The following is a 57,671-nucleotide window of genomic DNA, read 5'->3' on the forward strand; positions in this document are numbered from 1 at the left end:
GATAATGCGTATACTCAAGATAAAGGCAATCAAATAGCCGAGAAATCCCAGCAAGGGAATTTCCATGATTTTGGGCGTCATCTGCGTAGTGCATATCGTGCTCGATCCCAAAAGCAATGCGGCCACCAGCAAGGCCAAAATCAGCTTATTGATCATCTGGTCCAGTTTCCGCAATGGTTCTTCCGATCCCGTCAGATCAAGATTCACCTTCGTCTGACCGCTCATCGTCATCTTCAGGATATCCGAGATCTGCTCGGGAAGCTGTGCCGATTTCCGCAGAAGCAGGAATCCTTCTCTCCGGGCCTTGGCCATCTCGTCCCGCCAATGAAAATTTTTCTTATAATTGACAGCCAGACTGCGGGCGAAGATCTCCACAAAGCTCACCTTCGGACAGCACAGGCGCATGACGCCCTCAACGGTCAGAACACCACGGGCAAACATCGACAGCCCCTGAGGGCAGCCGATATGATGAACCCGCATCAAGTTCATAATCTGACGCGTCAGTGTCCCCATTTGGAGCTCGCTGAAATCCATGCTGCTGTACTGGGACATCAGCGCATCGATATCCTGATATAATACCGTATGATTTATCTTTCCCTTGACTACACCGAGAGACAGCACCGCTGCCTTCATTTCAAAGGTATCATGATTGGCCAGTGCGTAGATCGCTTTGCGTATCGCCATCCGGTCACGCCCTGACAGCTTGCCGACCATCCCAAGATCCAGCCAGACAATCCGTCCGTTGCGAATCCAAATATTGCCGGGATGCGGATCCGCATGAAAAAAACCATCTTCAATAATCTGCTTGACATAATTCTCGCCCAGATGCCTGCCCAGCAGATTGATATCATAGCCGCGGCTGCTCAGCTTGTCAAAATCATCAATGCGTATTCCGTCGATAAACTCCATGACCAGAATATGCGGTGTGGAAAGCTGGCGATAAACCTGCGGGCAGGTAACGTAATCGACGTCGCGGTTCAAATGATTGAATTCATCAATATGATCGGCTTCCAGCAGGAAATCCATCTCCTGCTTGGCAATCGTCCACATTTCATCCAAAACCATATTAAAATCCACGACATCCTGAGAACGGCTCACAACTTTTAAAAGAGCCGCCGCCCGTTTCAGCAGAGCAATATCCTTGCTCATGATCTCATAAATGCCGGGCCGCTGCACTTTCACAACGACTTTTTCCCCGCTTGCCAAAACGGCCCGGTGTACCTGCGCGATACTTGCCGACCCCAGCGCTTCCTCATCGATATATTGAAAGACCTTATTCCAGCGGCGGTTGTACTCCTGCTCGATCACGGACAAAATAACCGGAAACGGCAGCGCCTTAGCAGAAGACTGCAGTTTCATCAGCTCATCGCAGTATTCCGGCGGCAAAAAATCCGGACGCATACTCATGACCTGCCCCAGCTTTACAAAAGTAGGTCCGAGATCTTCCAACACCATGCGCAGCTTCTCCGGCGTCATGCCGCGAACCACCTCGCGCCTGCGCAAAACAGCTACCATTTCCCGCAGCCTGGCCGTAGCTCCTGCTTCTTCTATTTTATTCTGAAAGAATTGTCCCAGCATAAACGCACGGCTCCTTCTGCAACAGGTTCACGTTTATTTTTTATACTTTTCCATCAGCTGCTGGCGCACCGTCTCATTGGCCAGAAAATCGTCGTATGTCGTCACGCGATCCACTACGCCATCCGGAGTGATATCAATAATGCGATTTGCTATCGTCTGAACAAATTCATGGTCATGCGAAACAAAAAGAGCCGTTCCCTTAAAGGCAATCAGGCCGTTGTTCAACGCCGTAATCGATTCCAGATCCAAATGATTCGTTGGCTCATCGAGCAACAGAACATTTGCACCGGAAAGCATCATGCGTGAAAGCATGCAGCGGACCCGCTCGCCGCCGGAAAGGACAGACGCCTTTTTCAGGCTCTCCTCTCCGGAAAACAGCATCCGGCCCAAGAATCCGCGAACAAAAGTTTCATCAGGGTCCTTGGAATATTGGCGCAGCCAATCAACCAGAGTCAAATCCACATCATCAAAATACGAAGAGTTATCGGAAGGAAGATATGCCTGCGTCGTCGTAACACCCCATTTAAAGGTTCCCTCATCCGGCTCCTCTTCTCCCATGAGAATCCGGAACAACATCGTTTTGCCGATACTGTTCGGGCCGACGAAAGCAACCTTGTCTCCCTTTTTCAACGTAAAGCTGACATTTTTAAGCACCTGCTCGCCATCCACGGTCTTGGAAATTCCATCCACCTGCAGCAGCTGATCGCCGGCTTCGCGGTCCGGCGTAAAAGCAATATAAGGATAGCGGCGGGAAGACGGCTTGATGTCCTCCACACGAATTTTATCCAGCAGCTTTTTGCGGCTCGTCGCCTGTTTTGATTTGGCTGCGTTGGCGGCAAAACGGGCGATAAAGTTCTGCAGCTCCTTGATCTTTTCTTCTGCTTTTTTATTCTGCTCCTTTTGAAGCTGGAGCGCCAGCTGGCTGGACTGATACCAGAAATCATAATTACCGGCATAGAGCCTGATTTCGCCAAAGTCCACATCACAGATATACGTGCAAACCTGATTTAGGAAATGCCGGTCATGGGATACAACAATGACGGTATTCGGAAAATCCGCCAGAAAGTCTTCCAGCCAGTTGATGGACTCGACATCCAAATGATTCGTCGGCTCGTCGAGCAGAAGAATATCCGGGTTTCCGAATAAAGCCTGCGCCAGCAAAACACGAACTTTTTCCTTCGCCGTAAGATCTGCCATTTTCATCGTATGTTCCGCTTCTGGTATGCCAAGACCATTGAGCAGCCGCGCTGCCTCTGACTCCGCGTCCCATCCGTTCAGTTCCGCGAATTCCGCTTCAAGCTCCGATGCTTTCATGCCATCTTCTTCACTGAAATCCGGCTTGGCATAGAGCGCATCCTTTTCATCCATGATCTCCACCAGGCGCTTATGCCCCATGATGACGGTACGAAGCACTTCATAGTCGTCATAGGCGTAATGATCCTGACGAAGGACGGCCAGACGTTCTCCCGGCGTAATTTCTATCGTTCCGCCGGTCGGTTCGATCTCACCGGACAGCAGCTTGAGAAACGTGGATTTTCCGGCACCATTGGCGCCAATAATCCCATAGCAGTTTCCCGGAGTAAATTTGAGGTTTACATCCTTATAAAGGACGCGCTTGCCAAATTGCAGCGACACATTATTCGTCGTAATCATAACATCCATATTCCCTTCTGTTTATGCAAATTATGCAGAAAAACGCGGCAACGGTTCTTTACTTTGTCAGCATCGCCCGAAAAATGCTTAAAATACTCTGCCCGTAAGTATATCCGGGAACGGCCCAACGCCCGTTGAGATCCCCCCAACGCCCCAGCGTACGCGTTCCGTAAGACGACCGGACCAGTCTGTAGCGCGGATCGACAACCGGCATATTCGGCTGACGCGTCGAAGCGTAGGCCAGAAGATGCTGAATCTGAGCGCGAACACCGAGACGCGCCGAGCCAAAGTAAGCTCCTTTTACCTGACTGCTCGTCGTTCCCAGCCCGCAATAATTATTCTGGTCCGGCGTCACCGTCCCTCCGTAGCGAAAAAAGCCCGTTTCCTTCAAGGCCTGTGCAAAAGCAACATCCGGACGGATCCCTTCCCGGGCTCCTTCTTCGTAATAGTACGATACCAGTTCCTGCGGAGATACCGTGATGTTCGGCGCCGGATTGACACTGAGCAGAAAATCCACGCATTGCTGCTGGCTGGCCAAAGGCGTACCGATAATCGAATCGTCTTCGGCTGAAACCGTCTTCGGCACAGCTGCTGCGGATGATGCCGCCGCAGCAGCATCCGCAGCCGGATGCAAAACATCCTGCACGCGGGAACGCAGCTCCTTCGACTCAGTCTGCCGCTCCAGCGAACGGCTTCCGCCCTCCCTGACCGGCCTTCCCGTTGAAACGCGAGTCTCCGACTGCACGCTGTCCAGATGTCTGGCCGCTTCACTGACAGACATCATGGAAAGTAAAACGATCCCGGTCATCATACCGGAAAAAATCAACCGCCAATCATCATGATGGAATCTCACGAAATGAACACCCCTTGAAAACAAGCATCGAAATACATCCATTTAAACAGACACATAAAGAAAATAAACAGCAAACAAGAAAGAGAGAGCCATGGTCCCCCGCGGAACATCCCGCAGCCGGCCGGCACAAATCTTCATAACGCACCACAAGATCATTCCGATCCCCAGACCGGCAGATATACTCCATGACAACGGCATCAGGACCAGCACGGCAACGGAAGCGCTGACATCCGGCCATTCCGCGAATGCAGAAAGGGCCGCCCGATTCATCGTACGAATCATCATCAGTCCTCCGCCTACGAGTACAGGAACAACCATAGCCGGGAACTCTGCCATCGCAGCCAGCAGCGGCTCGCAAAACAAAGCCAGCATTAAAAAAAATGCTGTGGAAAATGCCGCAGTCCGGCACTGCTCCCGCTCTGTCAGCAGCAACGCCGTCGGCGGAGCCACAGCAACAGGCAGACTTCCGAGCAATGCCCCGGGGATTCCCAGCCCGAAAATCCAGGGAAGAACGCGCCGGCCTTCTCTCTCTTCCGGCTGTATTGCCTGCAGCCAGCTCCAGTTTACGCAGCTGAGAACCATAAGCAAGGTCACCCCGGCCGACAGCATCTCCACGGCCTCGCGGGGCGTTTCTGCCGTCAGACAGAGCTGAAATGCGGTATGATCCAAGCCTTCCGGCAACAGAAACGGCGCCGCTGGAACGGCCCAAAAGCCTTCTGCCAGAGAAACAGCCGCCGTAAGCACCATTCCGTACATTATGGCACTGCTCCGTCCCACCGCCATCAGCGCCAGCGTAACGAAAATACCCGCCGCGCTGAACCAGGCCAGCGGATCCTGAAAATTTCCCAGCATGGTCAGTGACCACGGGGACCGGACCAAAATGCGTCCCATATACAGGCCGAGCAGAATCAGCATCAGGCCCAGGGCCCCCGGCATGACCTGACGGATCGGCTGCGGGATCCATGAGGTCATACACCGTCCTGCCGCTCCCTGAAACAGAATCACCCCTGCTAAAGAAGCCGCCGCCCCAATACCCAGAAGCTGCTGCCAGCTGAGTCCCTGCGAAATGGCAGACAAAAAAACCAGCGAGGAAGAACAAGATACCGGAATCGACAGCAGAAACGGCAGGCGAAGCCACCCCATGAGAAAGGTCCCTGCCAACGCGATAAATCCCGCTGAAAAGAACGCTCCCGGAAAGCTCATCCCCGTCTGCGCGAGCAGTTTGGGAACCACCACCAGCCCCACGGCCGTTACTGCAGCAGCCATCATCCCCGTCCGAACGCCATGCCACATTCTTTCCGTCGGCTTCGTTACTGACTTTTTCATAAATCGGCTCACCTTCCCCACAGTATAACAGTTTTATTTTACCACAAGGGCTATGAAAATGACAGATCTCCCACTTATTTTCATCTTTCCCGGGAAAATTAATGATATAATGAAAAAGGTACACGATACCCGTATTATGAATCGATCAGGAGGTTTTCTTTTTGAAACTGCATCCATCCATGGGAATGGTCAAAGTCCTTGCCGCACTGGCCATTGTCCTTCTCTTTGTGGTAATACATTGGATAAACCCCATGCTCCTGCCGCACATTGCCGGACTGCTTTCCCGGGGAGATATACGGGAAACAGCGGATTACATTGCCTCGTTCGGGCCATGGGCCGTCTTGTTCAGCTTTCTTCTCACGCTTTTTGTCAACGCGCTGGGCTTCCCGCCGGCCATCATTTTCTCCACGGCCAATACCTTGATCTTCGGCATCGCGGCAGGAATTTTTCTCGCAGTCACTGCTGAAACCGTCGGCGTGGCAATCAGCTTTCTGCTGCTTCGCTTTTTCTTCCGCGATGCCGCCGAAGCCATCATCAGAAAAAGCAAGACGCTGTCCAGTATCGATAAGTACAGCGGCCGGCGCGGTTTTGTCGTCATGCTGATCGCCCGCATGGTCCCCTATTTCCCTTCTATCCTGCTCAATGCGCTCGGCGCGCTGTCCGCTATGAAATTCAGAGATTATCTTATCGCTTCCTTTGTCGGCAAGTTTCCCTCCACCGGCATTGAGGCCATCATCGGGCACGATACCATTACCCATCAGGAAGATCCGACGCGCCTTATCACCGTCTGCGTGATCGCCGTTTTCCTGATGCTCGGCGCCTGGATTTACGAACGGCGCGCGGCCAATCATGCGCCGGATAAATCCGCTCCGCACTGAACAGTCCCCTGAACAGACGCCGCAATCCGAAACAAGGAGCGATAGATTACTATGACAAGAAGAACCTTTATCCAGCTCTGTACCAGCGTCCTGCTGGCTCTCGGCCTTGGACGCTATATCCCCGCATCCGCCGCGGGCCGCACCATCCGGTTTCCGCGCCAGATCATCACGCAGGATTCTGCGACAAGCCGGACCGTCATGTGGCAGGCAGACGGCCCGGTAAAGGATGCGGTATTCCGGCTTACATCGCCCAACGGAATGAAACAGATCCATCCCGAAAGCAACACGCTGGTTCAGGACAATGACACCACGACATGTTATACCGTACGGCTTACCGGACTGAAATCAGGCACGCATTATGAAGGAACAATCCAAATGGGCGGAGAAGAAATCCCGCTGCCCATAAATACCGCTTCCAGCCGCACGCAAACCTTTCAGGCCCTGTTGGTTTGCGATTCTCAATGCGGTGAAACATACGAAACATTCCGGCAGCTGCTGACCCGGGCCTTTGCCCGCCACCCTGAAGCGGCTTTTCTGGCTGATATCGGCGACCTTACGGACAACGGCCAGTCATCCTGGCACTGGAACAGCTTCCTATCTGTTCTCACAGACAGTCCGGCAAGAGCGATCCCCTTTGTTCCCGTCATGGGCAATCATGAATGCTACGGTCTGGACTGGCAGTTTGCTCTGCCGCGCCGCTATCTCGCAACATTTTCCCTGCCGGATAACGGCAGCCGGGCATTTTCCGGCTATTATTATTCCTTTGATTATGGGCCCGCGCATTTCATCGTTCTCAACACACAGATCGCCGAGCTGGACAAGCTGAAGCCCGGTCTTTTGCAGGAAGAACTGCTTTGGCTCCGTCAGGACGCCGCCGTCAGCAAAAAGTCATGGAAAATCGTCCTGATGCACAAGGATATTCTTGCTTATGATGAATATCAGCCCGGGACCGGCCACACCGGCGGAATCAGTGATGTCGGTCATGCCTTTATGCAGACATTCGAACAGCTCGGCATCGATCTTGTATTGACCGGCCATATGCACACCTATCGGAACCGGGGGCATATTCGAGCGGGGAAACCGGCCGAAGACGGCCCGCTCTACATTATGAGCGGGCCGTCCGGCAACGAACAATATACCGTACCCGCTGACCCTCTCTATGACCGAAAGGCAATCGCTCAGCCTACCCGAGAAAATTACCTCCTTCTGGAAGTCACGCCGCATACGCTGCAGATTTCCGACTATACAGTGGACGGCACAGAAATCGATCGTTCCACGCTGACCAAAGAATGAAACCTCTCCCCGCCTCACCAAAACGCCCCGCACAGACGGACAAACTATGAATCTCATGCTTATCCGCCCGTGCGGGGCATCCTCGCCATATTCACATTCTATTGCAGAAAAAATCCTTCCGGACCGTCCGCATTCCTCATCCGGCCAAATTGCGCCAGACACCAAAAAGAAGAAAAACCGCCAGCAATATCTGCGGCAGATAAAAATCAGAATCCGTTATTTCCCCCGTACGAATCCAATGAGCATCCTCCCGAATCTGAAGAACAAGCAGCAGCGGTGCCGTCAGAAGAATTGCCGGATTCGCAGCCATGGCTCCGGACAGGTCGCCATGAGCCAGTGCCAACGCCATATGTGTGACGCCGCATCCGGGGCAAAGATATCCTGTCAGCAGACGGAACGGGCATGGCAGGCTCATTCCCGTCGACAAACAGAATCCAAGATAGACCAAACCTGCCAAAAGCAAAACGGCCCATCTCCTCATCACGTTATTCCTGCGTGTTCTCTGTCTGGTCATCCGATCCGGATTCTTCATGCCTGTTCTGTTCCAAACGCTTTTCGCCGCTCCTTTGCTGACCGTCATCATAAGCACAGATATCATTCAGTGCATCCTGTATCAGCGCCTCGCTGACGATAGCCAAACCGAATAATGCGAAAATCACATAAATAATAGGCAGATTCCCATCTACCGTCATATTTCTGCTTCCCTTTGCCTCGATGATCGTCTGTCCCATCTTATACGCCCAGTAAAAAAAATAAATGCCGCAGGTAATCAGGCAATACAGAAACGCCAGCCCACCGGAAGCCGTACTCTTCCGGCCAGCCGCTGTATGGACTTCGTTCGTCATTTTAATAAACCAGTAAATACCATAAATGCCGCAGGTGATAAACGAAAAAATAATAGATTTGGGAATACTTCGCACTTGAATACCGTTCACTGTACTTCTCCTCCTGCTTTCTGCTCACAATGAGTCCGACCGGGGTCCAGCGCCATATGCCGAATCATATCGTTGAGGGATATCTGCAAAAACGCCGTCGTGAAAATCGATGTTCTGAGTACCCCCATGAGCACATACAGCACCTGTGGACTGCCATCCCTGCGATGATAATTGAACCAAAGAATCACAATCGTCAGCAGAAACTGAAACACCGCAGTAAAAACGACAGCCAGAAACACCCCCGTGAGCATGTCGAGCACATCCCCATTGGAATAAGTGATATCACCGACAATCGACGGGGACGAACCAGCTTCATGCCCGATCTGAGCCAGAACACGCAAAAACTCGCTGAGAATCGGTGCCAGCGTCATAATCACTGCAGTTACCGTGTAGGTCATCCTCGACACAGCATCTGCAGTCAACCCCTGATCTCGGCGATAATCGGCCAATTCTCCTCCGATCTGGTAAAGCCAGTAATAAAAATACACGGTACAAGTCAGCAAGGTATAAAGTGCCGCTCTTCCGCCGGATGTGGTTCGCGGTTTTCCGGTAAGGCGATGAACATCGTTCGTAACCACAGCCATCCAATAAAGCCCATAAAGCCCGCATGTCACCAAAGTCAGCACGATACGCAGCACAACGTTCCGTTCTTTCACATCTCCACCTCCCTTCTTTTCTTTTATGTATACTATATCATTGAAAGAAAAAAAAGAAAAGACAGACCAAAAAGAAGTACCATGCGCATATCTCCCCGCAGAAGATATGCACACAGTACTTCTTCGTTATACATCACAGGCTCCGGCGGATGAAAGCACAGCCTGTTCAATAGGCCAGGAAACGCAAAGATACAAATAAAAGCAAGCCAATTCCTGCGCCGACAATCGATCCGTTCATCCGGATCCACAGCAGATCCGGCTCTACCTTATCATAAACCAGATGATTCAACTGTTCGTCGGTCAGTCGGGATAAAACCTGCGTAACAATCACACCAATCAGGGTCTGGGCATGCAATGCCGACCGGGCAATGAGATCATAAAGAAACCGTTCCAGCTGTTGATGAAGTTGCGGCTTCGTCTCCATAATCCACAGCATATGACAATATTCTCTGCGCAGGAGTTCTTCCAAGTGCAGAGAAAATCCTGCTTCTCCCCATGATTTTTTCGTATCGCCGCAAAGTGTGTCACGAAACTGTCCCCAGACCCGGCCGACAATCTGCTCCCATGGCAGTTCATCCAGCAGCCCGTCCCTGATGCCGCAAAGCATCTGCCGCCAGTGCGGCTCCTGACGGAGCTGATCGGCCTGATCGTAAAGCAAGGTGAGTACCCTGCGCTGCAAATCGGAATCCGGGACAGACAATTTTTCCAGTGCGGATAAGATCTGCCGCTGTGTCAGAACAGCCGCTTCTTCATAATTGACCAGATCCACGGCCTGAGCCAGCCCCACAAAAAAAGCAGCCATGGGATGATCTTTCATGTTTTGCTTCCCGTATGCTTCAAACTGATGAATCAGGAATTGACGTGTCTGATCCGATGACGCGCGTCCTTTCAAATACTCTGCCAGACGCATCAGGAACACTTTATCCCGTCCATCATGGCGAAACCATCGTTCTAGCAGAATGGCCAGCTGATCCGGAGGTACACGGCTCAGTGCAGCACGTAAATGGCGGGCCAGTTCGGAGGCCTGTACCTGCATGTCCTGAGAAAACAAGACACTGCGCACCTCATGCATCATCTGCCGTACCAGACGATCTTCCGTGTCTTTTTTAGCCAGCCATCCCATAAGCAGCGGAAACAGTCGAAGGTGTTCCAAATGACGAAAGATTTTCCGTTTCGAAAAGAACTCCCGCTGAACCATTTGTACGGAGGCCTGAATGAAGGCTGTCCTCCGCCGTGGGAGGATGGCCGTATGGTAAGGAAAGCCCAGCGGCTTGCGAAACAATGCCGTCACAGCAAACCAGTCTGCAATACCTCCTACCAGCGCGGCTTCCGCACAGAACAGGAATCCATCCGCCACGACCCTGCCCGGATACTGAAGATGAATACAAAGGGCAAAGAAAAACAGAACCAAGGCCAGAAGCAGGGTCCTGTCAGCCTTATTCCAGTCCGACCAGATCAAAGTCCCCACATCCTTTCCATCAGGCAAACCACCAGATACAGACCGATACCGACCAACGCGCCCACAATGGAGCCATTGATCCGGATCATCTGCAGATCATCCTGCACCTTATTTTCTACAAAATTCACCAGTGCATCGTCCGAAAATTCCGCAAGCCGCTCACGAATCAAAGCGGCAATCACATCATGATGACGCTCCAGTTCCGATCCGATGAAATCCTTCAGAATCGCATCCAGCCTGCGCTGCCATGGCCTGCTGACCGCCAGCTTATCGATCTTCGCATCGATAAACGCATGAAGCCGTGAAAGCCAGAATGGGTTCTCCCCTTTCAGATTCCATTCCATCCACTTCGCCGCCATTTCTGTGAGATCTGCCTGCTTAAAAAGCTCTTCTCTGCGCTCGCGAAGCAGATCAAGAAATCTCGGATCCCGGCTGAAAGCCCGCAGCATGGTTTCCCATCCGGCTTTTAACGCCCCGTAATCCTCAGACCCGCCCGACAGCAGTTCATCCATCCGGCGTTCCAAAATCCCGGTCAGCAGGCTCAAGAGCCTCTCATCAGAAAGGCCAAGAGAAGACAAAAGGAGGGCACGTCCCGCGGAATCTTTCTCATACTGCTCCCGCATGGCACGAATATGCTCCAGCAGGATCTGTTGAAAGTCCGGGGAGAGCAGCGACCTCTTTCCGATGGAAAGCAGCCAGTCTGACAGCTTTCTGGTATAGGGTTCATCAGCCAGCATGCGCAGCAGTTCCGGCACAACGTCCTCGATTGTCATGCGGCTTAATCCCTTGCGGACAGCAGGCGTTATCTCCTCAGCCACAGTCTTCGTGTCCAGCTCCCCGACCGCCTGAAGCAAAACGGCCTCCGCGGTTTCATGTACCTTTGCGCGCCCTCCGCGATGTACTAAATAATCGATCAGCAGATCAGACAGCGGCTGATCGCGGACAATGCTCATGATATTCCTGGTACTGAGCAGATCGTCACTGGCAAAAGATACCATCGCTTCCATAATCCGCCCGCGATTGCGGCGCAAAATATCTGTCCGATAAGAAATGCCAAGCGGGCGATGAAAAATAGCCGTTACAGCAAACCAATCGGCCAGTCCGCCGATCGTCGCAGCCAGGAATCCGTGATAGAGCAGGCCGGCCACCCCCCCATTTCCGCCTGTCATTGCCATAGTTCCCGCCAAACCTGCAGCACTGATGCCCAGTGCCAGATTCGCTTTGTTTTTTTTTCGCAAAAGAATCACACACCTCAGATTTGCTCTGTGAGTTCCTTCAGATATGCCCGGAACGGGCCGCCAAGGTCTTTACGACGAAGCGCAAACTCTACCGTCGCCTTGAGGAATCCTAGCTTATCTCCCAGATCATAGCGTTTTCCCTCAAAAGCATACGCATAAACCGCATCTTCATGAGCCAGCACACGAAGCGCATCCGTCAGCTGAATCTCCCCACCCTTTCCGGGTTTCGTCTCGGAAAGAATATCAAAAATCTGCGGCTTGATGATATAACGGCCCAACACCGCCATATTGCTGGGCGCTTCCTCCCTGGAAGGCTTTTCCACCATATCGGAAACCTTCATCAAACGCCGGTTTTTGGTTTCTTTCCCCGCGATAATGCCATAAGAAGATACCTTTTCCTCCGCTACCTTCTGACAGCCAAGCACCGATCCGCCCGTCTCTTCATACACTTCAATCAACTGCTTCAGCGCTGGTTTCTGCGGATTATAGACCACATCATCTCCGAGCAGGACGGCAAACGGTTCATCGCCCATAAAAGATCTGGCGCAGAAAATCGCATCGCCAAGGCCGCGCATATAACGCTGGCGGATATAGTGGATATTAATATCCGCCGTTTCCTGCACCATGCGGAGCATTTCCTGTTTCCCCTTTTTTTGCAATTCCGCCTCCAATGCAGGTGCGCTGTCAAAGTGATCTTCGATGGCACGCTTTCCATGTCCACTGATAATAAGAATATCCTCGATCCCACTGGCCAGCGCTTCCTCTACAATATACTGGATCGTCGGCTTATCAACAATCGGAAGCATCTCCTTCGGTGTTGCCTTCGTCGCCGGCAGGAAACGAGTCCCATATCCCGCTGCCGGAATTACTGCTTTTCTGATCTTCTGCATCATATTTTACAATCCCCTTATTCATATGTTTCAGAGCATGTTCAACCGATGTAAGTCACCTCATTGCCCCGTATCGGCAAAATCTTTCGATTGGGCAGTCCGTCTTCTGTATCCGGATAACCAAGGCTCAAAGAGCCGAATACCTGCTCATCCTCCTGCATCCCCAGTTCACAGAGGTAATCCAAAAGGACCGGATTATCCTTGAGCCAGCGCAGCTGATTAATCCAGCAGGAGCCAAGATCCAGCGCATTGGCCGCCAGCATCATGTTTTCAATGGCACAGGCCGTGTCTGCATAGCGATTGCCATAACCACGCTTGTTGGCTACAATGATAAGCGTCGGCGCATGATAATGAAAAACATAAGTCCCTTTCTTTGAGAGACGAATGGCATTGCCGATATCTTCACTGTTCTCATCGGTAATCTCCATCCCGGCAAATTCCTCACGCACCAGACGAGCCAATGTGTCCAGCACATCCGGGTCCCGAACAACAAGGAAATGATTCTGCTGCTTATTCTTGCCACTCGGCGCCTGCCGCCCGGCCTCGATGACCTGACGAAGCTTTTCCACATCGACCGGCTCCTGCTTAAAACGGCGCGTACTGTGCCGCGTTGCCATGCAGTGCAGTGCCATGGACGGCAGCATATCTTCCGCCCAGTTCAGCAAATCCAGCGCATCACTGACCTTTTTATGCGACTTATTATGCCCCTCCATCAGCAGAACATCATCGACATCCTGCAGCTGACGAATGACACAATCAAACATCTCCATATCCGGCTGTCTTTCCATTGTGATCCCTCCAATTGAACATACCTTTCATTCTGTATCGTTATTCCGTGATTGCTCAGTAGTATGTATTCGCCGCTATCCAACAAAAAACCTGCTTCTGTAAAAGAAGCAGGTTTTACAGGATACATCATCGGATCCATTCAACCAAAGCCAGCGGAAATCTAAAACGTCCCTGACTTGGATTCCTTTTATCTGGCCATGAGTCCGGCAATCTTGTTGGCAAACTCCACTGGATTTTCCGGAAGAATTCCCTCAATCAGCAAGGCCTGCGTATAAAGCAGATCACAATAATCCTTAAATTCCTTGTTATCCTTGCCCGCATGATGCAGATCCTGCAAACGCGAGAACAACGCATGATGCGGATTGATTTCCAATATGCGCTTTGCCTTAAAGAGCGGATTATCCATCTCAGCAAAGGTCTGTTCCATCGACAGCGACGGACCGGCTTCATCCGCCACGAGACATACCGCACTGGATTTCAGGCGGGCCGACACCTTGACATCGGCCACCTTGTCTCCCAGGACTTCCTTGATATCCTTCATCAGCGCATCATTTTTCTTCTGAATATCTTCGGTCTCTTTCTTGACTTCCTGACTTTCCGCATCCTCGAGATCCAGATCGCCGCGGCTGATGGAATGGAACGGCTTCCCATCATATTCACGCAGCGTTTCAATACAAAACTCGTCAACTGGATCCAGCAGATACAGCACTTCCAGTCCTTTGTCGCGCAGCGTTTCCATCTGCGGCAGGTGCTCGATCGTTTCTTTATCCTTCGCTGTTGCATAATAGATCTTCTTCTGACTCTCAGGCATCCGTTCCGTATATTCCTTCAGCGAAACAAGCTTGCCGTCCTTTGAACTCAGGAACAGGAGCAGATCCTTTAATTTATCCATGGTATCGCTGCCCGAATACATGCTGTTATAAACGCCGATTTTCAGCGATTTGCCAAACTCATTCCAAAACGCCTCGTAATCTTCGCGCTTGTTTTTCATCTTGCGGGACAGGGCCTTCAGGATGTTTTTCTCCAATGCCTTGCCAATGACCTTCAGCTCGCGGCTTTGCTGCAACAGTTCGCGGGAAATATTCAGCGACAGATCCGGAGAATCCACCAGTCCTTTCACAAAACGCAGATAATCCGGCAAAAGATCCTTGCATTTATCCATAATGAACACATGGCGGGAATAGAGCTGCACCCCCGGTTCATAATCCGTATGATAAAGGTTAAACGGTGCGCGGGAAGGAATGCAGAGCAGTGCAGTATATTCAACCGAACCTTCCGCATGCGTATGGAAAACCTCCATCGGCTTTTCCCATTCATGGAACTGATTCTTAAAGAATTCCGTATACTCCTCTTCCTTAATCTCTGACTTATTCCTCGTCCAAAGCGGCTGCATGGAATTCAGCGTACGGACTTCACTCTTCTTTTCCTTCTCCGCTCCTTCAATCTCTTTGCCGTCTTTATCCCGGGGCGTTTCTTCCCACTCAAAGGTCATACGAATCGGATAGCGGACGTAATCCGAATATTTTTTGACCAGGCGTTCCAGCTTATACGTATCCGTATAATTCTCTTCCGACGCGTCGCCATAAAACTCTTTGCCCAGAGTCATCGTGATGCTGGTACCGCGCTTCTCCCGACTGCCGTCCTCGATCGTATAAGATCCGTCCCCCGTCGATTCCCAGCGCGTCGCCTGAGTCTCGCCGGCCTTCCGCGTTTCAATGGTCACTTTATCCGCCACCATGAACGCCGAATAGAAGCCTACGCCGAACTGTCCGATCAGATCTTTATCCTCTGAGCCGGCTTCTCCCTTTTCACTGGCTTCCTTCGCCTTTTTCAGCTGTTCCATAAACGCCTTGGTACCGGATTTGGCAATCGTGCCAATGTTCTCGATGACCTCCTGACGGCTCATGCCGATACCATTATCGGAAATCGTCAGCGTATGCGCCTCAGGATCCGGCTGCAGGAAAATCTCGAAGGAATCGTCCCCTTCGAGAATATCGCGATTCGTCAAACTTGCAAAATGCACTTTATCGATTGCATCTGATGCATTCGATATCAGTTCCCGCAAAAAGATCTCATGATTCGTATAAATGGAATGAATCATCAGGTCTAAAAGCTGCTTTGTCTCAGCTTGAAATTCATGCGTTTCTTTTGCCATTTCAATCTGCCTCTCTTTTTCACCATTCTTGATTTGTATTAGCACTCCATCTCCATGAGTGCTAACGTATGGATATAGTATACGACAGAAATGACAAAAAGTCAAAAAACAAATTCTCTCAACATCAGCAGGCAGCAGCGGCAAACCGTGCATCTGCCTCACGCATCAGCCCGACAAAGAAATCCGTCACATGAAGCTCAAAGTCTGCCCGGCTGCGCGAAAGAACGCGATAATCTTCCGCCGTCATCGTCTGCTCCCCGCCATCCGCAGCAAAAACACGGAAAGATGGGATCTCCTTTGTCCCCGTATAAACAATGATGCGATCGGCTCCGACCCCCTTTCGTCCGGCCAACAGCCGAATGGCTGCAGCCCCTGGCATATATCCCTTTGTCCCGTCGAAAACAAGAATCTCCCGTCCCGCTATCCGATAGCTGTGAAGCACCATCATTTCATTCACCGGCCTTTCTCTGTCTCTCGCCATGCAAGCGCTTTTCTTTATTCACTTGCTTCATTATAGCAAGGTTTTATTTGCAATAAAACAGCAAATTATGCTTTTAATATGGGAAAAAATGTAGTAAACTAAAAGAAATCTTAGAGAAAGTAAGTGATAGAATGGACCGTTACCAAAAAAAGGGCTACCTGTTCAGCAATTTCCGCGTGTTCCGCTTACGGGATACGGCACTGACTTCCATCCCGTTCCACTATCATGATTTTCATAAAATCATCCTGTTTCTGGATGGCAGCGCCGACTATGTGATTGAAGGAAAAACCTATCAGCTGATTCCGCGCGATATCATTTTCGTTTCAGCAGGCGAAATTCATCGCCCAGTCTTCCACTCCTCTTCCTCTCCCTATGAGCGGATCGTGATTTACGTCGCACCAGATTTTCTCGCACGCTGTCAGGCTCAGGATCCGGAACACAATGACCTTGCCGCTTGTTTCTGTCAGGCGAAAAAAACAGCGGCGGTCATGCATCAGACTCCTGATACCAGTCACGATCTTCTCTTTCACATGGATAAATTGGAACAGACCGCACATGCCAGCGGATTTGCGAATAAACTTTATACGGAGCTGCTTTTTATCGAATTCATGATCCTCGTAAACCGGCTGATTCTTGAACATGAACTGGCCGGACTGAAAAACGCCTCATTTGATCCGAAGATCCAGGATGTTCTGACATATATCCATCATCATCTCTCCGAACCCCTGAGTATCGACGCTTTGGCTGCGCATGTCTATATCAGCAAATTTTATCTCATGAGAAAATTCAAGGCAGATACGGGATATGGAATCCATCAATACATCCGCAGCAAACGTCTGCTCATGGCTCGCGATATGCTCCGCACCGATATGCCAATCTCACGGATCGCCGCAGAAGTCGGTTTCTCCGACTATTCCACCTTTTCCCGCGCGTTCCGTGAGCTGTTCCATTGTTCGCCCCGAAAGTTCCGTCAGTCGCTTTAATCTTCCCCGTTTTGGTCAGATCGATACGTTCTTTTCTAATGAACAAAGGCCGGTCAGGATAAAAAACCTGACCGGCCTTTGTTGCCAGCTTTTATCGGTTTTGGTCAAGCCTGAGCAGCTTATCTGCTGCCTCGTCCAGCCATTTCCCTTCCGTTGTCTCAATTTGACCCGCATCGCACTCAGCCGCCAAAGCGGGAAGAATAGGAATGCGTCCAAGAATATCCAGTCCGTACTGACTGGCAATTTCCTGAATATGGCTCTTGCCGTAAATCTCGTGCCGCTTGCCGCAATCCGGACACTCAAAGTAGCTCATATTCTCGACCAGTCCGAGAATCGGAATCTTCATCCCCTCTGCCATCTTCACCGCTTTTTCCACAATCATGGAAACCAGCTCCTGCGGACTCGTAACAATGATAATCCCATCCAAACGGATCGACTGCATAACCGTCAAAGGCACATCTCCCGTTCCGGGCGGCATGTCCACAAACATGTAATCCACATCCTGCCAGATAAAATCCTGCCAGAACTGCTTGACTACGCCGCTGATAATCGGCCCGCGCCATACCACCGGATCCGTACTGTTCTCCAAGAGAAGATTCATACTGACGATATCGATGCCGCCGGCCGTAGTAACCGGATAAGCTCCGGCCTGATCGCCGCGCACTTCTCCCCTGACGCCGAACATCTTCGGAACAGACGGTCCTGTGATGTCTGCATCCATAATACCGACATGGCATCCCTTACGGCTCATTGCCACAGAAAGCAATCCTGTTACCAGAGATTTGCCCACGCCGCCTTTTCCACTGACCACAGCAATAACATGCCGGATATCACTGAGTTCATTAGGCGCTTCATGCAAGTCGTGCGGCTGACGCGTATCCGCGCCGCAGGTTGTTCCACACGAACTGCAATCATGGTTGCATGCTTCTTCCATATTGTTGCCTCCCCTTATCTCACATATAAAGAAAAGCCTTCCCAAGAGAGGGAAGGCTTTTCTACGGCACCGATCAGGCGCCGGTTGTCTCCGTTTCAGGTTCATCCGAAGAACTATCGGGATCCGGAACCAGCTCTGGTTTCGGGTCGTTGTCAACAATTTTGAGATTGCGATAACGGCTCATGCCTGTACCAGCAGGAATCAGCTTGCCGATAATGACATTCTCCTTAAGTCCGATCAGCGGATCGACCTTTCCTTTGATGGCAGCATCCGTGAGAACACGCGTGGTCTCCTGGAACGATGCTGCGGACATAAAGGAATCCGTAGCCAGCGATGCTTTGGTGATACCGAGAAGGATCGGTTTGGCCACAGCCGGCTCACCGCCTTCTTCGATAGCCTTTGTATTGGCTCCCTCAAAAGAATTAATATCGATGTATTCGCCGGGCAGGAAATCCGTACTGCCGGACTCCTCGATCTTCACTTTGTGAAGCATCTGCCGGACCATGACTTCAATATGCTTATCGTTGATTTCAACACCCTGCGATTTATAAACCTTCTGAACCTCATAAACCAGATAACGCTGCGTAGCCTGCAGACCACAGACCCTCAGGATATCATGCGGGTTAATGGAGCCTTCGGTAAGCTTGTCTCCCGGCTTCAAATGCATACCTTGTTTGGCTGCCATACGAGCGCCATAAGGAATCGCATATTCGCGCGCTTCCCCTTCATCCGGAACGATCGTTACCTTGCGCATGCCCTTGCCTGTATCTTCGATCTCTGCACGACCCTCAATCTCAGCAATGATGGCATGATGCTTCGGTTTCCGGGCTTCGAAAAGCTCCTCGACACGCGGGAGACCCTGTGTGATGTCATCGCCCGCAACACCGCCGGAATGGAAGGTACGCATCGTAAGCTGCGTACCAGGCTCACCAATGGACTGCGCCGCAATGATACCAACAGCTTCACCGATTTCGACCTCTGCCTGATTGGCAAGATCCCGGCCATAGCATTTGATGCAGACGCCAAACTGCGATTTGCAGGTCAGTACGCTGCGGATGGAGACGCGGTCGCGCACCTTTTCAATACGCTTAGCCAGATCTTCATTGACCGTATCATTAATCGAGGCGATGCGCTCACCCGTCTCGGGATCGTCGATATTTTCGGCCAGAACACGGCCAACAATACGTTCGGCCAACGACTCGATGACACCATCGCCTTCCTTGATTGCTTCGACCTCAATGCCGCGAACATTGTTGTTGCGGACACGGAGTTCCTTGGCATCGCAGGAAAGAATCGCATCAATCCCCTCTTCCGAGAGATGATCGCCGGCATGAAGGATAATCTGTCCTTCCGAATCCACTACATCGCGGGTTACTTCCTTGCCGCTCATTTCATGAATCATCGAATCTTTGATCTTCGCGCGGGCTTCTGCATCCGGTTCGCCAAGCGAAATAGCTTCTGTAATCATCGCGTTGCTGATCGCTGCCTCAGAAGCCAGCGAGGAGCCGCGCACCATGATTTCGCGGATATTCTTTTCGCCGATGACCTGAAGTTCCTCTTCGCCGAGAATCGTATCCTTCGGATACACAATCTCCTTCGTTTCCGGATCAATGACATCCGCACCGAGCAGACGTCCAAGCAGGCTGTCATTGAGGATCTCCAGCGCATCGAGCGTGGATTCAGCCAAACGCGCACGGGCCTGAACCAGATTCAGTGTAGAAATATCACAGTCTTCCTCACGAACGATGACATCCTGCGCGACATCGACCAGACGACGGGTCAGATACCCCGAGTCAGCCGTACGCAGCGCTGTATCTGCCAATCCCTTGCGGGCGCCATGAGAAGAGATAAAGTAATCGGATACCGAAAGGCCTTCGCGGAAGTTCGCCGTAATCGGCAGATCGATGATCTTACCGGACGGATCCGCCATCAGGCCGCGCATACCGGCCAGCTGACGCATCTGCTGCTTATTACCGCGGGCGCCAGAGTCTGCCATCATGAAGATCGGATTGAACGCATCCATGTTGTCCATCATGGCATCAGCAACATCATCTGTCGCCTTCGACCAGAGCTTGATTACCTTGTTATAACGCTCTTCCTCTGTGATAAGACCGCGATCAAACTGGCGCTCAACCTTATTGACGACCTTTTGCGTATCGGCAATGATCGTCTTTTTCTTGGGCGGCACGATAACATCGGAAATCGCTACCGTCATGCCGGCAAGGCAGGCATAATGATAGCCCAGATTCTTCACGGCATCGATAACCTCCGCCGTCTTTGTCGCACCAAAATGATTGTAGCAGTTCGCAACCAGCTTGCCCAGTTCCTTCTTGTTCATAAGGATGCCCAGACTCCACTGGTCGCTGTCCTTATCCTTGTAATAATACCGAAGCTCCTGCGGCAGAATCTCGTTAAAAATCATCCGCCCCAGCGAAGTCTTGACCAGACCGTATCCCTCGATACGGCACTGGATCTCCGCCTGCAGGTCAAGGGTATGCTGCTGATAAGCCAGCAAAGCTTCCGCAATACCGGTAACAGCCTTGCCCTCGCCTTTGGCACCGGGGCGAAGGATCGTCAGATAATACGATCCAAGCACCATATCCTGCGTCGGAACAATGATCGGTTTACCGTCTTTCGGAGCCAGAATATGGTTGGCGGCCAGCATCAGAATACGGGCCTCCGTCTGAGCCTCTGCCGAGAGCGGCAGATGGATCGCCATCTGGTCTCCGTCGAAATCCGCATTATATGCCGTACAAGCCAGCGGATGCAGCTTCAAGGCGCGACCCTCTGTAAGAACCGGCTCAAACGCCTGAATACCAAGACGATGCAGCGTCGGCGCACGGTTCAGCAAAACGGGGTGCTCCTTGATGACATCCTCCAGAACATCCCAGACCTCCGGACGCGCCCGCTCAACCATACGCTTAGCGGATTTAATATTATGCGCAGCGCCCGAGGAAACCAGCTTTTTCATGACAAACGGCTTGAAAAGTTCCAGAGCCATTTCTTTTGGCAGGCCGCATTGATGCAGCTTAAGCTCCGGCCCTACAACGATAACCGAACGCCCGGAATAGTCTACACGCTTGCCCAGAAGGTTTTGACGGAAACGCCCCTGTTTCCCCTTCAGCATATCCGAAAGAGACTTGAGCGGGCGATTGCCCGGGCCTGTGACCGGACGGCCGCGGCGGCCGTTATCAATCAGAGCATCCACCGCTTCCTGCAGCATGCGCTTTTCATTGCGCACGATGATGTCCGGTGCGCCGAGATCCAGCAGGCGCTTAAGGCGATTATTGCGGTTAATGACGCGGCGATACAGATCGTTGAGATCCGATGTCGCGAAACGGCCGCCATCAAGCTGCACCATTGGACGCAGTTCGGGCGGAATAACCGGGACAACGTCCAGAATCATCCAGGACGGCTTATTTCCCGACTTGCGAAATGCCTCGACTACCTCGAGCCGCCGGATGGCACGAATCTTTTTCTGGCCGGAGGTCGTCCGCACTTCCTTGCGAAGCGTTTCGCTCATGCGGTCCAGATCCAGTTCCTCCAAAAGCTCTTTGATCGCTTCAGCCCCCATCCCTACACGGAAGGTATTGCCATACTTTTCAAGTGCATCATGATACTCTTTTTCCGACAGGAGGCTTTTCTTCGTTAAGTCTGTATTATCGCCCGGATCCAGTACGATATAATAAGCGAAATATAATACTTTTTCCAATGCGCGCGGCGAGATATCCAAAATCAATCCCATGCGGCTCGGAATCCCCTTGAAATACCAGATATGAGATACCGGAGCTGCCAGTTCGATATGTCCCATACGTTCACGGCGAACTTTGGCACGGGTGACTTCAACACCGCAGCGGTCACAGATGATCCCCTTATAGCGGATCCGCTTATATTTTCCGCAATGACATTCCCAATCGCGGGTCGGACCGAAAATACGCTCACAGAAGAGTCCGTCACGTTCCGGCTTCAATGTACGGTAATTGATGGTTTCCGGCTTCTTGACTTCACCATAAGACCACTCACGGATCTTGTCCGGAGAAGCCAAGCCGATGCGCATCGAATCGAAATTATTTACATCCAGCAAAGAGATGACACTCCCCTCTTATTCCTCATCCTCACCATCATCCGCATGGTCTGCATCCGGGCCCTCCATCGAACCCATGCTGCCGATGTCCGCAATGATGTCATCCGGCTTATCGTCATCAGACGGCGCTCCGTCATTATAATGATCCGTATCAGCCGATTTTGGCGTTGCGGCGCCGTCCTTGTTCGGATCAACACCAGTAACATCCAGATCCAGCTTTCTGGCCGTCTCATTAATATCTTCATCATCCTCATCGAGCAGAGAAATCTCCTTGGCATCTTCATTGAGAACTTTGATATCCAAGCCAATGGACTGCAGTTCTTTGATAAGAACCTTAAAAGATTCCGGCACTCCCGGTTCAGGAATATTTTCTCCTTTGACGATCGCCTCATACGCCTTGACACGGCCGACGACATCGTCGGACTTGACCGTCAGGATCTCCTGCAGCGTATACGCCGCACCATAGGCTTCCAAAGCCCAGACTTCCATCTCGCCGAAACGCTGTCCGCCGAACTGCGCCTTACCGCCGAGCGGCTGCTGCGTGACCAGCGAGTACGGTCCGGTCGAACGGGCGTGAATCTTATCCGCAACCAGATGATGCAACTTCAGGAAGTAGGTGCATCCTACCGTTACACGATTTTCAAACGGCTCGCCCGTACGTCCGTCGTAAAGAACCGTCTTACCATCGGAAGGAAGACCGGCCGCTTTGACAGTTCCCCATACATCATCATCATTTGCGCCGTCAAAAACCGGCGTTGCAATATGGATACCAGCCTTATCCGGTTTCGGCATTCCATATTTATCAAAGTCATAGCCGGCATCGCGCAGACGCTGCTCTACAGTCGGGTCTCCGTCCTTGATCTGCTGTCCAAGCACTTTGACCGCCATACCCAAATGAACTTCCAATACCTGTCCGATGTTCATTCGGGAAGGAACGCCCAAAGGATTCAGCACCAGATCAACCGGCGTGCCATCCGGCAGGAACGGCATATCCTCCTGACGCATGATACGGGAGACAACGCCTTTATTTCCATGACGGCCAGCCATTTTATCTCCGACGGAAATCTTGCGCTTCTGTGCAATATAGACGCGTACAAGACGATTGACGCCCGGCGGAAGTTCATCATTATTTTCGCGGCTGAAAATCTTGACATCGACGATCTTTCCCTGTTCTCCATGCGGAACGCGCAGGGAGGTATCGCGAACCTCACGCGCCTTCTCACCGAAGATGGCGCGGAGCAGCCGTTCTTCTGCCGTAAGCTCCGTCTCACCTTTCGGCGTTACTTTTCCGACCAGAATATCTCCCGGACGCACATCAGCGCCAATCGAAATGATACCCTCTTCATCCAGATCTTTCAGCGCATCTTCCGCGACATTCGGAATATCACGAGTAATTTCCTCCGGCCCGAGCTTTGTATCACGGGCATCGCACTCATACTCCTCGATATGGATCGACGTATAAAGATCACGCTTTACGAGGTTTTCCGACAGAAGGACCGCATCCTCATAGTTATAGCCTTCCCATGGCATGTAGGCCACAATGATATTGTAGCCGAGTGCCAGCTCGCCATGGTCGGTAGCCGGGCCGTCAGCAATCGGCTGATTTTCAACCACTTCATCGCCCTTATATACAATCGGCACCTGATTGATGCAGGTTCCCTGATTGGAACGCAGGAACTTCTGCAGTTTATAATGGTCAAGTTCACCGTCTTTGCGGCGCACATCGATGAAATCCGCCGTAACATGCTCTACAGTACCTGCATGCTTGGCAAGAATCATGACACCGGAATCGCAGGCGGCCTTATATTCCATACCAGTGCCGACCAGCGGTGCCTGAGTGCGAAGGAGCGGAACAGCCTGACGCTGCATATTTGCGCCCATGAGTGCGCGGTTGGCGTCATCGTTCTCAAGGAAGGGAATCATAGCCGTCGCGATGGAGAATACCTGACGCGGGCTTACGTCCATGTAGTCTACCGTATCCCGGTTATGCAGACCCGTCTCTTCGTTATACCGCGCCGTTACACGTTCGTTGATAAACCATTCGTTCTCATCCAGCGGTTCATTCGCCTGCGCAATGACCAGCTCATCCTCTTCGTCAGCCGTCAGATAACGAACCTCATCCGTTACCTTATGGGTTTCCTTATCCACACGGCGATACGGCGTTTCCATAAAGCCGAACTGATTCACCCGAGCATACGTAGCCAAAGAACCGATCAAGCCGATGTTCGGTCCTTCCGGCGATTCTACCGGGCACATGCGGCCGTAATGCGAATTATGAACATCGCGCACCTCAAACCCGGCGCGTTCACGGGACAGTCCGCCCGGTCCGAGAGCCGAGAGACGGCGTTTATGCGTAAGTTCAGACAGCGGATTATGCTGATCCATAAACTGCGACAGCTGGGAGGAACCAAAGAATTCTTTAATGGCTGCAACCACCGGGCGAATATTAATCAGCGCCTGCGGCGTAATAACATCCACATCCTGAATCGTCATTCGCTCACGTACTACACGCTCCATACGCGAAAGACCGATACGGAACTGGTTTTGCAGCAACTCACCGACAGCCCGCACACGACGGTTGCCAAGATGGTCAATATCATCCGTACTGCCCACGCCGTCCATCAGGTTGAGCAGGTAATTGATCGAGGCAATAATATCGTTTCTGGTGATCGTGCGGTCATGAATATCCAAAGTCGGCGAGCAAAGAAGTTTCAGCCTGCTTCCGTTTTTCTGAAGAAGATAGAGCTGAATCAAGTTGTCTTCACCGAAAAGCTGCTTTTCACGCTCTGCATCGATTGGATCCAGCATGTCTTCCGTGACGACGACACCGTCCGGGATCACGATTTCACCGGTTTCTTTATCTACCACCGGCTCAGCCAGAACCTTTCCCAGAATGCGGCGCTTCCAGCCCAGCTTTTTGGTCAGCTTATAGCGGCCGACCGTCGCCAGATCATAGCGTTTGGGATCAAAAAACAGCGAATTCAAAAGCTGCATGGCATTGTCTTCGTTAGCCGGCTCGCCCGGACGGAGACGCTTGTAGATCTCAATGACCGCTTTTCCCTGAGACTTGACCTCTTCGCCGTCGCGCTCCAGCGTATTCATGATACGGGGATCTTCGCCAAAGAGATCGATAATCTCTTCGTCGCTCGCAAAGCCAAGTGCACGAATAAAATAGGTGACCGGCATCTTACGCGTACGGTCAATACGAACGGAAACCACATCATTCGTATCGGTTTCCAGCTCAATCCAGGCTCCGCGGTTCGGGATGACTGTCGCATTGTACAGATGCTTGCCGGTCGGATCGATTTCCTCGCCGTAATAAGCGCCCGGTGAACGTACCAGCTGGCTGACAATAACACGTTCCGCACCATTGATGATGAACGTGCCCGTATCCGTCATGAGCGGGAAATCTCCCATGAATACTTCCTGCTCCTTGATTTCACCGGTTTCGCGATTGATAAGGCGAACATTGACGCGAATCGGTGCTGCATAGGTCACATCACGTTCTTTACACTCATCGAGCGCATATTTCGGCTCACCGAGAGAGAAGCTTTCAAACGATAACACCAGATTCTCGGAAAAATCCTTGATCGGCGAAATGTCATTGAAGATTTCCTGCAAACCTTCATCAAGGAACCACTTATAGCTGTTCCGCTGAATGTCCAGCAGATGCGGCATTTCCATGACTTCCTTGATCCTGGCATAGCTATACCTGGTTCTTTTGCCCACCGGCACAGGATTAAATAACAAATCCTTCACCCCTTAGCCTGATTTTACTAGAATGATCTTAAAATGACGGGATTCTGACCACACAAAGAATAACGGAATACAGGAACAAGAAAAAAAACAAGGTATGCGATTCGTTTACACCTTGCTTCCAGTTCCTTTCCGCTTGCGCATAGTTATCCCTATTCATTTTCCTGTAGTTTCTTAGTTTAGCACGCTTATTTCTCTATGTCAAGCATAAAGTTCGACTACGCCCTTTAGCCCGGATAAATTCTTGACAAAAAAAAGAATCACCCCGAAAGATGATTCTTTTTCCCATATGATGAGCCGAAATTACTTCAGTTCAACAGAAGCGCCAGCCTCTTCGAGCTTAGCCTTGAGTGCTTCAGCATCAGCCTTGGCAATGTTCTCTTTAACAGCAGCCGGAGCGCCATCAACGAGAGCCTTTGCCTCTTTCAGGCCCAGACCCGTAGCCTCGCGGACAGCCTTGATGACATTGATCTTCTTGTCACCGGCAGCCGTCAGCATAACCGTAAACTCAGATTTCTCCTCAGCAGCAGCGCCGCCGGCAGCACCACCAGCAGCAGCAACAGCAACCGGAGCAGCTGCGCTGACGCCGAACTTCTCTTCCATAGCTTTTACGAGCTCAGACAGCTCGAGGACAGTCATGTTTTCAATGGCTTCCATGATTTCTTCTTTAGTCATTTGAATATACCTCCAAAATTTTGATTGAATTCATTTTCATGCAGTAGAACGGAACCGCAGATCAAGCGGATTCCTTCTGTGCGCGGATAGCGTCAAGCACATAAACAGCGTTGCGGATAACTCCCTGAAGAACGTTGACCGTATTGGAAATCGGAGCGTTCATGCTGCCCAGCATCTTGGCGACCAGTTCTTCGCGGGAAGGCAGTGCAGCCAAAGCCTTGACTTCGTCAACACCAATGACCTTGCCTTCTACCGTACCGACCTTGACGGTCAGCACCTCGTTCTCATCCAGTTTATTTTTCTTGATGAAGCCGCAGATCACCTTGGCCGGTGCCACTGCATCTTCTGTCGAGAACGCAAATGCCGTAGTTCCTTCCAAATGTTCGTCAAAGCCCTCGATGCCAGCCTCCTTAGCGGCCAGACGGAGCATCGTGTTCTTGACGACATGATACGTTACTCCCGCTTCACGCAGCTCACGGCGGAGCTCCGTGTCCTGAGCAACGGTCAGTCCTTTATACCCGGTCAGAACTACACCCTTGGCATTCGTCAGCTGATCCTTAAGCTCAGCAACGATTGCCTGTTTTTTTGTCAAATCTGCCATTGTTGAAATACACCTCCTGTCTTTTATGATTTTAAAGCCTGTAAATTTGCTTCTCCTGCGAGATCCCTGAAACGCCTCATCCTCAAGCGAGGACGATTTACTCAGGCAGTCAGCAAAAAACCTCCGGCTGCATCCGCCGGAGGTTGAATATTCGAATTCAGTGTGCTCCGGCCTCGGCAGGCGGCAAATATGCCGTTAGATGATAAATCAAGCCTGCTGTCTACAGCCATCGTTATACAGTTGTTGAGACCGGAGCCTCGTGGAACCTGTCAGGGCAGCTCAGCCGACCTGAACCGGAATGCCAGGGCCCATCGTAGCGCTTACCGTAACAGAGCGCATATACTGGCCTTTGGCAGCAGCCGGTTTTACACGGTTCAGTGTATCAATCAGGGCCTGGAAGTTCTGCTGAAGCTTCTCAGCGTCGAAAGATGCCTTGCCGATCGGGCAGTGTATATTACCAGCCTTATCGGTACGGTACTCGACTTTACCTGCTTTAATCTCGGAAATTGCCTTCGTGAGATCCATCGTAACCGTGCCCAGCTTCGGGTTCGGCATGAGGCCGCGGGGGCCGAGGACCTTACCAAGACGACCGACTGTGCCCATCATATCCGGAGTAGCGACAGCGACATCAAAATCAAGCCAGCCACCCTGAATCTTTTGGACGATTTCATCGGAGCCGACGAAGTCTGCACCAGCAGCTTCTGCCTCCTTGACTTTCTCGCCTTTTGCAAAGACGAGGACACGCTTGGATTTGCCCGTGCCATGCGGCAGGACAATAGCGCCGCGAACCTGCTGATCAGCATATTTCGGATCTACGCCGAGACGGACATGCAGCTCGATCGTTTCATCAAACTTTTTCGTCGCCGTCTTCTTGACGAGTTCCATAGCCTCAGCAGCCGTATAGACCTTGCCAGCTTCAACCAGCTTGCAAGCGTCCTGATATTTCTTACCAGCTTTAGCCATTGTAAGTTTCTCCTCTCGTGGTAATAACGGTAAAAATCCTCCCACGGGATGAAACCGCGCCGACCTTTCGGTCAGTCAACGATTTCGATCCCCATGCTGCGAGCCGTACCCTCAATCATGCGGGTAGCCGCCTCGATGTCAGCAGCGTTGAGGTCCTTCATCTTGCTCTCTGCAATTTTCATTGCTTCAGCCCGCGGCAGTTTTGCTACCTTGTTCTTGTTCGGCTCACCAGAAGCCTTCTCAATCTTCGCTGCTTTCTTAAGCAGAACAGCAGCCGGCGGAGTCTTCGTGATGAACGTAAAGGATCTATCCTCAAAAACCGTAATCTCAACCGGGATAATCAGACCTGCCTGAGATTTGGTTCTCTCATTGAACTCCTTGCAGAAGCCCATGATGTTGACACCTGCCTGGCCCAGTGCAGGACCTACCGGAGGAGCCGGATTCGCCTTGCCAGCAACAACCTGGAGCTTGACAATCTTGGAAACTTTCTTTGCCATGATATTTACACCTCCCTAAAATGGATTCTCTATGGCCTTGTCTCAGACTTTATCCACCTGATCAAAGCCAAGGTCAATCGGGGTTTCCTCAACCAGAACCTTGAGCCGCGCTTTTTCCTGATCGATCTCAGAAACAGCACCCGTATAGTTCTCGAAAACGCCCGAGTTGATGCGAACTACATCCCCGATGGAAACATCCAGCGCGGGTTTCAGCTCTTCTTCGCCCATGGACTTCAAGATACGTTTTGCTTCAGCATCAGTAAGCGGTATCGGATGCTTTTCGGAACCGACAAACCCCGTGACGCCAGTGGTATTCCGCACCACATACCAGGAATGTTCATCGACGATCATATCGACCAGCACATAGCCCGGAAAAACCTTCCGCGGAACGACTTTTTTCTTGCCGTCCTTGATCTCAACCTCATCTTCCACAGGGACGACGACATTGAAAATCATGTTTTCCATGTTGGCCGTATGAATCAGACGTTCTAGATTAGCCTTGACCTTATTTTCATAACCTGAATAGGTATGAATCACATACCAGGCTCTGCCAGGATTGTCCTGACGCAGATCCATCTCGTCTTTTTCTGCCATGCTTATCCCACCTGCTTACCTTAAAATGATGTGGAACAATCTTGCAAAGATCGTATCACAGACCCAGATCAGAGCACAGACAATCGCAACGGCAATGCCGACAACGATGGTATAATTAACCAGCTCTTTCCTGGTCGCCCAGGATACTTTTTTCATTTCGGCGATTACTTCGTCTATGAATTTCTTCACAGTTACTTCACATCTCCGTTCAAACCGCAAAAGCGATCATTTCGTCTCTTTGTGCAGCGTGTGTTTCTTGCAGAACTTGCAGTACTTATTGAACTCCAGACGATCCGGGTTGTTCTTTTTGTTCTTGTTGGTGCGGTAGTTGCGGCTATGGCACTCCGTGCACTCCAACGTGATATTGTTGCGCATCTCTTGTTTACACCCCTTACGCTCAGAAACTATGACTTTTTCACAATGTCACTAATACAATTTAGCACACTTGCCGTTGCCTGTCAACAAGGAAACCTTGACAAGAAGAAATTTATTCGGACATTGTACATAAAGAAAACCCCTTTTCAGGGGTCCATCGGACAAAATTGGTGGCGGCACAGAGATTTGAACTCCGGACACTGCGGGTATGAACCGCATGCTCTAGCCAACTGAGCTATGCCGCCGTATATATGGAGCTGATAACCAGGATTGAACTGGTGACCTTATCCTTACCAAGGATACGCTCTACCGACTGAGCTATATCAGCGTTCCGACATTTGGTTGCGGGAACAGGACTTGAACCTGTGACCTTCGGGTTATGAGCCCGACGAGCTACCGACTGCTCCATCCCGCGATATTCATTAAGTGGTGGGCAGGGATGGATTCGAACCATCGTAATCCGAAGATGACAGATTTACAGTCTGTTCCCTTTAACCACTCGGGCACCTGCCCATATATCAGAAAAAAGTAACATTCATTTGGTTGCGGGGACAGGACTTGAACCTGTGACCTTCGGGTTATGAGCCCGACGAGCTACCGACTGCTCCACCCCGCGATGTAAGCATCAGCCTCGGCAGATGAATTGCGGTATCATCACATCACTGGCTGACAAGAAATTATTATAAAGCATCTCCAGACATACGTCAACCCCTTTTTCTATAAAATATTCCCCGCAAACACAAATAAATGCCTTCCGCTGAACCATCCCCTGCATCAGGCCGAAACCTCCCGGCTCCATAGAGGGATCTGTTCAAAAGAAGGCATTGTGAAATTCGATTTATTTTTTTTCGGTATTCGCCGATGCAGCCAGTTCTTCCGGATCATCGAAAAGATACTGATACCGTTCCTTGAACGCCTGCGGTTCCATGCGGTACGCATTGGCCAGTCCCGGATCTTCCAAATCCTCCCGTTCCAGACGCATCATCAGGCCTCGGGCGATCTTATAATGAATGGAATGGGTATTGACCTTGCGAACCATGGTCTTGCCGGTTGCGGGATCTTTGATGTCCTCGAAACGCATGGGTACAGCCTTGTTATCCTGAATCGTAATCAGCGCTCCGCTGTCCCCGCTCATAAGGAACTTGACGGCAGAATAACCAAGCGAACGCGCATAATCAATGTCATAGGCAATTGGTGCCGTGCAGCGAAGCTCATAACCGATCTCCTTATCGATTACGGACAGCTTAATGCCGAGTTTTTTGACTTCAGCCAGTACAGCCTGCTTGAGAATCTCACCAAAATCCAGTTCACTGTAACGGATATGACCGTGTTCATCCGTTACAACCGTACCGAGCTTTTTGAAATCCTCCGGTGCAATTTTTTCGATAACGCCCTCGGCAATAACCGCCACGCCGTAATTTTTCCCGGTCAGATACCGCTTGACGATCGAGCCGGTGATAATATCCACGACCTGCTGCAGCGGAATTTTATCCTCCGGAAATTCTTCCGGAATCACAGTAAGTGCCGCTCCCGCGCTGCGCCCCATGCCCAGCGCCAAATGCCCGGCGGTCCGTCCCATGGCAATGGTAAAGTACCACCGGTTGTTTGTTGTGCGGGCATCTTCCATAAGATTCTCAATCTCTGTCGTGGCAAAGGCCCGGGCCGTCTCAAAGCCGAATGTCGGTACCCCCTCCGGCAGCGGAAGATCGTTGTCGATCGTCTTAGGCACATGCACGACATTAATCGTGCGGCCCATCCTGCGGGCATAATCCGAAACCGCCGCCGAGCTGTACGCCGTATCGTCCCCGCCAATCGTAACGAGATGCGTAACCCCCAATTCCGTCAGTGTTTCCACAACCGTACGCAAATCGGATTCCTTTTTTGTCGGATTAAAGCGCGACATCTTCAGAATACATCCTCCGGTCAGATGAATCCGGCTGATGTTTTTCGGCTCAAGACGGATATAGTTTTTCTCGCCGCGTGCTATGCGGGAAAAACCATCATAGATGCCAAGCACATCCCATCCATGACGTGTCGCCTCGTTGACAATGCCGGAAATCACACTGTTGATGCCTGGCGCCGGACCACCGCCGCAGACGATGGCAATGACATTTTTGATACCGATCATGGAATCTCCCCCTTTGTGTTTGTTACATTGCTTAGTTTCGCTCTTTTTCCTAAAAATCCTGCTTTCGTTGATGAACTTTTATAAAATTTTCGACAAATTATAAACGTAAAAAAGATAGGCGCTGCTGTCCAGCGCCCTTCAATGACCTTATTCCTTTTTCCTCAGCGTCTTCCGCCGCGATTTCCGGGCCGCTTTCCACTGCGAACCCGCCGGCTTCTGTCATTGCGGCCGCGATGGGAAGAACCCTTCCGATTCGCATATTTAGACAACGGCTTGTTCTTCTTTTTTTTCGCCTGACGCTTCTCGCGAATCTCCTGCAGAATTTTTTCCTGCTTTTCTTTGTGGCGGCGATGCCGTTCAGAATGCTCTTTGCGAATACGGCTCCGGATGCCGGACTCAATCCGGCGAAGAAAATCGTATTGTCTGGCATTGACAAAGGTTATCGCTTTACCATGTTGTCCAGCCCGGCCCGTGCGCCCGATTCGGTGAATATAGCTCTCCGCGTCGTGCGGAATATCGTAATTAAAAACATGCGTTACGCCTTCAATGTCCAGTCCGCGGGCCGCAATATCCGTCGCGCAGAGGATCTGCAGCTCCGCTTTGCGGAAACGCCTCAACACCAGCGCGCGCTGGACCTGCGACAGATCGCCGTGAAGCTCATCCACCAGATAGCCGCGTGCTGCCAGTGCCATCGTCACCATGTGCACACGCTGTTTGGTATGGCAGAATACCATGGCCAAATACGGGTTATCCTGATTGATACACGCACAAAGCTGATCGATTTTCTGCTCTTCCGTCGTATCCAGAATAACCTGTTCAATCGCATCCAGCGTTACATGCTCACTTCGGACTTCAACCTGCACGGGATCCGTCATATACCTGACGGACAAAGCCCGAATGCGATCTGGCATCGTCGCCGAAAACAGCATGAGCTGCCGGTCTGCAGCCGCTGTCCGCAGCAGTGCTTCAACATCCTCAATAAAGCCGAGACGCATCATTTCATCTGCTTCATCCAGGACAATTTTGTTTACTTGAGACAAATCCAGCGTATGCCGGCGAAGATGATCCAGCAGACGCCCCGGCGTTCCGATAATCAACTGCGGATGACGATGCAGCTTTTGTTTTTGCCGTTCGATATCCTGCCCGCCGAAAAGAACCAGCGAACGGATTCCCACGGCATCGCCGATCACTGCCGCTACCTTTGCAATCTGAACAGCCAGCTCGCGGGTCGGCGTCACAATCAGTGCCTGAGCGACTTCCGCCTGAGGCTTGATCTTCTCAAGGATCGGCAGCAAAAACGCCAGTGTTTTTCCCGTACCAGTCTGCGCCTGCACGACGGCGTCCCTTCCCGACCGCACCACCGGTATAGCCTGCTCCTGTACAGGGGTCGCTTCCGAAATCCCCCTGCCGCGCAGCACACGGCAGATCGGTTCCGAACTGCCCAGTTCTTTAAATGTAGTCATTACGACGAAAGTACCTCCGTCCCTGTCTCTGTAATGAGAATCGTTTTTTCCCATTGAGCGGACAGGCTCTTATCTTTGGTGCGCACCGTCCAGTTGTCTTTCGAATCGACAACGACGCGCCGCTTGCCCATATTGATCATCGGCTCGACCGTCAACACCATCCCGGGAACCAGCAGCATCCCGGTTTCCGGCTCTCCCTCATGCATAACAAACGGCTCCATGTGAAAATCTTTGCCAACGCCGTGCCCGCCAAGGTCGGTAACGACAGAATAGCCATTTTCATGCGCATGATTTCCGCAAGCGGCGCTGACATCCCCGAGAAAATGCCATGGCTTTGCCGCCGCAATGCCCAGTTCCATGCACTCTTTCGTCACGCGCACCAGCCGCTCGGCTTCCGGTGAAGCATGCCCCACAATGAACATCCGCGAAGCGTCTGCATAATATCCATGAAACGTCGTTGTGATATCCACATTGAGAATATCACCCTCCTTCAATATGGTTTTGGGCGAAGGAATTCCATGACAGACTACCTCATTGATGGAAATACAGCAGCTCTTGGGGAACCCTTCATAATTCAAACAGGAAGGATATCCGCCCCGCTCGACAATGTAATCATGAACAGCCTGATCAATCGAAGCAGTATCGGCCCCTTCCCGAACCATGGAACCGGCCAGATCGAGTGCCCCGTCATTGATGACACCAGCCGCCCGGATCCCCTCGATATCCTGTTCATTATTGATGATTTTTTTTGGAGGACGCACCTGCCCCCTGAATACATCAAATTTCATTTCATTAAGACGTTCATCAAAATCCTCGTGGCATTTCTTATATTTTCTGCCGCTGCCACACCAGCAAAGTTCATTTCTCTGCATCGAGCCAAAATCTCCTTTTCCTGATCCATCCGGATCCGCAATACCATATTATTATAGAACGATTTTCAACGAATGGAAAGCCCCCTTCTCGCACCGCTGCCACACAGTCATTCGTTGACCGTCCAAATCGCGCCATGATATAATGGTAAATGTTTCCATCTGATCTTCTAAGGGAGGGTTCCTTTTGCAAAAACTTCTCGTTTCTCTTCTGGCTTCCGCCTGTCTTCTTGTCATGCCGTCTTTCGGCAGCGCAGCCGCATTCCGCCTTGGCGATACGGGGCCGGAAGTTCTGGCCATTCAGCAGGCGCTGGTCAGTTCTGGCTACGATGTACTCGTTGACGGGGATTTTGGCCCGGCGACACAGGAAGCCGTCCGGCAGTTCCAGATCGACCATCAACTGCCGGCCGACGGCTTGGTCGGAGTACTTTCCTATCAGGCTCTCCTCCACCGCTCTATGCCGGAAGCCGAACACCGCTCCTACTTAAAAGGGAACGATGCCATACTTCGTACGGCGCAGCAGTTTCTCGGCGTTCCCTATGTCTGGGGCGGCTCTTCACCAGCCGGATTCGACTGTTCGGGCTTTGTGCAGTACGTCTTTGCCTATCACGGCATCACGCTCCCCCGAACGGCAGATGTTCAGGCGACTGTCGGCATCCCCGTCAGTAAATCCGAGCTCCTTCCCGGCGACCTCGTCTTTTTCGCCGGAGACTATGTAAATATTTCTCATGTCGGTATCTATGCAGGAAACGGACAGATGATCCATGCCTCCACCACCTATGGCATTGCTTACGATTCTCTTTACCGTGACTACCGCGTCGCTCATTACGTCGGAGCCCGCCGCGTAACGGGATAAACCGGCGGCTTTCCCGCAGTTGACAGTCTCACATCCTTGTTATATATTAAAACGTGTGTCAAAAAGATAACTCTCATCAGAAAAGGATGTGTCCTCTGTGAAGACCTGGATCAAACGGATTGCTGTCTTGATGTTTATTCTGATACTCGCCGGACTTGGAGTTTGCGCGTATCTCATGCATCAGGCTGCCGGTGCCGTTCCCGTACTCAACTATCACCAGATCAACGATCACGATGTCAATGCACTGACCGTCAATACCAGTCAGTTTGAGGCACAGATGAAATATCTGGCCGATAAGGGATACCATACCATCACGCCTGCCGAAATGCTCGACGCTTGGGAAAACGGCACCGAACTTCCGGACAAACCGGTAATCATCACCTTCGACGACGGGTATGCAGACAATTATCGCAACGTATTCCCTATTCTGGAAAAATATCAGCTCAAGGGAACCATTTTCCTGATTTCAGATTTTGTCAGTACCTATCCCAATTATCTTACCTGGTCGCAGGTAGAGGAAATGCAGCAAAGCGGCTTGATCGATTTTGAAAGCCACACGTTATCCCACATGCAGCTGGATAAAACGTCGCCGGAGGAAACATGGAACCAGCTTGACGGCTCCCGCAGAGCCCTGGAATGGCATCTGCAAAAACCGGTCCGGTTCATTGCTTACCCCTGCGGCTCCTATGACGAAGAACTGGAGCGCCTGACAAAAGACGCCGGCTACCGGGCTGCCTTTACCGTCAACTATGGGGTAACCACCCCGGACGAAAACCACTTCGTGCTCGACCGCATCCCGATTTTCGGCGGCATGAACCATATGCTGTTCCGGTTTAAACTGCGCCTGAATTATTCGCCCATCTTTGCACCGCTTGCTCATTTATCCCGCTCACTCAAAGAGGAAAATCATACCTTTCTAGCAAAATTCATCCCGACGCCCTAAAAGCGTTCTGACAAAGTTGTGACAAAAGAGAAGAATATGCTCCCCCTATGAGAGACAGGAAAAAGGAAACTGCTATCACAGGGGGGGCGTTTTTTTTGCAAAAATATAAAACGATGACCAAGAAGATGCTGTATCTCCTCCAGAAAAGCCTGCGTTACATTTCCCTGCAAAAAAATCGGCAGATGAATCTGCCGATCGAAAAATCTTATATGTTTATTGCCCTATGAGAAAGGAAGCCATTCAGCCACACCATCCCCTTTTTATCATAGGGACTGGTATCACTCCCCCCGCAAAGTCTTGTCGAGTTCTTTGGCCAACTCGATGTCTGATGCGGGATTCTGGCCCGTGATAAGTTCGCGGTCATGTACGATATGGCTGCCGTACATGCCATCGACGCGCATCCTGCCGCCCGCGATCTGCAGGGCTTGTTCGACATGGAACGGCATCTCCGTGCCTTTCGCGACTTCCCCCGGCCATTCCTCGGCGTCCGAGAGGACCGTCATCTCATAGCCGCTATAGATCCAGTCTTTGGCCGCTGCCATAGCCCCCTCAGCATCGTGCGAGACGAGCGCCTGGCGATACGCTACAGCATCTGGCAGAGCGGCGAGCATCGCAGCAGGGCCATGGCAGATGAAGGCCGTCGGCTTCTGCTTCTCATGGAAGTAACGCAGGATTATGCCGAGATTCTCATCCTGCATGAGATCCGTCATTGGTGCATGGACACCCGGCACAAAGATTGCCGCATACTGGTCGAGGCCGCCCTTGATGGCATCTGCAAACGAGATGGGCTTGAGGCCCCTGACGAATGCCACCGCCTTAGCGCGGGCCGCTTCATAAAAATCCCTCCTGTTGATTGCATCTCCTGCCAGAGAGCTGTCATTCCTCAGCCCCGGGCAGTATTCTCTGCTTCATATTCACCTTGCCCCATTCGCACATCGCCTCGATGATGGGAGACAGACTCTGCCCGAACCCGGTCAGGCTGTACTCTGTGCGCGGCGGCACGACGGGATAGACCTCGCGGTGGATGACGCCGTCTGCCTCGAGCTCGCGGAGCTGCTGTGTCAGCATCTTCGGCGTCGCCTGCGGGATCAGGCGGTGCAGTTCACCATAGCGGTGCGTCCGCTGCATCAGGTGCCAGAGGATGATGGATTTGTATTTGCCGCCGATGAGGCTTAGTGCCGCCTCAACCGGGCAGTGGAACATTGTCTCTTTTGCCATGATTTCTCCCCTATCCAGATGAGCAGCCGAACCGCTGCCTTGCACCAGTCTGCGGCCATCAGCCCTGATGTGCTGCCAGTACCGCAGTGGCAAGCCCGCGGACCCATTCCTGATGGCCGACATTCATCGGATCCTTCGGGTCTTCGTGGAGCTCAGCCGCTGGCTTGCCCTTCTGCGACTCCTGCGTCAGGATGCGCACGCGGCCCTCCGAGAGGTTCTCGATGAGCCAAGCGTGGATGACATCGAGGCGGTGCTCTGCGTTGCCCTCTGCCCAGCCATGCCATGCCAGTCGGCCCGGCTGGCCGTCATGCGGTGTCTCAAACTCCGTGATCTCTGCCTCAATCGGGAAGCCGAACGTCTTGAAGCGGAAGCGCGTGTCCGGCGCCAGCTTCGTGCCCTCCGTATTGTCGAACTCGACATCGGCGACATTGCTGTAGTACGTCGGCCAGATGCTCGTGTCAATGAGGTTCGCGAACGTCTCCGCTGCGTTGATGCCTCTGACGATGACCTCATTTGAAGCGAAGTTGTCCGTGAACCCCGGCAGGTAGTCATGCGGCCAGTTGATTTCGTTTAACATAATATCATCCTCCATATATTTCGTCGTATCTCATAAGTTTTCCTTTTGCCGTAGCGGCTCATTTCAGCTGATATATTCATTGTAGCCGCAAAGAATCCTTTTGTGAAGAATGCACTTTATTGTACGATAGTACCCCAAAGGATAGTATCGAGGATGGAGCCGCATCTGCTATAATGAAAATAGATTATCCACAGAGAAAAGATGATACCATGAACGCCACCTTCACCAGCACGAGCCTCCGCAAAGTCGAGGACAGGCCCGTAGAAAAAGAGGAAATCGAGAAAGTGGCTTGTTTATTTCGATAAGAAAGAAGGATTTTCCGTTTGTCTACTCCAAAACGCTATCTACTGCTGATTCTGGCGGTCATCGTCCAGTCAGCAGGTATTGCGCTTGTCGTCAAGAGCCTCTTAGGCACATCGCCAATTTCGAGTCTGCCATACGTCCTGAGCCTGATCTCGCCGTTCACCTTTGGTCAGACAACCTTTGCCGTCAACATGATCTTTGTCGCCTTTGAACTCCTGATGCTGCGGCGCGACTTCCCGGCCATCTTCTGGCTGCAGATTCCCGTGACGATTCTCTTCGGCTTCTGCATCGACTTCTTCATGCAGCTCTTCACCATTGTGCCGGCTGCCTATGTACTCAGGCTGCTGCTCTGCCTGCTCGGCACTTCTCTCGTCGCGCTCGGCGTCGCAGGCCAGGGAATCGCCGACGTTCTCATGCTCGCGGGCGAAGGCGCTGTCTACGTCTTCTCGCGCAAGGCACGCATCGACTTCGGCAAGGTCAAGGTCGGCAACGATCTCAGCCTCGTCGTACTCGCCGCCATCGTCTCTATGCTGACCATGAGCACCATCGAGGGCATCCGCGAAGGCACTCTGATCTCTGCCCTGCTGACCGGCATCATCGCTCGCTTCTTCCTGCATCATCTGAGCCGCATCGACGATCACGGCCGCCTTTACCTCTCACCGCATAAATCGTGATCTCCCAGCCGGTTCCTCTTGATGTATCATCCTTCCGGCCCGGGGCACATGCTGTCCAGCCCGGATTACGACAAACCAGACGCAGGAACAAAAGAAAGGATGGCACTCCATGGAAGAGCAACGAGTCCGTCAAGCTTGCTGTCATCAACACCAACACAATCTCTCCGCGGCGGAGAAGCCTGCAAAAAAAGGCTCGCGCAGCATCGTCATCCATGGATCAGGACAAACAAAAGGCTATTCTCCGGGCAATCTGCCCGAAAGAATAGCCTTTTTTGATCTGTGATCCCGCTCTGTCAATCCATCGATCTCCCGGCTCATGAGGGCCGGCAAAGCAACGATATCGTTCCCGCCAGCCGACACGAACCAGAAAACTCCGTGCGGTGCTTCTTTTAAGGGGCTGTTGTTTCACAGCCTCCTCCATACCGGTCATGCCTTGTTAAAGGTAAATGCCCCATGTTCATAACCGATATGAACCGTGTCTCCCTCGCGAATCTCTCCTTTGATAATCTCCTTGGAAAGTGCGGTCTCCACCGTATGTACCAGCAGCCGGCGCAGCGGTCTGGCACCGAAATTCGGATCAAATCCCTGATCGGCCAAAGCCGTGAGCGCATCATCGTTCCAGCCCAGAGTGATTTTAACCTGATGCGCCAGCCGGTCGCCCAGACGCTGAAGGAGAATGGCTGCAATCTTCCGGACCTGTTCCCGGGCCAGCGCCTTGAATACGATGATATCATCCACACGATTCAAAAACTCCGGACGGAAATAGTCCTTGAGGATTTCCTTTACCGCGCCCTGCGCTTCTTCATAACTCTTGTTGAGAATCTCATGCGAACCGAGGTTGCTGGTCATGATGATAACGGTATTTTTAAAATTGACCACACGGCCCTTGCCATCGGTCAGACGACCGTCATCCAGAATTTGCAGCAGCACGTTGAATACATCGCGATGCGCTTTTTCAATTTCATCCAGCAAAATGACACTGTACGGATGACGCCGAACGGCTTCGGTAAGCTGTCCGCCTTCATCGTAGCCGACGTATCCCGGAGGAGCGCCAATCAGGCGGGACACACTGTGCTTCTCCATATATTCACTCATATCGATACGGATCATGCTGCGCTCATCGTCAAACAAAGCCTCGGCCAGCGTCTTGGCCAGCTCCGTCTTGCCGACACCGGTTGGTCCGAGAAAGATAAAGGAACCGATAGGCCGATTGGGATCCTTTATCCCGGCACGCGCTCTGAGAATCGCCTCACTGACCGATTTGACCGCTTCATCCTGCCCGACGACCCGCTCGTGCAGCACATCTTCCAGATGAATGAGTTTCTCGCGCTCTCCCGTCATCATCTTGGATACCGGAATGCCCGTCCAGCGGCTCACCACTTTAGCAATATCCTCTTCTCCGACCTCTTCCTTGAGCAGCTGCTCATCCTTGGACTTGGCCGCGATCACCGCTTCCTCTTCTTTCAGTTTTTTCTGCAGTTCCGGGAGTCTGCCGTATTTGAGCTCCGACAAGCGATTCAGGTCATAGGCACGCTCCGCCGCGGCCATCTGACTGTTGACCTCATCGATTTCCTTCTTCAAAGCCCGAACCCGCAAAATCGCCTGCTTTTCACTTTCCCACTTGGCCTGCAGTTCTTTTTCCTGCACCTGAAGCTTTTCCTTTTCCGCGGTAATGCCGGATAATTTTTCCTGCGAAGCCTCGTCATTTTCCTTTTTCAATGCCTGCTCTTCAATTTCCAGCTGCATGATTTTGCGGCGAAGTTCATCAAGGGGCGCCGGCATCGATTCAATTTCGGTCCGCAGTCTCGCTGCCGCTTCATCAACCAGATCGATGGCTTTATCCGGCAGGAAACGATCCGAGATATACCGGTCGGAAAGCACGGCCGCGGATACCAGCGCAGCATCCCGAATGCGCACGCCATGATGAACCTCGTACCGCTCCTTCAGCCCGCGCAAAATAGAAATGGTGTCCTCAACCGTCGGCTCGCCGACCATAACCGGCTGAAAACGGCGCTCCAATGCCGTATCTTTTTCGATGTATTTACGGTACTCGTTGAGCGTCGTGGCGCCAATGCAGCGCAGTTCGCCGCGCGCCAGCATCGGTTTCAAGAGATTGCCGGCATCCATAGCGCCTTCCGCCGCACCGGCGCCGACCACGGTATGCACTTCATCAATAAAGAGAAGAATCTGTCCCTCAGACTTGACGATTTCATTGAGCACCGCTTTCAGGCGCTCCTCAAACTCGCCGCGAAATTTCGCGCCGGCAACCAGAGAACCCATATCCAGCGAATACAGTGTCTTGTTTTTCAGGGATTCCGGTACGTCCCCTGCTACAATACGGCGTGCCAATCCCTCAACGATCGCCGTCTTGCCGACACCCGGTTCACCGATCAGAACCGGATTGTTCTTCGTGCGGCGGGAAAGGATCTCTATCGTGCGCCGGATTTCTTCATCGCGGCCGATCACAGGATCCAGCTTGTTATGCCGGGCCGCGTCTGTCAGATCCCGTCCGTATTTTTCCAAAGATTTATATCCTTCTTCCGGATTCTCACTCGTCACGTTCTGCTTGCGGTTTTTCTTAATCGAACTCTGAATGTTGTTTTTTGTCAGATGAAACTCACGGCAGACCGCCTGTACTTCATCACTGCCATCCGAAGCGACAGCCAGCAGGAGATGCTCGGTGGAGATGTACTCATCCTTCATCGAACCGGCCAGTTCTTCTGCGCGTCCCAGCACACGAACCATATCCATCCCCATGCCAAGCCGGTCTGCCCCTTTGACACTCGGTATTTTGTTCAGAATCTGCTCCAAACGCGCTTTAAGCATCGGCAGATCCGTCTGACAATCTTCAAAAATAGTGGCCAGCAATCCTTCCGGCTCTTTTGCCAGAGCCAGCAGGACATGAGCCGACGTGATTTCCTGATGATAGCGCATCGCGGCCAGCTGCTGTGCAGACTGCAGTGCGCTCAGGGTTTTTGCCGTATATTTTTCCTGTCCCATATCGTTTATCCTCCATCCATCGATTTCGCTATCTTTCTTTAAACGGCTCCGTTTCTAGTTCTTATTATAGCGAATAAAGTCAAAAAGTCAAATAGTTTTTTAACCTTTTGACTTTATTTTTGAATGGGAAGGGCAGCGGCGCCACAAGCTCGTCATACGATGCGCCGCCGCTGCGGGGTCATCCGCTCCTGCGATAGCGCTTATAACGAAAAACCCTTCCACGCCGCAGGCTTTCAGGGCCGGAAGATCAGCTGCCTTGACCCCGCCCCCCACGACGACCGGCAGGGGACTGACGCGATGCAGCTGCGTCAGCTCGTCAAGGCTCCGCGTGACCATTCGTCCATCCGGTGTCCGGCCTGCTTCCGGTTTGGACGGCGTTGCATGAAGAGGGCCGGCCCCGAAATAATCCATGTCTTTCGTATCGCAATGCGTTACATAGTCGATCAAGGCATCGGCACGGGCAGACAAACCGATCACGGCTTCGGGTCCTAACAGTTTGCGGCAGACCGATGCGGGAATATCCTTTTGCCCCACATGAACACCGTCCACCTTAATCCCCGCTTCCCGCGCAGCCAGAACGATATCCAAACGGTCATCCACCAGCAGTGCTACTTCGTCCGACTTACCGAGCGAGGTCAAAAGATCCGCTGTCTGCGCGCAAAGCCGGAGCATTTCCCGGGCAGAAGCCGTCTTGGAACGAAGCTGAACGCAGGTAAACCCATTTTCCACAGCAGAACGGACAATCTCAGGGACTGGCCGCCCCTTTGTATTTTCTGGTCCGACAATCAAATAGGCAGAAATATCCAGCACACTGCGCATATTCATCTTTCGTCTCTCCCTTCCTGTTCATTTTTTGGCCGCTCAGCTCCTGAATCTTCCCCGCTCAGCCCAATCTCCGCAATGAACAGCCGATGCCACGGAAACGTCACGGAAAGACGATCCGGCCTTTCGAGCCGGGGCAGATGGAGGCGGGCAAACCGGACCAGCAGCTGGGAGGCTTCTTCGGCGAATGCCTGCTCATAGCCGCCAAGGTACAAGTAGATTTGCGGATCGTCCATCTGTTCAATCCGGATTGCCATCGTCGTCCTCACATTCGACTGGTAGCCCCAGTCATCCAGATAACGGGTCATGAGCAATGCATCGGCCGCGTCGCGTTTCATCCTGCAGGCCAGTATTCCCTGACCGAGTGCAAATCCGATGCTGTTGGTCGCGGTATTCCAGCCCGAATAGGCCTGAAGCTGAAACAACATCCCCTCACGCTCTAAATGGCGCATAAGCGCATTATCGGCTCCGTTGGTAAAAGCCACATCTGCCACGGCAACGGGCTTTCCTGTCTGCAGATACGAGTGCAGCAGCTGCAGGAACGGCGCGGTACCGGAGCGGTCCTGTCCATTGTTCAGCGGCGCGGCCTCCCATTCCCTCACATGATTGGCTTCACCGGTCATGCCATCAGGATTTGTGTTGACCAGCAGAATAAGATCTGCCTGAGACGGTTCTCCCTGCAGGCGCGCTCCGGCTACCTCCAGATCCGTTTTCACCGTGTCCGCCAGACGTTCATCCGAATAAGTCGGTACCGTATCACCGCCTTTCCCTTCATTATAGCAGACCGCTACCTCCGGCACTCTCCGTTCCCTCTGGTTGACAGCCCTTGTCAGGAGCAGCAGCGCAAATTCGTCGATTCCCGCTGTCATCCGGAACCGATCCGGCGGAATATCCTGGCCATATTTCTTCAGCCAGCGGCTTTCCCGATGCGTCTGGGAAAGGCTGGCATTATCATCTTTACCTACCAGCAAATAGTCCATGCTTCCCTCACGGACGAAATTCATCAGCTGCTTGGTCACCTCCAGATTGCGGCGACGGCGTTCCAGCCAGTCTTTTCGCACCTCCGCGGGAATATCCTGCTCCAGTCCGGCCGCCTCCTGCTGTTCATCAGGCTGAAGTCCGGTTTCTTCCGCCTTGTCCATCAATCCGGTATAACGGAAAATTTTTTCTCCATACGAAATATAATAATCCGGATCCTCACCGCCCGATGCTTCACCGCTGCGCGGCGTGCGCATCAGCGAAACAAATGCGTAGAGCTTCAGAAACGGATGCACCTGATGAAGCTGCCGCAGTCTGTCGGCTCTCTCCCGCAGGACGTCTGCTGGTATTTCATGCTTGCGGGAAGATACCAGCCCGCCATAAATCAAAGAATCTGCCGCGATGACAGCCATATCCGCCTGACGGGCATTTTCCTGTGTCCAGTTCCATAGCGCCTCTGTATCTCCGTCCTTTCCCAAACCGCCCAGCATATCGCGGTCCGGCATGACCACCTCATAACCAAGATGCCGAACCACCTCCGCCGCCTGCATGCCGGAAGTCGGACGATTATCCTGAGGAATGAACAATATTTTCCCCCGAGGCCCCGTATCGGCAGCTGTTTCTGCACGAGGGGCATGCCGCGCCGCCAGACAGTCCGCAGCGGGTAAAAACAGTCCCAGCAGCACAAGCACCATCCCCATCCCGTACCAAATTCGTCTCATCGAAAAACCCTTTCTCTCATTCAGAAGGTAAACAACAAATCGTATTATATCACAGATCCAAAAGGTTTGCGTAACAGGCAGAAAAAGGCCGTCGATCCGGCACAGATGCCTTTCCCGACGGCCTTTTCCCTTGTGTTCTTTTATCCGATGCTGACGTGTGCTAAGACGCTGGTTTCATTTTATCGGTTACCGGGACAGCTGGTCCAAAAAATTCGACATCATTTTATGGCCGTCCGGAGTCAGAATCGACTCTGGATGGAACTGGATTCCCTCTACATCATACGTTTTATGACGCACACCCATGATCGTCCCGTCTTCCAATTCACTGGTGATTTCCAGACAATCCGGCAGGGACTCCCGCTCAATAATCAGTGAATGGTATCGGCCGATTTCCACCCGCTGAGATACGCCCTGATAAAGCCCTTTTCCGTTGTGGACGAGCGGCGACGTCTTGCCATGAACGATTTCACCGGCCCGGACGATTTTCCCGCCAAATACCTCGCCAATAGCCTGATGCCCGAGACAAATTCCGAGGATGGGAATCTGTCCGCTCAATTCACGGATAACCGCTTCGCTGATGCCGGCCTGAGACGGTATCCCGGGGCCGGGAGAAATGATGATGCCGTCATAACTTCTGCGCTGTATCTCCGCCGTGGTAATCTGGTCGTGCCGTATCACCTCCACATCCGCGCCCAGCTCGCTGAGCAGCTGGTAAACATTATATGTAAAAGAGTCATAATTATCGATTAAAAGCAACGACATCGTTTTCCACCTCTTCGACGACCTCAAACAGAGCTTTCGACTTCTGCAGGATCTCCCGATACTCATTTTCCGGCACGGAATCCGCCACAATGCCAGCCCCGGACTGAATGACCGCGGTATGATCATTTTCGATGCGCATCGTCCGAAGTGTAATGCACATATCCATATTGCCGGAAAAGTCCATATAGCCTACCGTCCCGGAATATGTATTGCGCGGCCCCCGCTCCAGTTCATGAATGATTTCCATGGCACGAAGCTTCGGCGCTCCGCTCACCGTCCCCGCAGGAAACGTCGCTTTCAGCACATCCATCGGCGTATAGCCCGGACGCAGTTTACCCACGACCTCAGAAACCATATGCATGACATGACTGAAATATTCCACCTGCCGCAGTTTCGTGACGCGCACGGAGCCCGGCTCACTGATCCGGCCAATATCATTGCGGGCCAGATCGACCAGCATGGAATGCTCGGCGCATTCCTTTTCATCATGCTGCAGATCGGCGCATAATTTCTGATCTTCCTCGGGTGTGCTTCCCCGCCGGCGTGTCCCGGCAATCGGATAAGTATATACCTGCTGTCCCGACACCTTGACCAGCATTTCCGGTGAAGCGCCCACCAGCTTCACGCTGCCGAAATTAAAATAAAACATGTACGGGGATGGATTAACCTGACGCAGCCGACGGTAAAAATGAAAGCACGGCTTGCTGATCGTCTCCCGGAACTGCCGCGACGGCACAACCTGAAAAATATCTCCGGCAAAGATATGACGCTTCGCTTTCTGAATAGCCTCTATGAAATCTTCCGGAACATCCCCGAATTTCTTCAAAAAGTCCAGCGGCTCCCGGCGTTTAGACGGCTCCGCGGGATGAGGGATGCCCGGCGCTTCCAGCTTTTCCCGAATGGACCGCATCGTCTGAGACAATCCGTCATATACCTTTTCCGGATCCTTTTCCTTGACATCGGCCAGATAGATCAGCCGCGCACTATTGCGCAGGGCATCATAAACGACCAAAATACGGCAGATCATAAACTGTCCGAGAAGTTCCTCATCGCCGATCTCCAATCCCCGGATCCGGTCAAAGGTCGTTACCACTTCATAATTAAAATAGCCGACCATTCCACCATTTGCCAGAGGAATATCCTTATCCTCCAAGGCGGGATGATATTGTTCCATATACCTCCGGATGCTTGTGACCGGATCTCCATCGATACATTTCATCAGATCATTTTCCTTGATCATGAGCCTGTTTCGAAATACCTGAAGCCGGACAAAGGGTTCAGCGCCAATGAAGGAATAGCGGCCGAACTGCTGATGTGTCGTGTCCACAGATTCCAAAATAAAGCCCTTATGATCGCCGACCAGCTTATAATACACCGATACCGGCGTATCCAGATCCATATTGATCTCCGCACTGACCGCAATAAGATTCGTCCGCTCTGCCAGCCGGCAGAACTCGTTTCGAGATGGTTTCAGTTCCATCGAATCCACTCCCATTCCTGCTTACAGCAAAAGCCCCTGCATGACCCGCCATCATACAGGAGCTTCTTGTAGGAGAGTCATCGCATCGGCGTATTGATTTCTTTCACGACCTTTTGCTCATCTCGTCCAATGCACCATCCCAGCGTCTTAATTTCCGCATACAGCATGACACGCTGCTCGCGGTTATCATTCTGCGCTTTCATCAGCGTCTGGTACTGGCGGATTGCCTGCTGATACCGCGCGGAGATCTCCTGTATGCTCCGCGGTTTTTCCGGGCGTTCCTGTATATGACGACGAATAAGGTCTTCCGCATTGCGGACCGTTTGCGTATTGGTAACAATCATGACGATCTTCCTTTCTGATAACAAATTCTCTTAATATTCATTCGCCATCCGAAAAGGAAAATCCTTTTTCATGAATTCACACGGCATACCGGGCATCAAGCGCCTGACGCATTTCGCGTATCAATGCCACTGCATCATCCATGCGATGATCCAGCAGGCACCTTACTACGGCGCTGCCCACGATAACCGCATCCGCCTCTTCGGCCGCCTCCACAGCCGCCTCGGCAGATCCGATACCAAAGCCGACCGCCAGCGGCGTATCGGTATATTTTCGCGCTTTGGCGCAGACTTGGCCGATGGGATGATAATCCACTTTTTTCACACCGGTCACGCCATTGTTCGATACGCAGTAAATAAATCCCGCGGCGTCCCGGCAAGTCTGCTCCATGCGCGGTTCCGTCGTCCCCGGCGTGATGAACTCCGCCAGCACAAAATCCTGCGCGGCACAAATCCTGCGCATCCCGCCGGACTCCTCATGCGGCAGGTCCGGAATAATCACGCCGTCCATGCCGGCCGCCTTAAAATCCCGGACAAAGCGCTCAAGACCATAATGATACATATTATTGATATAGCCCATGCCGATCAGCGGAATATCGGAAAATTTACGGATCTCCCTCACGATATCCAACGCCCCGGCCAGCGTCATGCCGTTTTTCAATGCGGCAACAGAAGCCGTCTGAATCACCGGACCATCCGCCATCGGATCAGAAAATGGCAGACCCAGTTCAATGACATCTGCTCCCGCGCGTTTTGCCTGACGGACCGCTTCAATCGTCGTCGCCGCATCCGGGACACCCGCGGTGATATAAATGAACATGCCTTTTTTACCGGCCGCTTTCAGACCGGCCATCACTTTGTCGATTCGTGTCATAGCTCAATATCCTCCCCCAAAGCTCTGGCCACCATAGCTACATCCTTATCTCCGCGTCCGGACAAGCAGACGACTACCGATTCCTCCGGTTTCGTCTCCGGCATGAGCGTTTCAAGATAGGCAAGCGCATGGGAGCTCTCCAAAGCCGGAATGATGCCCTCGATCTTCGAGAGCCGCTGAAAGGCATCCAATGCCTCCTGATCGGTAACCGATACATAACGAACAATACCGGCATCCTTAAAATAGGAATGCTCCGGTCCCACGCCCGGATAATCCAGTCCGGCTGAAATCGAATAAGCTTCCACCACCTGACCATCCGGTGTCTGCAGAAGATAACTGAACGCGCCGTGCAGGATTCCCGGCTCGCCGGCTCCGCTGAGCGTCTTTGCATTATCCGCTACTTTATCGCTGCGTCCGCCGGCTTCGACGCCAAACTTTCGGACCGACTGCTCGTCGCGGAAGTCAAAAAAAGTCCCGATGGCGTTGCTTCCGCCGCCCACACAAGCCACGAGATAATTGGGCAAACCGCCGGTCTTTTCCTTGATCTGCTCACGAATCTCTTCACCGATGATCTTCTGAAAATCACGCACCATCGTCGGATATGGATGCGGTCCGACCGCCGATCCGATGATATAATGCGTATCCGTGATATTCGTCGCCCAATAACGAATCGCCTCACTCGTAGCATCCTTGAGTGTCCCCGTACCGCTGGTGACAGGAATCACCTTCGCGCCGAGAAGCTTCATACGGAATACGTTAAGCTTCTGTCTCTCTACATCCAGTGCGCCCATGAACACGTGACATTCCATCCCGAACAAAGCAGCCACTGTAGCAGAAGCAACGCCATGCTGCCCCGCTCCCGTCTCTGCAACGATTCGCTTCTTCCCCATGAGCTTAGCCAAAAGAGCCTGCCCGAGCGCATTGTTGATCTTATGCGCCCCTGTGTGCAGGAGATCTTCCCGCTTGAGGAAGATCCTGGCGCGGCCATAATGCTTTGTAAGCTTTTCTGCATAATAGAGATTTGTTGGCCGGCCGGCATATTCTCTCAGCAAGGTGCGGAACTGATTTTGGAAGTCCGGATCCTCTTTGTAGCGCAGATATGCCGCCTCCAGCTCATTCAGCGCCGGCATAACGATCTCCGGTACATACTGCCCGCCGTATTGACCAAATCTTCCTTTTGTATTCATGATATCTGTTCTCCCTTCCGGCGATCATGCGATCCCCGACAACACGCTGGTCATTTGTCCGATGTTCTTTGACCGGACCAGCCCTTCACCGACCAGTATCCCATCACATCCCGCATCGCGTAAACGTCCGGCATCCTCGGCGGAAAAAATGCCGCTCTCGCTGATCAGCACTCTGGACAAATCCGCATGCGGCAGCAAATCCAGCGTCTGTTGAATATCCGTACGGAATGTCACCAAATTGCGGTTATTGATACCAATAAACTGCGCCGGTGTCGCCAAAGCCGCCTTCATATCTGCTTCATCGTGTACCTCAATCAAAGCATCCATGCCCAGACTCCATGCCGTATAAAGGTACTCCTTCAACTGTTCCCGGCTCAGAATCCGCGCGATCAAGAGTACCGCATCCGCCCCCAACATCCGCGCCTCATAAATCTGATACGCATCGATGATGAAGTCCTTGCGCAAAAGAGGCAACCGGACCTCCTGACGCACCCGGACAAAATCTTCATTGCAGCCAAGGAAATGCGGATCGGTATGAACGGACAACATGGACGCGCCATGATCTTCATAGATATGCGCCAGCTGCTCTACCGTATGCACCGTATCCAGACGCCCTTTGGCCGGCGATTGAAGCTTGCATTCGGCGATCAAATTCCATTCTCCCTTGCGAAATACATGTCCCATGCGGAAATGCCCCGGCTGAAGCCGACGCTTTACCTCCTCCAGCGGCAGCTTCCGCCGGGCTTCGGCAACTATATCCCGTTTTTTTTCTACAATTTCCGCCAAAATATCTTTCAATTTCTTTCCTCCCGAATCTCCTCATCGTTTTATCAGGGCCTTGCGTCCGAACCGCTATGGCTGCTTTGTCCGGCATAGTGTCTCCGCCCCCGCGGCAAACTGCGCACCTTCCGCATAAAGGCCTGAATCTTACTGATGCTTTTTTCCCGATTAACTTCCAGGCTGCCGGATACATCCACGCCATACGGATGAAAGATGCGCTGAACCTCGCGAACATTGCCTGTATGAATTCCCCCGGCAATCAAAACCGGTTTTCTGATGGATTTAATCTCTTCGGCGGCAGCCCGCCAGTCGAAACACGCTCCGGTTCCTCCGGGTTCTCCCGGCCGGAACGCATCGACCAAAATAATCTCCGCGGGAAACTTATTCGCAGCCGCCGCATCAAAATTCTCGCCATAACGATATGCTTTGATGACCGGACATTCTATCTTTCTGGCATATTCCGCATTCTCATGTCCATGAAGCTGAACAAAATCCAGATCCGCCAGATGGACAATCTCATTCACGTTCTCCAGCGGCTCATCGACAAAAACACCGACTTTCAAGGATTGCCGAAGCTGGCTGCAAATCACCGCCGCGTGTTCCGGTTCAATATACCGATGGCTTCTCTGCCAGAACACAAAGCCGATAAACTCCGCGCCGGCTTCCTCAGCTACTTTGGCAGACAAAAGGTCCTTCATTCCGCACATCTTCACTTTCATGCTTCTGCTCATCCTCCAAAAAGAACGCCCCGGCAGAGAAAGCATTCTCTGCCGGGGCGAACAACATTCTATCCGCGGTACCACCCGTTTTGTGTACAAACATATCTCATTCCGGCACGGGCCTGAAAACCGATGCCGTAGCCAGATAACGGAGGCAGCCGTTCCAGCCTACTGGCAGCCTGTGCTGCGTTGGGTGGACTCTCGCGGGACCATTCACATCGATACGCCGGCCGGCCTTCTCACCACTGGAATCCCAGTTGCCCGCTCGCTTTGCAGCGTCCTTCCATGCTACTATTTCCCGTTCCTTGATTTATAGATCATGTAAAGTTGTTAACTTTGTTGATGTTTCATATCTTACACGCTTTTGTTTTTCTTGTCAAGACTGAAATTTACATTTTAATAAAAAAAGATGTGCAACATCATTAAGACATTACACATCTTCTGCTGAGCCACCGGAGTTCAGCCTTCATCCGGATTCTGCGGGCCGACCATCATCATGCCGTCCGGCGGTCCTCCCTGCGGGCCGTGCCCCATTTTATCCGGTCCGCCAGCCTGCGGGCGAAGCGATTTCCAATCCACGCCAAGCTGCTCTGCCACATCAGACCAGCGATTATTGATCTTTTTCTTATCCAAAACCGATTGGATATCCTCTCCTGATTTTTTCGCCAAAAGGCCGGCGCATTCGATATCCTGCGCCCGATATCCATTCCGGAGCAGCTTCAGAGCCGTATCCTTATCGACATTTCCCTTCTGTTCGATCCGCGACGCCATCATGTCGTCCATCTGCTCATGAACCTGATCACGCGTCACGCCCAGCGACTTGCCGACATCCTCCCAGGTATTCTTTTCGGTCTTCATGCCCAGCACATCTTTAAAGGACTTTCCACTGATCTTCGACAGCATAGCCGCCTGTCCAATATCGCGAAAATCCCGATTGGCTTCAATGGCTGCCTTGACTTCCGCTTCGTCCACGCCAAAGGTTTCATGAATCCGTTTTGCCATCTCGTCCGTATTCATCACGGGGCGCGGCGGACGGCCCTGATGATCCGGCGTCGAATAGGACGGTTCCTGTTCATCCGCGGACGCCTGCGCCTGCATCAACCCCGCACCCGTTCCCAAAAGAGCGGCTCCGGCTACCATTCCGATCAGGATTTTTTTGTTCATCATCTTCATCTTATCCATCGCCTTTCTTTACCGTATCCTGTACGGCAGCATAGAATTGACTATGCTGTAAGTATAGCCCGTCTCATTTAGGAGCACTTTAATCCGCTATTAAAAAGGGATGCAAAATCAGTGGAAACAAGATGAAAGGGCAAAATCGACTTATTTTACAAAAAAACGAGGAAATTTTAGGCAGGATGTCGTATAATGATTAAGTAAACAGACGAAAAGAGGTGAATGTAATGACGGATCAGGAAATCGAGAAACTTGTCCAGGACAAGCTCAGCGAAGCGTACCATGCCGAAGAGCATCCGAAGAAATTCTTTATCACCGCCAACGGCCGCGGTGTCACCGACGGTGGTGATCTCTACAATGCACTGCTCGATGATATGATGCATATCACACAAAAGGCGCTGGCAGAAATTCTCAAGGAAGCATTGAAAAAATAAACAGGCATAATGCAATAAAAGCCCCGGCAGACGGAACTCCCATCTGCCGGGGCTTTTATCGCATCCGCATCAGCGCGGTCAGCAAATCCCGGTAAGCATATAGAACAAAATGCACAGGAACGGAACAAAAAACTTCAGTCCCATAATCACAGCGATATCGTAATAAGAATCATGATGCGTCAGCCCGCAAATCGCCAGCAGGGTCACGAGCGCTCCGCAATGCGGAACCGGATCGATGCCGACCGAAGCAATCGCCACAATACGGTGAAGGACTTCCAACGGTATTCCGGCAGACGTTGCCATAGCTGCCCACTGATCCCCCAAAGCAGAAAGCGCGATCGTCAGGCCACCGGAAGCCGATCCCGTGATTCCACACATGATATTGGTCGTAATCACAGCCGACAAGAGCGGCCCAAAAGAATCCGCTATGCCGACCAGCCACTGCGTCACCGGAAGAAAGCCCGGCATCGCCGTAATGACGCAGCCAAACGCATATCCTGACGCAACGTTCAGCACCGCTGTGCCGGAAGACAAGGCCGCATAATTGATAGGAGCCAGAAACCCATCCATGACGATAAAGCGCTTCCGGCCGATATAGGCCGCCGCGACGCTGCTCAGGATAAGCGCAACACTGATGGACCAGATTGCCGACACCTTACCGACCTGAGCGGCCAGCAAAGACAGATGCAGGGGCTGAAACGCCTCCAGGCTGTCCTTATCCCAGTGGAATCCCCACGACCAGCCGAACGGATTGGAAAGGATCACATTGAGCCCGATGACCATAACCAGCGGCAAAAGCGCCCAATACCAGGGAATATGAATCTTCGGATTGCGCTTCTTCCGCCCTTCAATAACATGATTGCCGTATCCTTCCCCTCTTGCCTTGAGGATTTTCGCCCGGTGACCGACCCAGCCCCAGCCAATCAGCAGAAACAACAGGGAAGCGAAAAGGCCGATACCGGGAGCTGCCCAGGTACTAGTCTGAAAATATGACGAGGGAATAATATTCTGAATTTGCGGCGTCCCCGGCAGAGATACCATTGCAAAGGAAAAAATTCCCACCCACAAAGTCGCCGGCAGCAGACGCTTTGGAATATCCGCCTGACGAAAAACTACCGCACCGAACGGATACATGACAAAGGCAACGACAAATACGCTGAGTCCGCCGTAAGTCAGAGCGCCGCAGCCCATCAATACCGCCAGAATCGCCCGTTTTTCTCCGAGCACCTCGACAATTTTTCCGGCTACCGAAGAGGCCAGTCCGCCTTTCTCCATCAGCCTTGCAAAAACCGCACCGAACAAAAACACCGGATAATAAGTTTTCACATACTCGGCCAGACGCGTCATGTAGAGCTCACTGTACACCGGCAGAATATCAAAAATACTCGCCAGCGCTGCCAATCCGGCAAAAAAAGGCGCGATCAGGATAATCGACCAGCCGCGATAGGCAAAATACATCAGCCCCAGCAATGCCAATGCAATACAAAGTGCTTCCATGTAGTCCAAAAACTCCCTTCCACAAAAATAGGAACCAATAAAAAATTGCACAGATTTTCTTCTACGAGCAATTATAAATGCGATTTTTTCACTCATAGGAAAAGCAGCCGGCCAAACAGCCGACTGCCCAAGGATATACTCTGTGTTTATTAATTTTATAATAGCATTAATATTTTTTATTGTCAAGTTCCCCGCTGATATCGACGCAGATTTTCTTCCGCCTGCTCCTTGACGAAGCAGAAACCGGTTAATATAATAAGATTACAGACACAATTCATTATGAATAAGAAAGCAATTCGGTACGATTCAGAAAGAAACAGGTGATTTCCCATGGCAGTACATGTAATCAATGAAGCCCGGCGCTGTCTGCAGTGCAAGAAGCCTCTCTGCCGCCTCAAGGGCTGCCCGGCCCAAACGAATATTCCTGAGATGATCCGGCTTTTCCTGGAAGGAAACATTAACGATGCCGGCGCCATGCTCTTTGCCAATAACCCGATGAGCGTAGTTTGCTCGCTGGTCTGCGACCATGAAGCCCAATGCGAAGGACATTGCATTCAGGGAAGGAAAGGTGCCCCGGTACAAATTTCCAGCATTGAACACTATATCTCCGATACGTATCTCGACAAAGTCATCATGGAACATGAACCAGCCAAAGGACAGCATGTCGCGATAATCGGCAGCGGACCGGCGGGGATCACGGTAGCGGTCAAGCTGGCCCAAAGAGGATATGACATTACCATGTTTGAAAAAATGGATAAGCTGGGCGGCATGATGCGCTACGGCATTCCAGATTTCCGCCTGCCTAAGACCATCCTCGACCGTTATCAGGTCAAACTCCAGGAACTGGGCATCCATATCCGGCCAAACACCGGCATTGGCACAGCGCTGACGCTCGACACATTGTTCCGCGACGGCTATGCCGCCGTATTCATTGGTTCAGGCGTATGGCGGCCGCGCCTGCTCGGAGTCCGCGGCGAAAGTTTGGGGAACTGCCATTTCGCCGTAGATTATCTGCAAAATCCAGATGTCTATCAGCTCGGCGATTCCGTCGCCGTCATAGGGTCCGGAAACTCGGCAATGGATGTGGCCCGAACGGCAATCCGAAAAGGAAGCCGTTATGTAACAATCTACGCCCGCCATCACGAGGTTTCTGCCAGTCGCCGGGAATTCGAATATGCGCAGGCGGATGGCGTAGAATTCGAGTACAACAAAGCCGTCGATTCCATCACGCCGCAGGGACCGATGCTGCGCGAACGCCATTTCGACGAGGAGGGGCATCTGCTCTCCGAAGACGAACCGCAGCTCTTTCATGCAGACAGCACGATCATCGCGGTAAGCCAACAGCCAAAGGACAAGATCGTGCGCACGACAACGGGACTGGTCACCAACGAAAAAGGACTGGTGGAGGTCGATGAACGCGGCGCCACAACCCGCGAAGGCGTATTCTCCGGCGGAGATGTCGTCCTCGGCCCGTGGAATGTCGTTCAGGCCGTAAAGGATGCAAAAAAAGTTGCAGATGCCATGGATGAATACCTGACCCGGAAGCGCGAAGCCGCGTCTTCCAGCCAGCCGGAATGACGTTTCCCTATCCTCTATACCGTCACTACAAAAAAGAAGCCTTCGCTGCGGAAGGCTTCTTTCTTCATCCTGTTCCCTTTATCCGATGCCAAGGGGCGCTAAGACTTCCGCCTCTTCAGGCGGGAGATAAGCGCCCCTGAGTCTCACTTTATTCCTGTGTCTTTCCAGCGCGCAGCGCGTCCTGTTTCGCCTGCATTTTTGCCATGAAACGCCGCTTCATCACCAGTTTCTTCTTCATACTGTCGACAAATGCTTTCGCCTCGGCAATATCCTTCGCATCCGGATGGGAGGCAGCTTTCTTCCAGCGCTCCATGCTCTCGGGCCCGCCATGCGGATCATCGGGGCCGCTCTGTTTCCGCCGTTCCAGCAAGGCAGGATTGATTTTCCCCTGACAACCGAACGTGCCGAGAATCTCACAGCCTTCGCCCAACGCGTAACCGGCACGCGCAAACGAAGTGATCGCATGCTCGCTGTCCGGCAATGCCCCGTGTGTCTGGAAGAAAAGAACCGTCGCGTTTTTTACGCCGGCCAGATACTTCAAACTCATCGGATCCGGTCTTCCCAGCCGGAGCCAATAGCCGACAGCCACTACCTCATAACCGGACAAATCATGCGGCGCATCCTGCACGCGGAAAAGATCTGCGTCACCTGCCTGCTCAGCGATCGCCTCAGCGATCTGCCGCGTATTTCCAGTTACCGATGAATAAATCACTGCCCACTTGCCCATGAAACTCCTCCTCTTATTCTTCTGTATGTTTCGCCCATATTGTAACATACTTTCTTGTCATTCACCGTAAGCTTTGTTACAATGATCACTATGATTTTCGATTTTTTTCGCTGCAAAAAGGAAGTGCTTTATTTTGTCTGATCTTTTTTTGTCCCCCACGACCATTCTGGCCTTGATCGGCCTGCTTGCGCTCCTGCTCGGCTTCATCCGCATCCGCCGGGAAAAAATGGATGCGCATATCATCGCCGCAGCTGCTGTTTTAACCGCCCTGTCGGTTCTGCTTCAGCAATTCCGCCTCTTTCACATGCCGCAGGGAGGAAGCGTCACGGTCGGTTCGATGGTGCCCCTGCTCTTGATCTCTTACCGCTTCGGCCCCGGTGTGGGCATGCTTGCCGGCTTTATCTGCGGCATGCTGAATCTCTTCCAGGATCCCTATATTCTTCATCCGGTTCAGGTCCTGTTCGACTACCCGCTGCCATTCATGGCCATGGGGCTGGCCGGCCTGAGCGCGGGGCATATTTACCGGGGAGCAGCCGCGGCTTTTGCCGCACGATTTTTATGCCACTTCATCTCCGGTATCGTCTTTTTCTCCTCCTATGCGCCGTCCGGAACTTCGCCCATCCTTTACGCGCTGACGTTTAATGCATCGTACCTGGTTCCGGAGTTTCTGGTCTGCTGCCTGATCCTGAAGCTGCTGCCTGTCAGCCGACTGCTGAACGCGATGGGAGGGAAATCATGATGGGCCATGCTGCCGTTCTTCTTAGCCTCGGTCATCTTCTCAACGATTTCTATTGTAATTTCCTGCCGATTCTTCTGCCGCTTATCATGCCGCGGCTCGGCCTGTCGCTGACACTGAGCGGCCTGCTCATCATGGTTCTGTCGATCACCAGCAACCTGCTTCAGCCTGTATTCGGCTACCTGATGGATAAGCATAATTTCAGCCGTATCCTTCTGCCAGTCATCCCTTTCGGCGCGATCTGCATCTGCTCCATCGGCTTTATCCAAACCCGCTTCATGCTGTTTCTTCTCATCGCACTGACAGGGCTGTCGGTTTCCGCCTTTCATCCTCTCGGCTCGACACTGGCAGCCAAGTCCGCTGGAAAAACCGCGCAGGGCAGCACGATGTCCTACTACATCGCCGGCGGAAACCTCGGATATGCCTTTGCGCCGATTCTTCTCGTCGCCTTTACGCAAACCTTTTCCCTGACCCAGCTTCCCTGGCTGATCGTTCCGAGTCTGCTGCTTTCTATTCTCTATGCCCGCAGCCATCTGACCGATATTACCACCGTCCCGGACCACCTGCCCGCTGCACCGCCGCGCCTTTGTGAATTGTTTACCAACCGGGCGGTACTGAAGCTCAATCTCGCCATGGGCTTTCGCTGCTGGACACATGTATCGGTGTCCACGTTCCTGCCGCTGCTGCTCATCGGAGCAGGCTACTCCGCGCTTTCCTCAGGCAGCCTGCTGACGCTCTTTCTCATCGGCTGCACCGTTGGCGGCTTGATCGGCGGCTATCTCGGGGATCGCCTCTCGCACAAAAAAATCATCGTCGCCTCCCTCGCGCTTGGCATTTTGCCTACCTGGTACTTTTTTACCCATGCGGGGACCGCGCCACTCTCCCTTGCCGCCCTCTTTCTTGCCGGTGCCTGTCTGCTTGCTCCCCAGCCGAGTTCCGTGGTCTGGGCGCAGAAGATGATGCCTGACAACGCAGGCATGGCCTCCGGCATGATGATGGGCCTTTCCTTCGGCCTGGGCAGTATCGGCGCCGCCCTGACTGCCGCACTTGCTGACTGGATCGGCCTCCCCGCCGCTTTGCTGCTGACTACCTGTCCCTTGATAATCAGTGCCATTTTGGCCGCTCTGACCCCTTATCCGGACGAAATAGCATAAAGACAGGAATCCCCCTGAACGAGAATC

Annotated in this window: 53 protein-coding genes, 5 tRNA genes and 1 other annotated feature (1 of these 59 cut by a window edge); of the genes, 11 read left to right on the forward strand and 47 right to left on the reverse strand. The window is 52.2% G+C overall.

Annotation, left to right across the window (positions count from 1 at the left end; all coding sequences use genetic code 11):
- The 4 genes in view from FYJ78_RS01860 to FYJ78_RS01875 are tightly spaced (at most 58 nt apart) and all read right to left on the reverse strand, a layout consistent with a single transcriptional unit that may run on beyond the window.
- Window positions 1-1,578 carry the 5' portion of an ABC1 kinase family protein gene (locus FYJ78_RS01860; protein WP_154619700.1) on the reverse strand. 24 nt of this gene lie to the left of the window's left edge, so 1,578 of the gene's 1,602 nt are visible here — the first part of the coding sequence; it begins with the start codon at window positions 1,576-1,578; the stop codon falls past the left edge of the window.
- Between the two features lie 33 nt (window positions 1,579-1,611).
- On the reverse strand, window positions 1,612-3,231 hold the full coding sequence (locus tag FYJ78_RS01865; protein WP_154619905.1) for an ABC-F family ATP-binding cassette domain-containing protein: 1,620 nt from the start codon (window positions 3,229-3,231) through the stop codon (window positions 1,612-1,614).
- Between the two features lie 58 nt (window positions 3,232-3,289).
- On the reverse strand, window positions 3,290-4,084 hold the full coding sequence (locus FYJ78_RS01870) for a glucosaminidase domain-containing protein (RefSeq protein WP_408014408.1): 795 nt from the start codon (window positions 4,082-4,084) through the stop codon (window positions 3,290-3,292).
- Between the two features lie 42 nt (window positions 4,085-4,126).
- Window positions 4,127-5,410 carry a hypothetical protein gene (locus FYJ78_RS01875; RefSeq protein WP_154619701.1) on the reverse strand — a complete coding sequence of 428 codons (1,284 nt, stop codon included), beginning with the start codon at window positions 5,408-5,410 and terminating at the stop codon, window positions 4,127-4,129.
- A 185-nt stretch (window positions 5,411-5,595) separates the two neighbouring features.
- On the opposite strand from FYJ78_RS01875, the gene FYJ78_RS01880 reads away from it, so the two are divergent.
- Together FYJ78_RS01880 and FYJ78_RS01885 are read left to right on the forward strand one after the other, a co-directional pair.
- Window positions 5,596-6,288 (forward strand): TVP38/TMEM64 family protein, encoded by a 693-nt coding sequence (locus tag FYJ78_RS01880; protein WP_195847833.1) that lies wholly within the window; start codon window positions 5,596-5,598, stop codon window positions 6,286-6,288.
- Between the two features lie 51 nt (window positions 6,289-6,339).
- Complete coding sequence (locus tag FYJ78_RS01885; RefSeq protein ID WP_154619703.1) at window positions 6,340-7,581, forward strand: purple acid phosphatase family protein; 1,242 nt, start codon at window positions 6,340-6,342, stop codon at window positions 7,579-7,581.
- A gap of 136 nt (window positions 7,582-7,717) precedes the next feature.
- Here FYJ78_RS01885 and FYJ78_RS01890 read toward each other — a convergent pair whose 3' ends face one another.
- The 9 genes from FYJ78_RS01890 to FYJ78_RS01930 form a co-directional block, all read right to left on the reverse strand.
- Complete coding sequence (locus FYJ78_RS01890; protein ID WP_195847823.1) at window positions 7,718-8,044, reverse strand: DUF2752 domain-containing protein; 327 nt, start codon at window positions 8,042-8,044, stop codon at window positions 7,718-7,720.
- Between the two features lie 22 nt (window positions 8,045-8,066).
- Window positions 8,067-8,516, reverse strand: coding sequence for a DUF4234 domain-containing protein (locus FYJ78_RS01895; protein ID WP_328597610.1), 450 nt, complete (start codon window positions 8,514-8,516; stop codon window positions 8,067-8,069).
- Window positions 8,513-9,172, reverse strand: a complete 660-nt coding sequence (locus FYJ78_RS01900) for a DUF4234 domain-containing protein (protein WP_154619705.1) — start codon at window positions 9,170-9,172, stop codon at window positions 8,513-8,515. Before FYJ78_RS01900 ends, FYJ78_RS01895 begins: the two co-directional genes overlap by 4 nt.
- 166 nt (window positions 9,173-9,338) lie before the next feature.
- Window positions 9,339-10,631: a DUF445 domain-containing protein gene (locus tag FYJ78_RS01905; protein WP_154619706.1), complete on the reverse strand. Its 1,293-nt coding sequence runs from the start codon at window positions 10,629-10,631 to the stop codon at window positions 9,339-9,341.
- The gene (locus FYJ78_RS01910; RefSeq protein WP_154619707.1) at window positions 10,628-11,869 is read right to left on the reverse strand and encodes a DUF445 domain-containing protein; all 1,242 of its coding nucleotides are present in this window, start codon (window positions 11,867-11,869) and stop codon (window positions 10,628-10,630) included. The genes FYJ78_RS01905 and FYJ78_RS01910 overlap by 4 nt, the downstream gene beginning before the upstream one ends.
- A 14-nt stretch (window positions 11,870-11,883) precedes the next feature.
- Entirely contained in the window at window positions 11,884-12,759 is an 876-nt protein-coding gene (galU, locus tag FYJ78_RS01915) for a UTP--glucose-1-phosphate uridylyltransferase GalU (RefSeq protein ID WP_154619907.1), read from the reverse strand.
- A 41-nt stretch (window positions 12,760-12,800) separates the two neighbouring features.
- Window positions 12,801-13,547: a nitroreductase gene (locus tag FYJ78_RS01920; protein ID WP_235899763.1), complete on the reverse strand. Its 747-nt coding sequence runs from the start codon at window positions 13,545-13,547 to the stop codon at window positions 12,801-12,803.
- A 188-nt stretch (window positions 13,548-13,735) separates the two neighbouring features.
- On the reverse strand, window positions 13,736-15,703 hold the full coding sequence (gene htpG, locus FYJ78_RS01925) for a molecular chaperone HtpG (RefSeq protein WP_154619708.1): 1,968 nt from the start codon (window positions 15,701-15,703) through the stop codon (window positions 13,736-13,738).
- A 124-nt stretch (window positions 15,704-15,827) separates the two neighbouring features.
- Entirely contained in the window at window positions 15,828-16,184 is a 357-nt protein-coding gene (locus tag FYJ78_RS01930; RefSeq protein ID WP_235899765.1) for a diaminopimelate epimerase, read from the reverse strand.
- 131 nt (window positions 16,185-16,315) lie between these two features.
- Between FYJ78_RS01930 and FYJ78_RS01935 the strand changes: the two genes are divergently transcribed.
- Complete coding sequence (locus FYJ78_RS01935; RefSeq protein ID WP_154619709.1) at window positions 16,316-17,167, forward strand: AraC family transcriptional regulator; 852 nt, start codon at window positions 16,316-16,318, stop codon at window positions 17,165-17,167.
- Window positions 17,168-17,258: 91 nt separating this feature from the next.
- On the opposite strand, the gene FYJ78_RS01940 is transcribed toward FYJ78_RS01935, so the two are convergent.
- The 18 genes from FYJ78_RS01940 to map all read right to left on the reverse strand — a co-directional run bounded on the left by FYJ78_RS01940 (window position 17,259) and on the right by map (window position 34,109).
- Window positions 17,259-18,101, reverse strand: coding sequence for an Mrp/NBP35 family ATP-binding protein (locus FYJ78_RS01940; RefSeq protein ID WP_154619710.1), 843 nt, complete (start codon window positions 18,099-18,101; stop codon window positions 17,259-17,261).
- A 73-nt stretch (window positions 18,102-18,174) separates the two neighbouring features.
- Window positions 18,175-22,185 (reverse strand): DNA-directed RNA polymerase subunit beta', encoded by a 4,011-nt coding sequence (gene rpoC / locus FYJ78_RS01945; protein WP_154619711.1) that lies wholly within the window; start codon window positions 22,183-22,185, stop codon window positions 18,175-18,177.
- Window positions 22,186-22,203: 18 nt separating this feature from the next.
- The gene (gene rpoB / locus FYJ78_RS01950; protein ID WP_154619712.1) at window positions 22,204-25,935 is read right to left on the reverse strand and encodes a DNA-directed RNA polymerase subunit beta; all 3,732 of its coding nucleotides are present in this window, start codon (window positions 25,933-25,935) and stop codon (window positions 22,204-22,206) included.
- Window positions 25,936-26,244: 309 nt separating this feature from the next.
- Complete coding sequence (gene rplL / locus FYJ78_RS01955) at window positions 26,245-26,616, reverse strand: 50S ribosomal protein L7/L12 (protein WP_154619713.1); 372 nt, start codon at window positions 26,614-26,616, stop codon at window positions 26,245-26,247.
- 61 nt (window positions 26,617-26,677) lie between these two features.
- Complete coding sequence (gene rplJ / locus FYJ78_RS01960) at window positions 26,678-27,217, reverse strand: 50S ribosomal protein L10 (protein ID WP_154619714.1); 540 nt, start codon at window positions 27,215-27,217, stop codon at window positions 26,678-26,680.
- 105 nt (window positions 27,218-27,322) lie between these two features.
- Window positions 27,323-27,461, reverse strand: a sequence feature (ribosomal protein L10 leader region).
- A 35-nt stretch (window positions 27,462-27,496) separates the two neighbouring features.
- Entirely contained in the window at window positions 27,497-28,180 is a 684-nt protein-coding gene (rplA, locus tag FYJ78_RS01965) for a 50S ribosomal protein L1 (RefSeq protein WP_154619715.1), read from the reverse strand.
- Between the two features lie 71 nt (window positions 28,181-28,251).
- Window positions 28,252-28,677: a 50S ribosomal protein L11 gene (rplK, locus tag FYJ78_RS01970; RefSeq protein WP_154619716.1), complete on the reverse strand. Its 426-nt coding sequence runs from the start codon at window positions 28,675-28,677 to the stop codon at window positions 28,252-28,254.
- A gap of 42 nt (window positions 28,678-28,719) precedes the next feature.
- Window positions 28,720-29,271 (reverse strand): transcription termination/antitermination protein NusG, encoded by a 552-nt coding sequence (gene nusG / locus FYJ78_RS01975; protein WP_154619717.1) that lies wholly within the window; start codon window positions 29,269-29,271, stop codon window positions 28,720-28,722.
- Window positions 29,272-29,286: 15 nt separating this feature from the next.
- Window positions 29,287-29,460 (reverse strand): preprotein translocase subunit SecE, encoded by a 174-nt coding sequence (secE, locus tag FYJ78_RS01980; RefSeq protein WP_328597612.1) that lies wholly within the window; start codon window positions 29,458-29,460, stop codon window positions 29,287-29,289.
- A gap of 36 nt (window positions 29,461-29,496) precedes the next feature.
- Window positions 29,497-29,646, reverse strand: coding sequence for a 50S ribosomal protein L33 (gene rpmG, locus FYJ78_RS01985; protein WP_075431109.1), 150 nt, complete (start codon window positions 29,644-29,646; stop codon window positions 29,497-29,499).
- Between the two features lie 168 nt (window positions 29,647-29,814).
- Window positions 29,815-29,891, reverse strand: a tRNA-Met gene (locus FYJ78_RS01990).
- A 7-nt stretch (window positions 29,892-29,898) separates the two neighbouring features.
- Window positions 29,899-29,974: transfer RNA gene (locus tag FYJ78_RS01995), tRNA-Thr, on the reverse strand.
- Window positions 29,975-29,985: 11 nt separating this feature from the next.
- A tRNA-Met gene (locus tag FYJ78_RS02000) sits at window positions 29,986-30,061 on the reverse strand.
- Window positions 30,062-30,073: 12 nt separating this feature from the next.
- Window positions 30,074-30,159 (reverse strand) — tRNA-Tyr (locus FYJ78_RS02005).
- A 27-nt stretch (window positions 30,160-30,186) separates the two neighbouring features.
- Window positions 30,187-30,262: transfer RNA gene (locus FYJ78_RS02010), tRNA-Met, on the reverse strand.
- A 222-nt stretch (window positions 30,263-30,484) separates the two neighbouring features.
- A complete protein-coding gene (gene pfp / locus FYJ78_RS02015) occupies window positions 30,485-31,774 on the reverse strand; it encodes a diphosphate--fructose-6-phosphate 1-phosphotransferase (protein ID WP_154619719.1) in 1,290 nt (429 codons plus the stop codon).
- A 161-nt stretch (window positions 31,775-31,935) separates the two neighbouring features.
- Window positions 31,936-33,237, reverse strand: coding sequence for a DEAD/DEAH box helicase (locus tag FYJ78_RS02020; protein ID WP_154619720.1), 1,302 nt, complete (start codon window positions 33,235-33,237; stop codon window positions 31,936-31,938).
- Window positions 33,237-34,109 carry a type I methionyl aminopeptidase gene (map, locus tag FYJ78_RS02025; protein WP_154619721.1) on the reverse strand — a complete coding sequence of 291 codons (873 nt, stop codon included), beginning with the start codon at window positions 34,107-34,109 and terminating at the stop codon, window positions 33,237-33,239. Before map ends, FYJ78_RS02020 begins: the two co-directional genes overlap by 1 nt.
- Window positions 34,110-34,293: 184 nt before the next feature.
- Here map and FYJ78_RS02030 point away from each other — a divergent pair, with 184 nt between their 5' ends.
- The gene (locus FYJ78_RS02030; protein WP_154619722.1) at window positions 34,294-34,962 is read left to right on the forward strand and encodes a C40 family peptidase; all 669 of its coding nucleotides are present in this window, start codon (window positions 34,294-34,296) and stop codon (window positions 34,960-34,962) included.
- Window positions 34,963-35,059: 97 nt separating this feature from the next.
- A complete protein-coding gene (locus tag FYJ78_RS02035) occupies window positions 35,060-35,905 on the forward strand; it encodes a polysaccharide deacetylase family protein (RefSeq protein WP_328597613.1) in 846 nt (281 codons plus the stop codon).
- Window positions 35,906-36,183: 278 nt separating this feature from the next.
- Here the strand turns inward: FYJ78_RS02035 and FYJ78_RS02040 are convergent, their stop codons facing one another.
- The 3 genes from FYJ78_RS02040 to FYJ78_RS02050 all read right to left on the reverse strand — a co-directional run bounded on the left by FYJ78_RS02040 (window position 36,184) and on the right by FYJ78_RS02050 (window position 37,700).
- On the reverse strand, window positions 36,184-36,717 hold the full coding sequence (locus FYJ78_RS02040) for a DJ-1/PfpI family protein (RefSeq protein ID WP_206671363.1): 534 nt from the start codon (window positions 36,715-36,717) through the stop codon (window positions 36,184-36,186).
- A 64-nt stretch (window positions 36,718-36,781) separates the two neighbouring features.
- A complete protein-coding gene (locus FYJ78_RS02045; protein WP_154619723.1) occupies window positions 36,782-37,123 on the reverse strand; it encodes a winged helix-turn-helix transcriptional regulator in 342 nt (113 codons plus the stop codon).
- Between the two features lie 58 nt (window positions 37,124-37,181).
- A complete protein-coding gene (locus FYJ78_RS02050; protein WP_206671364.1) occupies window positions 37,182-37,700 on the reverse strand; it encodes an SRPBCC family protein in 519 nt (172 codons plus the stop codon).
- A gap of 323 nt (window positions 37,701-38,023) precedes the next feature.
- Here FYJ78_RS02050 and FYJ78_RS02055 point away from each other — a divergent pair, with 323 nt between their 5' ends.
- Window positions 38,024-38,677: a YczE/YyaS/YitT family protein gene (locus FYJ78_RS02055; protein WP_195847824.1), complete on the forward strand. Its 654-nt coding sequence runs from the start codon at window positions 38,024-38,026 to the stop codon at window positions 38,675-38,677.
- A 109-nt stretch (window positions 38,678-38,786) separates the two neighbouring features.
- Complete coding sequence (locus tag FYJ78_RS02060) at window positions 38,787-38,960, forward strand: hypothetical protein (RefSeq protein WP_154619725.1); 174 nt, start codon at window positions 38,787-38,789, stop codon at window positions 38,958-38,960.
- A 143-nt stretch (window positions 38,961-39,103) separates the two neighbouring features.
- Here the strand turns inward: FYJ78_RS02060 and clpB are convergent, their stop codons facing one another.
- The 11 genes from clpB to FYJ78_RS02115 all read right to left on the reverse strand — a co-directional run bounded on the left by clpB (window position 39,104) and on the right by FYJ78_RS02115 (window position 51,524).
- Complete coding sequence (clpB, locus tag FYJ78_RS02065; RefSeq protein ID WP_154619726.1) at window positions 39,104-41,677, reverse strand: ATP-dependent chaperone ClpB; 2,574 nt, start codon at window positions 41,675-41,677, stop codon at window positions 39,104-39,106.
- Between the two features lie 99 nt (window positions 41,678-41,776).
- A complete protein-coding gene (locus FYJ78_RS02070; RefSeq protein ID WP_154619727.1) occupies window positions 41,777-42,502 on the reverse strand; it encodes a thiamine phosphate synthase in 726 nt (241 codons plus the stop codon).
- Entirely contained in the window at window positions 42,499-44,199 is a 1,701-nt protein-coding gene (locus tag FYJ78_RS02075) for a DUF4127 family protein (RefSeq protein WP_154619728.1), read from the reverse strand. The genes FYJ78_RS02070 and FYJ78_RS02075 overlap by 4 nt, the downstream gene beginning before the upstream one ends.
- A gap of 186 nt (window positions 44,200-44,385) precedes the next feature.
- Complete coding sequence (locus FYJ78_RS02080) at window positions 44,386-44,961, reverse strand: anthranilate synthase component II (protein WP_154619729.1); 576 nt, start codon at window positions 44,959-44,961, stop codon at window positions 44,386-44,388.
- On the reverse strand, window positions 44,939-46,441 hold the full coding sequence (locus FYJ78_RS02085) for an anthranilate synthase component I family protein (RefSeq protein WP_154619730.1): 1,503 nt from the start codon (window positions 46,439-46,441) through the stop codon (window positions 44,939-44,941). The genes FYJ78_RS02080 and FYJ78_RS02085 overlap by 23 nt, the downstream gene beginning before the upstream one ends.
- 77 nt (window positions 46,442-46,518) lie before the next feature.
- On the reverse strand, window positions 46,519-46,785 hold the full coding sequence (locus tag FYJ78_RS02090; protein ID WP_195847825.1) for a hypothetical protein: 267 nt from the start codon (window positions 46,783-46,785) through the stop codon (window positions 46,519-46,521).
- A 76-nt stretch (window positions 46,786-46,861) separates the two neighbouring features.
- Window positions 46,862-47,656 (reverse strand): tryptophan synthase subunit alpha, encoded by a 795-nt coding sequence (gene trpA / locus FYJ78_RS02095; RefSeq protein ID WP_154619731.1) that lies wholly within the window; start codon window positions 47,654-47,656, stop codon window positions 46,862-46,864.
- Window positions 47,653-48,843 carry a tryptophan synthase subunit beta gene (gene trpB, locus FYJ78_RS02100; RefSeq protein ID WP_154619732.1) on the reverse strand — a complete coding sequence of 397 codons (1,191 nt, stop codon included), beginning with the start codon at window positions 48,841-48,843 and terminating at the stop codon, window positions 47,653-47,655. Before trpB ends, trpA begins: the two co-directional genes overlap by 4 nt.
- A 24-nt stretch (window positions 48,844-48,867) precedes the next feature.
- Window positions 48,868-49,641 (reverse strand): indole-3-glycerol phosphate synthase TrpC, encoded by a 774-nt coding sequence (gene trpC / locus FYJ78_RS02105; RefSeq protein ID WP_154619733.1) that lies wholly within the window; start codon window positions 49,639-49,641, stop codon window positions 48,868-48,870.
- Between the two features lie 32 nt (window positions 49,642-49,673).
- A complete protein-coding gene (locus FYJ78_RS02110; RefSeq protein WP_154619734.1) occupies window positions 49,674-50,342 on the reverse strand; it encodes a phosphoribosylanthranilate isomerase in 669 nt (222 codons plus the stop codon).
- Between the two features lie 459 nt (window positions 50,343-50,801).
- A complete protein-coding gene (locus FYJ78_RS02115) occupies window positions 50,802-51,524 on the reverse strand; it encodes a Tat pathway signal sequence domain protein (protein ID WP_195847826.1) in 723 nt (240 codons plus the stop codon).
- Between the two features lie 221 nt (window positions 51,525-51,745).
- Between FYJ78_RS02115 and FYJ78_RS02120 the strand changes: the two genes are divergently transcribed.
- Window positions 51,746-51,952 (forward strand): hypothetical protein, encoded by a 207-nt coding sequence (locus FYJ78_RS02120; RefSeq protein WP_154619736.1) that lies wholly within the window; start codon window positions 51,746-51,748, stop codon window positions 51,950-51,952.
- A 78-nt stretch (window positions 51,953-52,030) separates the two neighbouring features.
- On the opposite strand, the gene FYJ78_RS02125 is transcribed toward FYJ78_RS02120, so the two are convergent.
- Window positions 52,031-53,449 (reverse strand): GntP family permease, encoded by a 1,419-nt coding sequence (locus FYJ78_RS02125; RefSeq protein ID WP_154619737.1) that lies wholly within the window; start codon window positions 53,447-53,449, stop codon window positions 52,031-52,033.
- A gap of 330 nt (window positions 53,450-53,779) precedes the next feature.
- Here FYJ78_RS02125 and FYJ78_RS02130 point away from each other — a divergent pair, with 330 nt between their 5' ends.
- The gene (locus FYJ78_RS02130; RefSeq protein ID WP_154619738.1) at window positions 53,780-55,027 is read left to right on the forward strand and encodes an NAD(P)-dependent oxidoreductase; all 1,248 of its coding nucleotides are present in this window, start codon (window positions 53,780-53,782) and stop codon (window positions 55,025-55,027) included.
- Window positions 55,028-55,175: 148 nt separating this feature from the next.
- Here FYJ78_RS02130 and FYJ78_RS02135 read toward each other — a convergent pair whose 3' ends face one another.
- Window positions 55,176-55,754 (reverse strand): flavodoxin family protein, encoded by a 579-nt coding sequence (locus FYJ78_RS02135; protein ID WP_154619739.1) that lies wholly within the window; start codon window positions 55,752-55,754, stop codon window positions 55,176-55,178.
- Between the two features lie 133 nt (window positions 55,755-55,887).
- Between FYJ78_RS02135 and thiT the strand changes: the two genes are divergently transcribed.
- Together thiT and FYJ78_RS02145 are read left to right on the forward strand one after the other, a co-directional pair.
- Window positions 55,888-56,493, forward strand: a complete 606-nt coding sequence (gene thiT / locus FYJ78_RS02140; protein WP_235899767.1) for an energy-coupled thiamine transporter ThiT — start codon at window positions 55,888-55,890, stop codon at window positions 56,491-56,493.
- Window positions 56,490-57,644: an MFS transporter gene (locus FYJ78_RS02145; RefSeq protein WP_154619740.1), complete on the forward strand. Its 1,155-nt coding sequence runs from the start codon at window positions 56,490-56,492 to the stop codon at window positions 57,642-57,644. Before thiT ends, FYJ78_RS02145 begins: the two co-directional genes overlap by 4 nt.
- Window positions 57,645-57,671: the final 27 nt, after the last annotated feature.

The organism is Wylensekiella montiformis, assembly GCF_009697385.1.
In the GTDB taxonomy this organism is placed as follows: Bacteria; Bacillota; Negativicutes; order Selenomonadales; family Selenomonadaceae; genus Selenomonas_A; species Selenomonas_A montiformis.

Bases quoted from the DNA above. Each gene is read 5' to 3' on its own strand.
- FYJ78_RS01930 (WP_235899765.1), bottom strand. From the start codon at position 16,184: ATGGCGAGAGACAGAGAAAGGCCGGTGAATGAAATGATGGTGCTTCAC.
- FYJ78_RS02145 (WP_154619740.1), top strand. From the start codon at position 56,490: ATGATGGGCCATGCTGCCGTTCTTCTTAGCCTCGGTCATCTTCTCAAC.
- FYJ78_RS01920 (WP_235899763.1), bottom strand. From the start codon at position 13,547: ATGGAAAGACAGCCGGATATGGAGATGTTTGATTGTGTCATTCGTCAG.
- FYJ78_RS02085 (WP_154619730.1), bottom strand. From the start codon at position 46,441: ATGGAACTGAAACCATCTCGAAACGAGTTCTGCCGGCTGGCAGAGCGG.
- galU (WP_154619907.1), bottom strand. From the start codon at position 12,759: ATGCAGAAGATCAGAAAAGCAGTAATTCCGGCAGCGGGATATGGGACT.
- FYJ78_RS02090 (WP_195847825.1), bottom strand. From the start codon at position 46,785: ATGATTGTTACCAATACGCAAACGGTCCGCAATGCGGAAGACCTTATT.
- FYJ78_RS02125 (WP_154619737.1), bottom strand. From the start codon at position 53,449: ATGGAAGCACTTTGTATTGCATTGGCATTGCTGGGGCTGATGTATTTT.
- FYJ78_RS01935 (WP_154619709.1), top strand. From the start codon at position 16,316: ATGGACCGTTACCAAAAAAAGGGCTACCTGTTCAGCAATTTCCGCGTG.
- rplL (WP_154619713.1), bottom strand. From the start codon at position 26,616: ATGACTAAAGAAGAAATCATGGAAGCCATTGAAAACATGACTGTCCTC.
- trpB (WP_154619732.1), bottom strand. From the start codon at position 48,843: ATGAATACAAAAGGAAGATTTGGTCAATACGGCGGGCAGTATGTACCG.
- FYJ78_RS02060 (WP_154619725.1), top strand. From the start codon at position 38,787: ATGGAAGAGCAACGAGTCCGTCAAGCTTGCTGTCATCAACACCAACAC.
- trpA (WP_154619731.1), bottom strand. From the start codon at position 47,656: ATGACACGAATCGACAAAGTGATGGCCGGTCTGAAAGCGGCCGGTAAA.
- FYJ78_RS02130 (WP_154619738.1), top strand. From the start codon at position 53,780: ATGGCAGTACATGTAATCAATGAAGCCCGGCGCTGTCTGCAGTGCAAG.
- FYJ78_RS02070 (WP_154619727.1), bottom strand. From the start codon at position 42,502: ATGAATATGCGCAGTGTGCTGGATATTTCTGCCTATTTGATTGTCGGA.
- rplK (WP_154619716.1), bottom strand. From the start codon at position 28,677: ATGGCAAAGAAAGTTTCCAAGATTGTCAAGCTCCAGGTTGTTGCTGGC.
- pfp (WP_154619719.1), bottom strand. From the start codon at position 31,774: ATGATCGGTATCAAAAATGTCATTGCCATCGTCTGCGGCGGTGGTCCG.
- htpG (WP_154619708.1), bottom strand. From the start codon at position 15,703: ATGGCAAAAGAAACGCATGAATTTCAAGCTGAGACAAAGCAGCTTTTA.
- FYJ78_RS01875 (WP_154619701.1), bottom strand. From the start codon at position 5,410: ATGAAAAAGTCAGTAACGAAGCCGACGGAAAGAATGTGGCATGGCGTT.
- FYJ78_RS02110 (WP_154619734.1), bottom strand. From the start codon at position 50,342: ATGAAAGTGAAGATGTGCGGAATGAAGGACCTTTTGTCTGCCAAAGTA.
- rplJ (WP_154619714.1), bottom strand. From the start codon at position 27,217: ATGGCAGATTTGACAAAAAAACAGGCAATCGTTGCTGAGCTTAAGGAT.
- FYJ78_RS02115 (WP_195847826.1), bottom strand. From the start codon at position 51,524: ATGGATAAGATGAAGATGATGAACAAAAAAATCCTGATCGGAATGGTA.
- clpB (WP_154619726.1), bottom strand. From the start codon at position 41,677: ATGGGACAGGAAAAATATACGGCAAAAACCCTGAGCGCACTGCAGTCT.
- FYJ78_RS02075 (WP_154619728.1), bottom strand. From the start codon at position 44,199: ATGAGACGAATTTGGTACGGGATGGGGATGGTGCTTGTGCTGCTGGGA.
- nusG (WP_154619717.1), bottom strand. From the start codon at position 29,271: ATGGCAGAAAAAGACGAGATGGATCTGCGTCAGGACAATCCTGGCAGA.
- FYJ78_RS01865 (WP_154619905.1), bottom strand. From the start codon at position 3,231: ATGATTACGACGAATAATGTGTCGCTGCAATTTGGCAAGCGCGTCCTT.
- FYJ78_RS02080 (WP_154619729.1), bottom strand. From the start codon at position 44,961: ATGTCGTTGCTTTTAATCGATAATTATGACTCTTTTACATATAATGTT.
- FYJ78_RS01880 (WP_195847833.1), top strand. From the start codon at position 5,596: ATGGTCAAAGTCCTTGCCGCACTGGCCATTGTCCTTCTCTTTGTGGTA.
- FYJ78_RS01885 (WP_154619703.1), top strand. From the start codon at position 6,340: ATGACAAGAAGAACCTTTATCCAGCTCTGTACCAGCGTCCTGCTGGCT.
- rplA (WP_154619715.1), bottom strand. From the start codon at position 28,180: ATGGCTAAAGCTGGTAAGAAATATCAGGACGCTTGCAAGCTGGTTGAA.
- rpmG (WP_075431109.1), bottom strand. From the start codon at position 29,646: ATGCGCAACAATATCACGTTGGAGTGCACGGAGTGCCATAGCCGCAAC.
- FYJ78_RS02045 (WP_154619723.1), bottom strand. From the start codon at position 37,123: ATGGCAAAAGAGACAATGTTCCACTGCCCGGTTGAGGCGGCACTAAGC.
- FYJ78_RS02050 (WP_206671364.1), bottom strand. From the start codon at position 37,700: ATGTTAAACGAAATCAACTGGCCGCATGACTACCTGCCGGGGTTCACG.
- FYJ78_RS02135 (WP_154619739.1), bottom strand. From the start codon at position 55,754: ATGGGCAAGTGGGCAGTGATTTATTCATCGGTAACTGGAAATACGCGG.
- FYJ78_RS02020 (WP_154619720.1), bottom strand. From the start codon at position 33,237: ATGACTACATTTAAAGAACTGGGCAGTTCGGAACCGATCTGCCGTGTG.
- FYJ78_RS02120 (WP_154619736.1), top strand. From the start codon at position 51,746: ATGACGGATCAGGAAATCGAGAAACTTGTCCAGGACAAGCTCAGCGAA.
- map (WP_154619721.1), bottom strand. From the start codon at position 34,109: ATGCAGAGAAATGAACTTTGCTGGTGTGGCAGCGGCAGAAAATATAAG.
- FYJ78_RS01940 (WP_154619710.1), bottom strand. From the start codon at position 18,101: ATGGAAGAAGCATGCAACCATGATTGCAGTTCGTGTGGAACAACCTGC.